Source organism: Streptomyces sp. NPDC042201 (genome assembly GCF_055582185.1).
This window is the reverse complement of sequence record NZ_JBVJDS010000020.1, coordinates 41,543-96,792: the sequence shown is the minus strand read 5'-3', so window position 1 is coordinate 96,792 and position 55,250 is coordinate 41,543. Positions and strand designations below refer to the sequence as shown.

56 protein-coding genes, 1 pseudogene and 1 riboswitch (1 of these 58 cut by a window edge) are annotated in these 55,250 nt (G+C 71.5%); of the genes and pseudogenes, 28 read left to right on the top strand and 29 right to left on the bottom strand.

Translation table 11 applies throughout. The features are described from left to right. Positions 1-464, bottom strand: the start of a protein-coding gene (locus ACZ6MZ_RS33095) for an ABC transporter ATP-binding protein/permease (protein WP_389793011.1). It extends 2,152 nt beyond the left edge of the window; the window shows 464 of its 2,616 coding nt (coding positions 1-464); it begins with the start codon at positions 462-464; the stop codon falls past the left edge of the window. Between the two features lie 230 nt (positions 465-694). Here ACZ6MZ_RS33095 and serB point away from each other — a divergent pair, with 230 nt between their 5' ends. Next, a complete protein-coding gene (serB, locus tag ACZ6MZ_RS33090) occupies positions 695-1,936 on the top strand; it encodes a phosphoserine phosphatase SerB (RefSeq protein WP_469356220.1) in 1,242 nt (413 codons plus the stop codon). A 71-nt stretch (positions 1,937-2,007) separates the two neighbouring features. On the opposite strand, the gene ACZ6MZ_RS33085 is transcribed toward serB, so the two are convergent. From ACZ6MZ_RS33085 to ACZ6MZ_RS33070, 4 genes are all read right to left on the bottom strand, one after another. Beyond that, on the bottom strand, positions 2,008-2,526 hold the full coding sequence (locus ACZ6MZ_RS33085; RefSeq protein WP_384193239.1) for a SixA phosphatase family protein: 519 nt from the start codon (positions 2,524-2,526) through the stop codon (positions 2,008-2,010). Positions 2,527-2,599: 73 nt separating this feature from the next. Then, entirely contained in the window at positions 2,600-2,809 is a 210-nt protein-coding gene (locus ACZ6MZ_RS33080) for a hypothetical protein (RefSeq protein ID WP_384193237.1), read from the bottom strand. 493 nt (positions 2,810-3,302) lie between these two features. After that, complete coding sequence (locus ACZ6MZ_RS33075) at positions 3,303-3,419, bottom strand: SGM_5486 family transporter-associated protein (protein WP_384193234.1); 117 nt, start codon at positions 3,417-3,419, stop codon at positions 3,303-3,305. A gap of 4 nt (positions 3,420-3,423) precedes the next feature. Further along, positions 3,424-4,710, bottom strand: coding sequence for a CynX/NimT family MFS transporter (locus ACZ6MZ_RS33070; protein ID WP_469356218.1), 1,287 nt, complete (start codon positions 4,708-4,710; stop codon positions 3,424-3,426). Positions 4,711-4,782: 72 nt separating this feature from the next. Between ACZ6MZ_RS33070 and ACZ6MZ_RS33065 the strand changes: the two genes are divergently transcribed. Continuing rightward, positions 4,783-5,457, top strand: a complete 675-nt coding sequence (locus tag ACZ6MZ_RS33065; protein WP_469356216.1) for a FadR/GntR family transcriptional regulator — start codon at positions 4,783-4,785, stop codon at positions 5,455-5,457. 60 nt (positions 5,458-5,517) lie between these two features. On the opposite strand, the gene fabI is transcribed toward ACZ6MZ_RS33065, so the two are convergent. Together fabI and fabG are read right to left on the bottom strand one after the other, a co-directional pair. Continuing rightward, positions 5,518-6,288 carry an enoyl-ACP reductase FabI gene (fabI, locus tag ACZ6MZ_RS33060; protein ID WP_469356214.1) on the bottom strand — a complete coding sequence of 257 codons (771 nt, stop codon included), beginning with the start codon at positions 6,286-6,288 and terminating at the stop codon, positions 5,518-5,520. A gap of 4 nt (positions 6,289-6,292) precedes the next feature. Further along, positions 6,293-7,012, bottom strand: coding sequence for a 3-oxoacyl-[acyl-carrier-protein] reductase (fabG, locus tag ACZ6MZ_RS33055; protein WP_384193223.1), 720 nt, complete (start codon positions 7,010-7,012; stop codon positions 6,293-6,295). Positions 7,013-7,197: 185 nt separating this feature from the next. Between fabG and ACZ6MZ_RS33050 the strand changes: the two genes are divergently transcribed. The 3 genes from ACZ6MZ_RS33050 (at position 7,198) to tyrS (ending at position 11,546) form a co-directional block, all read left to right on the top strand. Beyond that, positions 7,198-8,721, top strand: a complete 1,524-nt coding sequence (locus ACZ6MZ_RS33050; RefSeq protein ID WP_469356212.1) for a TldD/PmbA family protein — start codon at positions 7,198-7,200, stop codon at positions 8,719-8,721. A gap of 82 nt (positions 8,722-8,803) precedes the next feature. Continuing rightward, a complete protein-coding gene (locus tag ACZ6MZ_RS33045; protein ID WP_384193218.1) occupies positions 8,804-10,210 on the top strand; it encodes a metallopeptidase TldD-related protein in 1,407 nt (468 codons plus the stop codon). A 67-nt stretch (positions 10,211-10,277) separates the two neighbouring features. Further along, entirely contained in the window at positions 10,278-11,546 is a 1,269-nt protein-coding gene (gene tyrS / locus ACZ6MZ_RS33040; RefSeq protein WP_469356210.1) for a tyrosine--tRNA ligase, read from the top strand. A gap of 94 nt (positions 11,547-11,640) precedes the next feature. Here tyrS and ACZ6MZ_RS33035 read toward each other — a convergent pair whose 3' ends face one another. Beyond that, entirely contained in the window at positions 11,641-11,925 is a 285-nt protein-coding gene (locus tag ACZ6MZ_RS33035; RefSeq protein ID WP_389791234.1) for a GlsB/YeaQ/YmgE family stress response membrane protein, read from the bottom strand. 211 nt (positions 11,926-12,136) lie between these two features. Between ACZ6MZ_RS33035 and ACZ6MZ_RS33030 the strand changes: the two genes are divergently transcribed. Further along, positions 12,137-12,499, top strand: a complete 363-nt coding sequence (locus ACZ6MZ_RS33030) for a DUF3099 domain-containing protein (protein WP_384191937.1) — start codon at positions 12,137-12,139, stop codon at positions 12,497-12,499. 255 nt (positions 12,500-12,754) lie between these two features. Next, positions 12,755-13,003, top strand: a complete 249-nt coding sequence (locus ACZ6MZ_RS33025) for a hypothetical protein (protein ID WP_389791236.1) — start codon at positions 12,755-12,757, stop codon at positions 13,001-13,003. A 22-nt stretch (positions 13,004-13,025) separates the two neighbouring features. Here ACZ6MZ_RS33025 and moaA read toward each other — a convergent pair whose 3' ends face one another. The 3 genes from moaA to ACZ6MZ_RS33010 all read right to left on the bottom strand — a co-directional run bounded on the left by moaA (position 13,026) and on the right by ACZ6MZ_RS33010 (position 16,227). Further along, on the bottom strand, positions 13,026-14,015 hold the full coding sequence (gene moaA, locus ACZ6MZ_RS33020) for a GTP 3',8-cyclase MoaA (RefSeq protein ID WP_389791238.1): 990 nt from the start codon (positions 14,013-14,015) through the stop codon (positions 13,026-13,028). Positions 14,016-14,203: 188 nt separating this feature from the next. Next, positions 14,204-15,835: a solute symporter family protein gene (locus ACZ6MZ_RS33015; protein WP_389791240.1), complete on the bottom strand. Its 1,632-nt coding sequence runs from the start codon at positions 15,833-15,835 to the stop codon at positions 14,204-14,206. Then, positions 15,832-16,227, bottom strand: coding sequence for a DUF485 domain-containing protein (locus ACZ6MZ_RS33010; protein WP_384191926.1), 396 nt, complete (start codon positions 16,225-16,227; stop codon positions 15,832-15,834). The genes ACZ6MZ_RS33015 and ACZ6MZ_RS33010 overlap by 4 nt, the downstream gene beginning before the upstream one ends. A gap of 249 nt (positions 16,228-16,476) precedes the next feature. Here ACZ6MZ_RS33010 and ACZ6MZ_RS33005 point away from each other — a divergent pair, with 249 nt between their 5' ends. Beyond that, a complete protein-coding gene (locus ACZ6MZ_RS33005; protein ID WP_469356207.1) occupies positions 16,477-18,009 on the top strand; it encodes a S8 family peptidase in 1,533 nt (510 codons plus the stop codon). Between the two features lie 95 nt (positions 18,010-18,104). Here the strand turns inward: ACZ6MZ_RS33005 and ACZ6MZ_RS33000 are convergent, their stop codons facing one another. The 3 genes from ACZ6MZ_RS33000 to ACZ6MZ_RS32990 form a co-directional block, all read right to left on the bottom strand. Then, entirely contained in the window at positions 18,105-18,791 is a 687-nt protein-coding gene (locus ACZ6MZ_RS33000) for a lysoplasmalogenase (RefSeq protein ID WP_469356205.1), read from the bottom strand. Beyond that, complete coding sequence (locus ACZ6MZ_RS32995; protein WP_384191917.1) at positions 18,788-19,678, bottom strand: sterol desaturase family protein; 891 nt, start codon at positions 19,676-19,678, stop codon at positions 18,788-18,790. Before ACZ6MZ_RS32995 ends, ACZ6MZ_RS33000 begins: the two co-directional genes overlap by 4 nt. Positions 19,679-19,789: 111 nt before the next feature. Continuing rightward, on the bottom strand, positions 19,790-20,500 hold the full coding sequence (locus ACZ6MZ_RS32990; protein WP_469356203.1) for a VIT1/CCC1 transporter family protein: 711 nt from the start codon (positions 20,498-20,500) through the stop codon (positions 19,790-19,792). 195 nt (positions 20,501-20,695) lie between these two features. Here ACZ6MZ_RS32990 and ACZ6MZ_RS32985 point away from each other — a divergent pair, with 195 nt between their 5' ends. From ACZ6MZ_RS32985 to ACZ6MZ_RS32965, 5 genes are all read left to right on the top strand, one after another. Then, complete coding sequence (locus tag ACZ6MZ_RS32985; RefSeq protein WP_469356200.1) at positions 20,696-21,742, top strand: DEDDh family exonuclease; 1,047 nt, start codon at positions 20,696-20,698, stop codon at positions 21,740-21,742. Positions 21,743-21,805: 63 nt separating this feature from the next. Next, entirely contained in the window at positions 21,806-22,039 is a 234-nt protein-coding gene (locus ACZ6MZ_RS32980; RefSeq protein WP_384191907.1) for a hypothetical protein, read from the top strand. Between the two features lie 83 nt (positions 22,040-22,122). Next, positions 22,123-22,923 (top strand): SURF1 family cytochrome oxidase biogenesis protein, encoded by an 801-nt coding sequence (locus ACZ6MZ_RS32975; protein WP_469356198.1) that lies wholly within the window; start codon positions 22,123-22,125, stop codon positions 22,921-22,923. 55 nt (positions 22,924-22,978) lie between these two features. Beyond that, positions 22,979-24,763, top strand: coding sequence for a glycoside hydrolase family 15 protein (locus tag ACZ6MZ_RS32970; protein WP_469356196.1), 1,785 nt, complete (start codon positions 22,979-22,981; stop codon positions 24,761-24,763). 5 nt (positions 24,764-24,768) lie between these two features. Further along, positions 24,769-25,524 (top strand): SDR family oxidoreductase, encoded by a 756-nt coding sequence (locus ACZ6MZ_RS32965; RefSeq protein WP_469356194.1) that lies wholly within the window; start codon positions 24,769-24,771, stop codon positions 25,522-25,524. Positions 25,525-25,564: 40 nt separating this feature from the next. On the opposite strand, the gene amaP is transcribed toward ACZ6MZ_RS32965, so the two are convergent. Genes amaP through ACZ6MZ_RS32940 form a run of 5 tightly spaced genes read right to left on the bottom strand, consistent with a single transcriptional unit; the run spans position 25,565 to position 27,899 of the window. Further along, positions 25,565-26,143 (bottom strand): alkaline shock response membrane anchor protein AmaP, encoded by a 579-nt coding sequence (gene amaP / locus ACZ6MZ_RS32960; protein ID WP_384191896.1) that lies wholly within the window; start codon positions 26,141-26,143, stop codon positions 25,565-25,567. Positions 26,144-26,147: 4 nt separating this feature from the next. Further along, a complete protein-coding gene (locus ACZ6MZ_RS32955) occupies positions 26,148-26,822 on the bottom strand; it encodes a DUF6286 domain-containing protein (protein ID WP_389791253.1) in 675 nt (224 codons plus the stop codon). Next, positions 26,819-27,166 (bottom strand): Asp23/Gls24 family envelope stress response protein, encoded by a 348-nt coding sequence (locus ACZ6MZ_RS32950; RefSeq protein ID WP_389791255.1) that lies wholly within the window; start codon positions 27,164-27,166, stop codon positions 26,819-26,821. Before ACZ6MZ_RS32950 ends, ACZ6MZ_RS32955 begins: the two co-directional genes overlap by 4 nt. A 6-nt stretch (positions 27,167-27,172) precedes the next feature. Next, the gene (locus tag ACZ6MZ_RS32945; RefSeq protein WP_384191888.1) at positions 27,173-27,364 is read right to left on the bottom strand and encodes a hypothetical protein; all 192 of its coding nucleotides are present in this window, start codon (positions 27,362-27,364) and stop codon (positions 27,173-27,175) included. A 43-nt stretch (positions 27,365-27,407) separates the two neighbouring features. Then, the gene (locus ACZ6MZ_RS32940) at positions 27,408-27,899 is read right to left on the bottom strand and encodes an Asp23/Gls24 family envelope stress response protein (protein ID WP_384191887.1); all 492 of its coding nucleotides are present in this window, start codon (positions 27,897-27,899) and stop codon (positions 27,408-27,410) included. Positions 27,900-27,993: 94 nt separating this feature from the next. On the opposite strand from ACZ6MZ_RS32940, the gene ACZ6MZ_RS32935 reads away from it, so the two are divergent. After that, positions 27,994-28,710 (top strand): hypothetical protein, encoded by a 717-nt coding sequence (locus ACZ6MZ_RS32935; protein WP_469356191.1) that lies wholly within the window; start codon positions 27,994-27,996, stop codon positions 28,708-28,710. Positions 28,711-28,722: 12 nt separating this feature from the next. Here the strand turns inward: ACZ6MZ_RS32935 and ACZ6MZ_RS32930 are convergent, their stop codons facing one another. The 7 genes from ACZ6MZ_RS32930 to ACZ6MZ_RS32900 all read right to left on the bottom strand — a co-directional run bounded on the left by ACZ6MZ_RS32930 (position 28,723) and on the right by ACZ6MZ_RS32900 (position 36,487). Beyond that, a complete protein-coding gene (locus tag ACZ6MZ_RS32930; RefSeq protein ID WP_389791260.1) occupies positions 28,723-29,514 on the bottom strand; it encodes an enoyl-CoA hydratase/isomerase family protein in 792 nt (263 codons plus the stop codon). A 128-nt stretch (positions 29,515-29,642) separates the two neighbouring features. Beyond that, positions 29,643-29,864 (bottom strand): helix-turn-helix domain-containing protein, encoded by a 222-nt coding sequence (locus ACZ6MZ_RS32925; protein ID WP_030753304.1) that lies wholly within the window; start codon positions 29,862-29,864, stop codon positions 29,643-29,645. A gap of 388 nt (positions 29,865-30,252) precedes the next feature. Then, positions 30,253-31,851: an ABC-F family ATP-binding cassette domain-containing protein gene (locus tag ACZ6MZ_RS32920; protein WP_469356188.1), complete on the bottom strand. Its 1,599-nt coding sequence runs from the start codon at positions 31,849-31,851 to the stop codon at positions 30,253-30,255. 97 nt (positions 31,852-31,948) lie between these two features. Then, positions 31,949-32,734 (bottom strand): hypothetical protein, encoded by a 786-nt coding sequence (locus ACZ6MZ_RS32915; RefSeq protein ID WP_469356186.1) that lies wholly within the window; start codon positions 32,732-32,734, stop codon positions 31,949-31,951. Positions 32,735-32,982: 248 nt separating this feature from the next. Beyond that, complete coding sequence (locus ACZ6MZ_RS32910; protein ID WP_384191872.1) at positions 32,983-34,362, bottom strand: hypothetical protein; 1,380 nt, start codon at positions 34,360-34,362, stop codon at positions 32,983-32,985. Between the two features lie 227 nt (positions 34,363-34,589). Continuing rightward, positions 34,590-35,717, bottom strand: a complete 1,128-nt coding sequence (locus tag ACZ6MZ_RS32905; protein ID WP_469356184.1) for an alpha/beta hydrolase — start codon at positions 35,715-35,717, stop codon at positions 34,590-34,592. A gap of 107 nt (positions 35,718-35,824) precedes the next feature. Further along, entirely contained in the window at positions 35,825-36,487 is a 663-nt protein-coding gene (locus ACZ6MZ_RS32900) for a class II aldolase/adducin family protein (protein ID WP_384191866.1), read from the bottom strand. 168 nt (positions 36,488-36,655) lie between these two features. Here ACZ6MZ_RS32900 and ACZ6MZ_RS32895 point away from each other — a divergent pair, with 168 nt between their 5' ends. The 7 genes from ACZ6MZ_RS32895 to ACZ6MZ_RS32865 all read left to right on the top strand — a co-directional run bounded on the left by ACZ6MZ_RS32895 (position 36,656) and on the right by ACZ6MZ_RS32865 (position 45,184). Beyond that, positions 36,656-37,927, top strand: coding sequence for an inorganic phosphate transporter (locus ACZ6MZ_RS32895; RefSeq protein WP_389791268.1), 1,272 nt, complete (start codon positions 36,656-36,658; stop codon positions 37,925-37,927). Positions 37,928-37,966: 39 nt separating this feature from the next. Further along, a complete protein-coding gene (locus ACZ6MZ_RS32890) occupies positions 37,967-38,194 on the top strand; it encodes a hypothetical protein (RefSeq protein WP_384191860.1) in 228 nt (75 codons plus the stop codon). A gap of 168 nt (positions 38,195-38,362) precedes the next feature. Further along, positions 38,363-38,505, top strand: a riboswitch (cobalamin riboswitch). A 33-nt stretch (positions 38,506-38,538) separates the two neighbouring features. Beyond that, a complete protein-coding gene (locus tag ACZ6MZ_RS32885; RefSeq protein WP_469356182.1) occupies positions 38,539-39,519 on the top strand; it encodes a cobalamin biosynthesis protein in 981 nt (326 codons plus the stop codon). Further along, entirely contained in the window at positions 39,516-41,102 is a 1,587-nt protein-coding gene (locus tag ACZ6MZ_RS32880) for a cobyric acid synthase (protein ID WP_469356180.1), read from the top strand. Before ACZ6MZ_RS32885 ends, ACZ6MZ_RS32880 begins: the two co-directional genes overlap by 4 nt. Before the next feature lie 34 nt (positions 41,103-41,136). Then, a complete protein-coding gene (locus tag ACZ6MZ_RS32875; protein ID WP_469356178.1) occupies positions 41,137-43,233 on the top strand; it encodes a putative cobaltochelatase in 2,097 nt (698 codons plus the stop codon). Then, complete coding sequence (cobO, locus tag ACZ6MZ_RS32870; protein WP_469356177.1) at positions 43,233-43,832, top strand: cob(I)yrinic acid a,c-diamide adenosyltransferase; 600 nt, start codon at positions 43,233-43,235, stop codon at positions 43,830-43,832. Before ACZ6MZ_RS32875 ends, cobO begins: the two co-directional genes overlap by 1 nt. Next, positions 43,826-45,184: a cobyrinate a,c-diamide synthase gene (locus ACZ6MZ_RS32865; protein WP_469356175.1), complete on the top strand. Its 1,359-nt coding sequence runs from the start codon at positions 43,826-43,828 to the stop codon at positions 45,182-45,184. Before cobO ends, ACZ6MZ_RS32865 begins: the two co-directional genes overlap by 7 nt. Before the next feature lie 23 nt (positions 45,185-45,207). Here ACZ6MZ_RS32865 and ACZ6MZ_RS32860 read toward each other — a convergent pair whose 3' ends face one another. Further along, positions 45,208-45,969 carry a ZIP family metal transporter gene (locus tag ACZ6MZ_RS32860; RefSeq protein WP_469356173.1) on the bottom strand — a complete coding sequence of 254 codons (762 nt, stop codon included), beginning with the start codon at positions 45,967-45,969 and terminating at the stop codon, positions 45,208-45,210. 98 nt (positions 45,970-46,067) lie between these two features. Here ACZ6MZ_RS32860 and ACZ6MZ_RS32855 point away from each other — a divergent pair. Together ACZ6MZ_RS32855 and cobC are read left to right on the top strand one after the other, a co-directional pair. Continuing rightward, a pseudogene (locus ACZ6MZ_RS32855) lies at positions 46,068-46,451 on the top strand (cobalamin biosynthesis protein); the annotation flags it as partial. Positions 46,452-46,702: 251 nt separating this feature from the next. Then, positions 46,703-47,764 carry an Rv2231c family pyridoxal phosphate-dependent protein CobC gene (gene cobC / locus ACZ6MZ_RS32850; RefSeq protein WP_389791280.1) on the top strand — a complete coding sequence of 354 codons (1,062 nt, stop codon included), beginning with the start codon at positions 46,703-46,705 and terminating at the stop codon, positions 47,762-47,764. Positions 47,765-47,934: 170 nt separating this feature from the next. Here the strand turns inward: cobC and ACZ6MZ_RS32845 are convergent, their stop codons facing one another. Next, positions 47,935-48,882, bottom strand: coding sequence for an SCO1860 family LAETG-anchored protein (locus ACZ6MZ_RS32845; RefSeq protein WP_469356171.1), 948 nt, complete (start codon positions 48,880-48,882; stop codon positions 47,935-47,937). Between the two features lie 287 nt (positions 48,883-49,169). Further along, positions 49,170-50,261: an amidohydrolase family protein gene (locus tag ACZ6MZ_RS32840; RefSeq protein WP_469356168.1), complete on the bottom strand. Its 1,092-nt coding sequence runs from the start codon at positions 50,259-50,261 to the stop codon at positions 49,170-49,172. Positions 50,262-50,335: 74 nt separating this feature from the next. Between ACZ6MZ_RS32840 and ACZ6MZ_RS32835 the strand changes: the two genes are divergently transcribed. The 5 genes from ACZ6MZ_RS32835 (at position 50,336) to thpD (ending at position 55,098) form a co-directional block, all read left to right on the top strand. Further along, positions 50,336-51,436 carry a pyridoxal-phosphate-dependent aminotransferase family protein gene (locus ACZ6MZ_RS32835; RefSeq protein ID WP_469356166.1) on the top strand — a complete coding sequence of 367 codons (1,101 nt, stop codon included), beginning with the start codon at positions 50,336-50,338 and terminating at the stop codon, positions 51,434-51,436. Between the two features lie 332 nt (positions 51,437-51,768). Next, positions 51,769-52,308 (top strand): diaminobutyrate acetyltransferase, encoded by a 540-nt coding sequence (ectA, locus tag ACZ6MZ_RS32830; RefSeq protein ID WP_389791288.1) that lies wholly within the window; start codon positions 51,769-51,771, stop codon positions 52,306-52,308. Between the two features lie 102 nt (positions 52,309-52,410). After that, the gene (ectB, locus tag ACZ6MZ_RS32825; protein ID WP_384193858.1) at positions 52,411-53,679 is read left to right on the top strand and encodes a diaminobutyrate--2-oxoglutarate transaminase; all 1,269 of its coding nucleotides are present in this window, start codon (positions 52,411-52,413) and stop codon (positions 53,677-53,679) included. A gap of 121 nt (positions 53,680-53,800) precedes the next feature. Then, positions 53,801-54,199 carry an ectoine synthase gene (locus ACZ6MZ_RS32820; RefSeq protein ID WP_384193861.1) on the top strand — a complete coding sequence of 133 codons (399 nt, stop codon included), beginning with the start codon at positions 53,801-53,803 and terminating at the stop codon, positions 54,197-54,199. A gap of 2 nt (positions 54,200-54,201) precedes the next feature. Further along, a complete protein-coding gene (thpD, locus tag ACZ6MZ_RS32815) occupies positions 54,202-55,098 on the top strand; it encodes an ectoine hydroxylase (RefSeq protein ID WP_384193863.1) in 897 nt (298 codons plus the stop codon). Positions 55,099-55,250: the final 152 nt, after the last annotated feature.

Sequence of the window (55,250 nt, the reverse complement as noted above, 5' to 3'; positions counted from 1 at the left end):
TGCGGCGTCTGCTGCGGTGTCTGCTGCTGGGGCGCCCAGCCCTGTCCGCCCTGCTGCGGCTGCTGGTACGGGGCCTGCCCGCCCTGCGCCTGGTGAGGCACCGCGCCCTGCGCGCTGTACGCGCCGGCGCCCGCCGCGGCACCGGTGAGATTCAGCCGCGGTCCGTCGGTGGCATTGCCGAGATGCACGGCCGAACCGGCACCGATGTCCGTCTGCTGAACGCGCCGGCCCTGCACATACGTGCCGTTGGTGCTGCCGTGGTCCTCAATGACCCAACCTCGGCCCCCCCAGCTGATGGTGGCGTGACGCCACGAAACCCTGGCGTCATCGATCACCAGGTCGCCCTGCGGATCACGTCCGAGGGTGTACGACCTGGACGGATCGAGCGTCCAGGTCCTTCCGTTCAATTCCAGTACGAGTTCCGGCACTCCATGCCCCACTAGTTGTCCCCCGGTTTCCCCCATCGCAGGGAGTCTAGGGATGGCGAACATCGTGGGGAACTATTTCAGGCCCGCTCCTCGCCGGGAAAGTCGGCCCTGATGAATACCCCGTTCACGCCCGGAAAAGCCTCCGGAGAAGGTGTCGGCCGAACACCCTCGGCCGACGGTCCCGCACCCTCGGTGTCCAGAACACGTGTCCGGTACCCGGGACGGTCGGCCGGTCTCCGTGCCCCGCCCGATACGGTGGAAACACCATGAGTGCATCACAGCCCCTTCGGACCGCCGACGTCCCCACTCTTCTCGTCAAGATCTTCGGGAAGGACCGCCCCGGGATCACCGCCGGGCTCTTCGACACCCTCGCCGCCTACTCCGTCGACGTGATCGACATCGAGCAGGTCGTCACCCGTGGCCGGATCGTCCTCTGCGCGCTGATCACCGCGCCCACCGCGGGCGGTACCAGCGCGGGCGAGCTGCGGGCGACCGTGCACAGCTGGACCGACTCACTCAAGCTCCAGGCCGAGATCATCTCCGGCACGGGCGACAACCGGCCGCGCGGCAGCGGCCGTTCGCATGTCACCGTGCTCGGCAACCCGCTGACCGCGGAGTCGACGGCGGCCATAGCGGCCAGCATCACGTCGACCGGCGGCAATATCGACCGGATCTTCCGGCTGGCGAAATACCCGGTCACCGCGGTGGAGTTCGCGGTGTCCGGGGTGGAGACCGAGCCGCTGCGCACCGCGCTGGCCACCGCGGGCGCCGAGATCGGGGTGGATGTCGCGGTCGTCTCGGCCGGGCTGCACCGCCGGGCCCAGCGACTGGTCGTCATGGACGTCGACTCGACCCTGATCCAGGACGAGGTCATCGAGCTCTTCGCGGCGCACGCCGGCTGCGAGGCCGAGGTCGCCGAGGTGACCGCCAGGGCCATGCGCGGGGAGCTGGACTTCGAGCAGTCCCTGCACGCGCGGGTGGCGCTGCTCGCCGGGCTCGACGCGTCGGTGGTGGAGAAGGTGAGGGCGGAGGTACGGCTCACGCCCGGTGCCCGCACCCTGATCCGTACGCTCAAGCGGCTCGGCTACCAGGTGGGGGTCGTCTCCGGCGGCTTCACCCAGGTCACCGACGCCCTGCAGGACCAGCTCGGACTGGACTTCGCCTCCGCCAATACGCTGGAGATCGTGGACGGAAAGCTCACCGGGCGGGTGGTGGGCGAGATCGTGGACCGTGCGGGCAAGGCCCGGCTGCTGCGCCGGTTCGCCGCGGAGGCGGGGGTGCCGCTGGCGCAGACCGTCGCGATCGGCGACGGCGCCAATGATCTCGACATGCTGAACGCGGCGGGGCTCGGCGTGGCCTTCAACGCCAAGCCGGTGGTCCGCCAGGCCGCGCACACCGCGGTGAACGTGCCGTTCCTGGACACCGTTCTCTATCTGCTGGGCATCACACGCGAGGAGGTCGAGGCGGCCGACGGCGAGACCGACTACGACCAGGATCACACCGTCTGAGCAGCGGAGAAGGCCCCGGCACGAGGTCCGTGCCGGGGCCTTCCGCGGTCGGTCGTCAGGAGCCCGGAAGCTCAGTCGTGGGGAGCCCAGAAGTCGACGAGCTTGCCCACCCCGTGCTCCACCGACTTCCAGCTGCCGTTGATGACGATGACGGCGTAGGCGGCGGTCGGGAATCCGCTCCGGGTCATCCGGGCGATGGTGTCGCCCTCCGAATCACCCGAGAGCGCGTCGGCGAGGGCATGCGTCGTGGGGTTGTGACCGACGAGAAGGAGATCATTCACTTCGTCGGGGGTCTCGTTGATCAGCGCGAGCAGATCGCCGAGGGTGGCATCGTAGAGCCGCTCCTCGTAGACGGTCTTGGGGCGCTGCGGCAGCTCGTGCACGGCCAGCTTCCACGTCTCACGGGTCCTGGCCGAGGTCGAGCAGAGAGCCAGGTCGAAGGCGATACCGGTCTCGGCGAGCCTGCGACCGGCGACGGAGGCATCCATGCGGCCCCGCTCGGCGAGCGGCCGCTCGTGGTCGGACACCTCCGGCCAGTCGGCCTTCGCATGCCGGAGTAGGACGATCCTGCGAGGTGTATCGACGCTCATGCATCCCAGCTTCGCATGAAATGCGGCATCGGGCGCAGGGTGTTGACGGGCTGCCCCGGCACGGGTGACGGTCTCAGCGGGCGAAGGTCAGGTGGATGTGCTCCAGGATCCGCCCGACCGCGGGGTCACCGGCCGCGGCGTGTGCCTGGCCAGGACCCGCCATCAGCAGAAGCAGCGCGGCAAAGGCGACGGCGGGCAGCGCGACCGCCCACCACGGCAACTGGATCTCGATGCTGTCGGAGGAGCCCTTGGGGTGGGAGCGCGAGTGCGTTCGGGCCGGCATGGCCGCCTCCGGGGGTCTGCGGGTCGGTGTGCGTCCAACCTACGGATCATGGATCCCGGTTCCCATCCGGTGACCCACCCACTTGACCCTGACCCTGCCCCCCTAGGGGACAGTAGTGCCAGCACCCCTCTTTTTTTGGGGCTCGGTTCGCCTCCGGGCGCTTTATGCCCCTGTCGACGGTCGACCGTGCTCGATTCGCTCGTACCTCGCGAACCTCCGCGCGCTCTCCCATTCGACAGCGGCGCGCCCTTCGGCTCACTCGCCGGGCCGTCGGCAGGAGCCGCCCACGCCCGCTCGGGGGCCAGGATGTGGTCTCGTCGCCCCCTGCCGACCGCCGGCGAGTGAGCCGAAGGGGCGCGCCGGTACCGAAAGGGAGAGCGCGCACAGGCCCCGAGGAACGAGGGGGCGAGCACGGTCGACCGTCGGTATCGGCATAAAGCGCCCCGGAGGCGAACCGAGCCCTAAAAAAAGGGGCGAACCGAGCCTCAAAAAATCACGGCGCGGCTAGGGAGGCGATGGTGCCGATGATGACCAGGATGCCGATGATCGCGCCGAAGACGAGGAGCAGCTTCTGCTGGCCGTTCTGGGGGTTCGGGTCAAGGACTGGCATGCGCTCAGTCTCGCATCCGGGCCTCGTCCTCGATCGTCCGGTCCCGTCCCGCGATGACGCCGGCGACCATCTGCGGCACCAGGAAGCACGCCATCAGGGTGATCGGCAGCCCCCAGCCGCCGGTGTGCTGGTAGAGCACGCCCACCAGCAGCGGGCCGGGGATCGAGATGAGGTAGCCGGTGCTCTGGGCGAAGGCGGAGAGCCGTACGACGCCCGCGCCGGTCTTCGACCGCATGCCGATCATGGTGAGGGCCAGCGGGAAGGAGCAGTTCGAGATGCCCAGCAGTACGGCCCAGAGCCAGGCGCCCTCGGCCGGTGCGAAGTAGAGGCCCGCGAAGGCGGTCAGTCCGCAGCTTCCCAGGCCGACGACGATCGGGCCCTGGTTCTTCATGCGCGCGGCCAGCCGCGGGATCACGAAGGCCAGCGGCACCCCCATCACCATCGTCACGGCGAGCAGCAGGCCCGCGGTGCCCGGCGAGACGCCCGCGTCGCGGAAGACCTGCGGCATCCAGCCCATGGTGATGTACGCGCCGGTGGCCTGGAGGCCGAAGAAGCAGGCGAGCGCCCAGGCGGTGCGGCTGCGGCCGATCCTGAGTCCGGGGGTCTGCCGCTGCTGGGCCGGGGACATGGCGGCGCCGCGGTCGCGTATCAGGCCGGTCCAGGGGAGCACGGCGAGGACGGCGAGCAGGGCCCAGATGCCGAGGCCCCGGCGCCAGCCGCCGCCCAGCGCCTCGGTCATGGGGACGGTCGCGGCGGCCGCGGCGGCAGTGCCGAGCGCGAGGGCCATCGAGTAGAGACCGGTCATGGTGCCGACGCGGTCGGGGAAGTACCGCTTGACGATCACCGGCATCAGCACATTGGAGACGGCGATGCCCATGAGCGCGAACGCGCTCGCGGCGAGGAAGCCGGCCGTGCCGCCGGCGAACGGGCGGATCAGCAGCCCTGCGGTGATGGCCACCATGCCGGCCCAGACGACGGCGCCGGGGCCGAAGCGGCGGGCCAGCCGCGGGGCGGCGAATCCGAAGACCGCGAAGCAGAGCGGCGGCACGGAGGTGAGGACCCCCGCGACGGTGCCGCTCATGTGCAGCCCGTCCCGTACCTCTTCGAGCAGCGCGCCGAGGCTGGTGATGGCGGGGCGGAGGTTGAGGGCGGCCAGGACGAGGCCGACGACGAGAAGCCGGGTGAGCCGGACCGAGGAGCGCCGTGCGGGAGAATCGGCGGATACGGACGCGGCCACCGGTAGGGTGCCGGCCTGGCTCACGGGCCGTCGTGTCTGGGTCTCGTCTGGCATGGCGCCATCATAGAATCATGGGATGATTGGTTGTCCAATCACCTTCCGGCCTTTTCTACGACTTGGAGCACCATGGCGCTGACCTCTCCCCGGCGTTCCGCGCTCTCCGACCAGGTGATCACGGAACTGCGGAACCAGATCACGTCGGGCGAATGGCCGGTCGGATCGCGGATCCCCACCGAACCCGAGCTGGTCGAGCAGCTGGGCGTGGCCCGTAACACCGTGCGCGAGGCCGTGCGCGCGCTCGCCCACAACGGGCTGCTCGACATCCGGCAGGGCTCGGGGACGTATGTCATCGCGACGAGCGAGCTGGCCGGGGTGATGCACCGCAGGTTCGCCGGTGCGGATCCGCGCCATGTCGCTGAGCTGCGGTCCACGCTGGAGTCCTCGGCCGCGCGGCTGGCGGCGGAGCGGCGTACGGAGCGGGATCTGCGGCAGCTGGACACCCTGCTCGCACGGCGTGAGGAGGCCTGGAGCGCGGGCGACGCGGACCGGTTCGTGGCCGCGGACGCGACGCTGCATCTGGCGGTCGTCTCGGCCTCGCACAACGATGTGCTGACGGCGCTCTACGCGGATCTGGGTCATCTGCTGCGCGACTGGCTCCGCGACGACGTGGGGCGGGAGCTGCGGCCCGAGGACCATATGGACCACGCGCGGCTGGTGGCGGCGATCAGGGACGGCGATGTGGAGGCGGCGGGGGCCGAGGCCGCGAGTCATGCCCTCAGTTGCCAGCGCGAAAGAGTCTGAGCACGGAAGCCGCGCGCCGTCCGCTGGACGGTCGCGCGGCTTCCGGAGGTCGTACGGGGGTCAGGCGCCCATCATGTGCACGCCGCCGTCGACATGGACGATCTCGCCGGTCGTCTTCGGGAAGAAGTCCGACAGCAGACCGACGACACCACGGCCGGCCGGGTCCGGGTCGGACAGGTCCCAGCCGATCGGGGCGCGGTGGTTCCACACGTCCGCGAGCTCCTCGAAGCCCGGGATGGACTTGGCGGCCATCGACTTGAGCGGACCCGCCGAGACCAGGTTGCAGCGGATGTTCCTTGCGCCCAGGTCACGGGCGAGATAGCGGCTGGTGGACTCCAGCGCCGCCTTGGCGACGCCCATCCAGTCGTACTTGGGCCAGGCGACCTGCGCGTCGAAGGTGAGGCCGACCACCGAGCCGCCACGTCCCATCAGCGGCAGACAGGCCGTCGTCAGCGACTTCAGGGAGTACGCCGAGACATGCACCGCCGTCGAGACGTCCTCCCAGCTCCCCTCCAGGAAGTTGAAGGCGCCCTGCGGGCCGAAGGCGATCGAGTGCACGATGCCATCGAGCCCGGCATCCTCGCCCTGGTACTCACGGATCCGGTCGGCCAGCCCGTCCAGGTGCTCCTGGTTGGTGACGTCCAGCTCGATGACCGGGGCGGTCTTGGGCAGCCGCTTGGCGATGCGCTCGACGAGGGAGAGCCGGCCGAAGCCGGTGAGGATGACCTCGGCGCCCTCCTCCTGCGCCACCTTGGCGGCGTGGAAGGCGATGGAGCTGTCGGTGAGGACGCCCGTCACGAGAATGCGCTTGCCGGCGAGGATTCCACTCATGTGATCAGTGACCCATGCCCAATCCGCCGTCAACGGGAATGACGGCTCCAGTGATGTACGAGGCGTCGTCGGAGGCGAGGAACCGCACGGTCGCGGCGATCTCCTCCGGCTGCGCATAGCGGCCGAGCGGCACCTGAGAGACGATGCCCGCGCGCTGCTCGTCGGTGAGGACCTTCGTCATGTCCGTGTCGACGAAGCCGGGCGCGACGACGTTGAAGGTGATGTTCCGCGAGCCCAGTTCGCGGGCGAGGGAGCGGGCGAAACCGACCAGGCCGGCCTTGGACGCGGCGTAGTTCGCCTGGCCCGCCGAGCCGAGCAGCCCCACCACCGAGGAGATGAGGACGACACGACCCTTCTTGGCGCGCAGCATGGCGCGGTTGGCGCGCTTGACGACCCGGAAGGTGCCGGTGAGGTTGGTGTCGAGGACGGCGGAGAAGTCCTCCTCGGACATCCGCATCAGCAACTGGTCCTTGGTGATACCGGCGTTGGCCACCAGCACCTCCACGGGACCGTGCTTCTCCTCGATCTCCTTGTAGGCCTGCTCCACCTGCTCGGTGTCGGTGATGTCGCAGCGGACCGCCAGGCAGCCCAGCTCCGTCAGGGCCTCCGGCGGCTCGCCGGAGCGGTAGGTGATGGCGACCTTGTCGCCGTTGTCGGCGAAAGCACGGGCGATGGCGAGGCCGATGCCCCGGTTTCCTCCGGTGACGAGAACCGAGCGGCTCAACGGATGGGCCTTTCCCTAGCGGTCTGGTACCTCGAAAACCTATCGGTCCCGTCCCGTCCGCGGAGAATCGACCCCTGACAGCGCCTCGGTACGGACCCTGTTGGATCCCTACAGAAAGTGGTGGGCAAGCGGACCGCCGACGCGACATGATCGGGGCGACCGGTCCGGACGACAGGGAGACATCAGTGGCTCATTCCATCGACGAAGCCTTCACGGCACTGCCGCTGCGGGCGCTCGCCGACGCCGCGCTCGCCAGGGCGCGGGCGCTCGGCGCCGAGCATGCCGACTTCCGCTTCGAGCGGGTGCGCAGCGCGTCCTGGCGGCTGCGGGACGCCAAGCCCGCGGGGTCGTCGGACACCACGGATCTCGGCTACGCGGTCCGGGTGGTGCACGGCGGCGCCTGGGGCTTCGCGTCGGGGGTCGATCTGTCCATGGACGCGGCGGCGCGGGTCGCGGGGCAGGCGGTGGCGATGGCGAAGCTGTCCGCGAAGGTGATTTCCGCCGCCGGCTCCGACGAGCGCGTCGAGCTGGCGGAGGAGCCGGTGCACGCCGACAAGACCTGGGTGTCGGCGTACGAGATCGACCCGTTCGGCGTACCCGACCAGGACAAGAGCGGGCTGCTGGCGGAGTGGAGCGCGCGGCTGCTGCGGGCCGAGGGCGTCGCCCATGTGGACGCGTCGCTGGTCACCGTCCATGAGAACAAGTTCTACGCGGACACCGCGGGCACCGTCACCACCCAGCAGCGGGTCCGGCTGCATCCGCAGCTCACCGCCGTCGCGGTCGACGGCAAGAGCGGTGAGTTCGACTCGATGCGGACGATCGCCCCGCCCGTCGGCCGGGGCTGGGAGTACCTCACGGGGACCGGCTGGGACTGGGACTCCGAGCTGGAGCGCATCCCCGGGCTGCTCGCCGAGAAGATGCGCGCGCCGAGCGTCGAGGCGGGGACGTACGACCTGGTCGTCGACCCGTCGAATCTCTGGCTGACGATCCACGAGTCGATCGGCCATGCCACCGAGCTGGACCGGGCGCTGGGCTACGAGGCGGCGTACGCCGGGACCTCCTTCGCCACCTTCGACCAGCTCGGGAAGCTGGAGTACGGCTCGTCGGTGATGAATGTGACGGGCGACAGGACCGCCGAACACGGTCTGGCCACCATCGGGTACGACGACGAGGGCGTCGGGGCGCAGTCGTGGGACCTGGTCAAGGACGGCACGCTCGTCGGCTACCAGCTGGACCGCCGGATCGCGAAGCTCACCGGCCTCGGCCGCTCGAACGGCTGCGCGTACGCCGACTCGCCGGGCCATGTGCCCGTACAGCGCATGGCGAACGTGTCGCTGCGGCCGGATCCGGGCGGTCTCGCCACGGAGGACCTGATCGGCGGGGTGGAGCGCGGGATCTATGTGGTCGGCGACCGGTCGTGGTCGATCGACATGCAGCGCTACAACTTCCAGTTCACCGGCCAGCGGTTCTTCCGTATCGAGAACGGCAAGCTGGCGGGCCAGCTGCGCGATGTCGCCTACCAGGCGACGACGACGGACTTCTGGGGCTCGATGGAGGCGGTCGGCGGGCCGCAGACGTATGTCCTGGGCGGCGCCTTCAACTGCGGCAAGGCCCAGCCGGGCCAGGTCGCGGCGGTCTCCCACGGCTGCCCCTCCGCCCTGTTCCGCGGCGTCAACATCCTCAACACCACGCAGGAGGCCGGACGATGACCGCGACCACCGCCATCGGCCGGGGGCCCGGGGGTCGACCCCCGGGACAGCACAGTCTGAACACCACGCAGGAGGCCGGACGATGACCACGAGCCGCATCAGCAAGCCGCACGAGATCGTCGAGCGTGCTCTCGAACTGTCCACCGCCGACGGCTGTGTGGTCATCGCCGACGAGGAGTCCTCCGCCAATCTGCGCTGGGCGGGCAACGCGCTGACCACCAACGGGGTCACCCGCGGCCGGACGCTGACCGTCATCGCGACCGTCGACGGCTCGCAGGGCACCGCCTCCGGCGTGGTGTCGCGCTCCGCCGTCACCGCCGACGATCTGGAGCCGCTCGTACGGGCCGCCGAGGCCGCCGCGCGCACGGCGGGCCCCGCCGAGGACGCCCAGCCGCTGGTCGGCACGGACCGGGCCGGTCAGACGTCCGGGGACTTCATGGACGCGCCCGCCGAGACGACCTCCGCGGTCTTCGCGGACTTCGCGCCGGCGCTCGGCGAGTCGTTCGCCCGCGCCCGCGCCGGCGGCCGTCAGCTGTACGGTTTCGCCAACCACGAGATGACCTCGACCTACCTCGGTACGTCGACGGGGGTACGGCTGCGCCACGACCAGCCCAGCGGCACGCTGGAGCTGAACGCCAAGTCCCCCGACCGCTCCCGCTCGGCCTGGGCGGGCCGCGCCACCCGCGACTTCAAGGACGTGGACCCGGCGGCCCTCGACGCCGAGCTGGCGCGGCGGCTGGCCTGGGCCGAGCGCCGGATCGAGCTGCCCGCCGGGCGGTACGAGACGCTGCTGCCGCCGACCGCCGTGGCGGATCTGCTGATCTACCAGCAGTGGTCCTCGGCCGCCCGCGACGCGGCGGAGGGCCGTACGGTCTTCTCCCGCCCCGGTGGCGGCACCCGCGTCGGCGAGACGCTCTCCGAGCTGCCGCTCACACTGCGCAGCGACCCGAACGAGCCGGGCCTCGAGTCCGCGCCGTTCGTGATCGCGCACTCCTCGGGCGACGACGCCTCCGTCTTCGACAACGGGCTGCCGCTGGGGGCGACGGACTGGGTACGGGACGGCAAGCTGGAACACCTGGGCACCACCCGGCACAGCGCCGCCCTGACCGGGCTCCCGGTCGCGCCCGGCATCGGCAATCTGATTCTGGACGGCGGTGGTGAGCGCTCGCTGGAGGAGATGGTGTCCTCGACCGCGCGCGGGCTGCTGCTGACCTGTCTGTGGTACATCCGGGAGGTCGATCCGGCGACGCTGCTGCTGACCGGACTGACCAGGGACGGCGTCTATCTCGTCGAGAACGGCGAGGTCGTCGGCGAGGTGAACAACTTCCGGTTCAACGAGTCGCCGGTCGGTCTGCTGTCACGGGCGGCCGAGGCCGGACGTACGGAGAAGACCCTGCCGCGCGAGTGGGGCGACTGGTTCACCAGGGCCGCCATGCCCGCCCTGCGCATTCCCGATTTCAATATGAGCTCGGTCAGCCGGGGAGTATGACCCCCATACACTGGCGGGCAGAGACCGGCCTCGTTCCGGGCCGCATCGATCAAGGAGAGACACGACCGTGACGGACATCGTCGACGAGCTGAAGTGGCGCGGGCTGTTCGCCCAGTCCACTGACGAGGACGCTTTGCGCAAGGCGCTCGCGGACGGTCCCGTCACGTTCTATTGCGGCTTCGATCCCACAGCGGCCAGCCTGCACGTGGGGCATCTCGTGCAAGTGCTGACCGTACGCCGGCTCCAGCAGGCCGGGCACCGGCCGCTGGCCCTGGTGGGCGGGGCCACCGGTCAGATCGGTGACCCCAGGCCGACCGCCGAGCGGACGCTGAACGATCCGGCGACCGTCGCGGGCTGGGTGGACCGGCTGCGCTCCCAGATCGAGCCGTTCCTCTCCTTCGAGGGCCCGAACGCCGCCACCATGGTCAACAACCTGGACTGGACCGCGAGCCTGTCGGCGATCGAGTTCCTGCGGGACGTCGGCAAGCACTTCCGGGTGAACAAGATGCTCACCAAGGACTCCATCGCCCGCCGGCTGGAGTCCGACGAGGGCATCAGCTACACCGAGTTCAGCTACCAGCTGCTCCAGAGCATGGACTTCCTGGAGCTGTACCGGCGCTACGACTGTGTCCTGCAGCAGGGCGGCAGCGACCAGTGGGGCAATCTCACCGCGGGCCTCGACCTGATCCACCGCCTGGAGCCGGGTGCCACCGTGCACGCCCTGGCCACCCCGCTGATGACGAAGGCGGACGGGACCAAGTTCGGCAAGACCGAGAGCGGGGCGGTCTGGCTCGACCCGGAGATGACCACTCCGTACGCCTTCTACCAGTTCTGGCTGAACGTGGACGACCGTGACATCGCCACCTACAGCCGCATCCTCAGCTTCAAGAGCCGCGAGGAGCTGGAGGAGCTGGAGCAGGTCACCCTGGAGCGTCCGCAGGCCCGCGCGGCCCAGCGGGCGCTGGCGGAGGAGCTGACGACCCTCGTCCACGGCGCGGACCAGTGCGCGGCGGTCGTCGCCGCGTCCCGTGCGCTCTTCGGACAGGGGGAGCTGACGGGGCTGGACGAGGCGACGCTGAGTGCGGCGCTCTCCGAGGTGCCGCGCGCGAAGGTCGCCGAGCTGGGCCCGATGGTCGATCTCTTCGCCGAGGCCGGTCTCGCGCCGAGCAAGTCGGCGGCCCGCCGCACCGTCAAGGAGGGCGGGGCGTACGTGAACAACGTCAAGGTCGCCGACGCGGACACCGTGCCGGACCGTGCGGACCTGCTGCACGGCCGCTGGCTGGTGCTGCGCCGGGGCAAGAAGAACCTGGCCGCGATCGAGGTCACGGCCGGCTGATCCATCGCCGTCCCCGTCCGGGACGGCGCACGGCCGCGGCCGGGCACGCGTCACGTACGCGCGCCCGGCCGCGGTCGTACCGCCCCGTGCCGGCTCAGGCTCGCTGCTTGCTCGCCCGGTTGCCCCGGATCATGCTCCAGAGCCGCTCGCCCACCAGGACCACGAGGATGGCGCCGACCAGCTGGAGCACATGGCGGGTCCAGTCGATGCCCTTGGTGTGGGCGACGCCCAGCCACCCGGCGACGGCGTTGCCGAGGATGCTGCCCAGGATGCCGAACACGATCGTCAGCCACAGGGGGATGTGCTGCTTGCCCGGGATGATCGCCCTGGCGAGCACACCGAGTACGAGACCCACGATGATGACCCACAGCCAGTTCATGTCCGCCTCCTCGCACCGCGCGGTATACGCGTGAGCGTCAGTCTGTGTGGAGCGGCCGTACGCCGCATGTCGGACGGCGCCGTACGTGGCGGGACCAGAGATATCGGGTCAGGATGAAGGGTGCCCCGCTCTCGTACGCGCCTGAGCCGCGACGTACCGTGGTTCTGGTCCGGTCCGGGGAGAGTCCGGCACAGGAATCGGGTGGTGGAACGTGACGCGGAAGCGCGGCAGCACCGAGGTCTTCCGGATCACCGGGGCCCGGCAGGGACTCGCCGACGATGTGCGCGGCCGGCAGCGCCGGTACGTGATCTCGATGCTGGTACGGACGCTCGCGGTGATCCTGACCGTGGCCCTGTGGAACGTGGAACGGCCGGTCGCGATCGTGACCCTGGCCCTGGGGGTGCTGCTGCCGTACGTGGCCGTGGTGATCGCCAACGCGGGCCGGGAGAACGCTCCTTCCATGCCGTCGGCATATGTCTCCGCCCCGGTCCTTCCGATGATCGCGCCGGCGCCAGGACCCGGTGCGGCGGAAGCCGGCGCCGGGGCCACCGACCGTGAGCAGCCCTCGACCTGACGCGAGCAGACGCGGCCGAGCGGGTGCGGAGCCGGTCCCGAACGGTCCGCAAAGCTCAATAAAAGCTCAGATCAATCGTGAAGTTCCGGTGCACCACACGCCGTTGCCCGTGACATACTTTGTAGGCGCTCCGCATCCCCCGTCGGAGCGACGGACCGACGCCGGGCAGCTCCCCCCGTGGCTGCTCGGCGTCGCCCTTTTGGGCCGACGGACGCGGCCCGGGGAGCGCCGGGTGGACTCACTTAGAGTGGTCGGGTGAACTTCCCCGAATCCGCCGCCTCTGACGACGCGGCGCCGGTCTGCTCCGCGAAGGGCTGCCGCGCGGCCGCTGTCTGGGTCCTGGCCTGGAACAATCCCAAGCTGCACACGCCGGAGCGCCGCAAGACCTGGCTGGCCTGCGACGAACATCGCGAGCATCTGTCCTCGTTCCTGAATGTGCGCGGCTTCCTGAAGGATGTGGTGACCCTGGAGGCGTGGGAGCGCGGCTCGGCCACCGATCGCTGAGCTCGGCCATCGATCGCTGATCTCAGCCGCCGATCGCCGACATCGGCCGGTCGGGCTGGAGAAAGGCCGGGTCGTCGAGGCCGGAGCCGGCCTTCTTGCCCCACATCGCCAGCTTCCAGAGCGTGGCGATCTCCTCGTCGGGCGCCTCGGAGCGCAGCGCGGCCCGCAGGTCGGTCTCCTCCCGGGCGAACAGGCAATTGCGCACCTGCCCGTCGGCGGTGAGCCGGGTGCGGTCACAGGCGTGGCAGAACGGGCGGGTGACGGAGGCGATCACGCCGACGCGCTGCGGCCCGCCGTCGACGATCCAGCGCTCGGCCGGCGCCGAGCCACGCTCGGAGTCGCCCTCCGGGATCAATATGAAGCGCGTACGCAGCGACTCCAGGATGTCACCGGCCGTGACCATCCCGTCGCGCTTCCAGCCGTGCTGGGCGTCGAGCGGCATCTGTTCGATGAAGCGCAGCTCGTAGCCGTGGTCCAGGGCCCAGGCGAGCAGGTCGGGGGCCTCGTCGTCGTTGAGGCCGGGCATCAGGACGGTATTGATCTTGACCGGGGTCAGTCCGGCGTCGCGGGCCGCCAGCAGGCCGTCGATCACATCCGCGTGCCGGTCGCGCCGGGTGAGGTCCTTGAAGACGTCGGGCCGCAGGGTGTCGAGCGAGACATTGACCCGGTCCAGGCCCGCGGCCTTCAGCGCGGCGGCCGTGCGCTTGAGTCCGAGGCCGTTGGTGGTCACCGACATGCTGGGGCGCGGCTCCAGGGCCGCGCAGCGCTCGACGATCCCGACGAGGCCGGGCCGGATCAGCGGCTCACCGCCGGTGAAGCGGACTTCGGTGATCCCCAGGCGCGTCACGGCGATCCGGACGAGGCGGACGATTTCGTCGTCGCTCAGCAGATCCGACTTGGTGAGCCACTGCAGGCCTTCTTCGGGCATGCAGTACGTACACCGGAGATTGCACCGGTCCGTGAGCGAGACACGCAAGTCGGTCGCCACACGGCCGTAGGTGTCGATGAGCACTGTGGGCCCCCTCCCTCGTGATCCGTGATCGACACTGTCGAGCCTACGGCAGACCTCTGACATCGCCAGGGGGCCTTTGCCACGAGGAGCGCCGCGGCCGCGTCGTAGGACTCTACGACGCGGCCGCGGAAAAGGCTGTTGTACGGACAAACTCGGGGCCTCGGCCGATGCGCCGTTCGGCGCACCGGTCAGTGTGCTCCGGTGCCGGTGAGGGACTTGACCTCCAGCTCCGCGTACTTGCCCTTGTCCGCCTTCTCCTTCGACAGCAGGGTGCCCAGCCAGCCGAGCAGGAAGCCCAGCGGGATCGAGATCAGACCGGGGTTCTCCAGCGGGAAGAAGTGGAAGTCGACGCCGGGGAACATCGACGTGGGCTTCCCGGAGACGACCGGGGAGAACAGCACGAGCAGCACGGACGAGCCGAGACCGCCGTAGATCGACCACAGGGCGCCCTGGGTGGTGAACTTCTTCCAGAACAGGCTGTAGAGGATCGTCGGCAGATTGGCCGAGGCGGCGACGGCGAACGCGAGCGCGACCAGACCCGCCACGTTCAGATCGCGGGCGAGGGCGCCGAGCGCGATGGAGACGACGCCGATGGCGACGGTGGCCCAGCGCGCCGCGCGGACCTCCTCCTTCTCGGTGGCCTGGCCCTTGCGGATGACATTGGCGTAGATGTCGTGGGCGAACGACGACGAGGACGCCAGGGTCAGGCCCGCGACCACCGCGAGGATGGTGGCGAAGGCGACCGCGGAGATCACGGCGAGCAGGATGGCGCCGCCGGTCGAACCGGCCCCGCCGCCGATCTCCAGGGCGGCCAGCGGAGCCGCCGTATTGCCCGCCTTGTTGGAGGCGACGATGTCCCCGGGCTTGAGCAGGGCGGCCGCGCCGAAGCCGAGCACGATGGTCATCAGGTAGAAGGCGCCGATGATGCCGATGGCCCAGTTCACCGACTTGCGGGCGGCCTTGGCGGTCGGCACCGTGTAGAAGCGGATCAGGATGTGCGGCAGGCCCGCCGTACCGAGCACCAGCGCGATACCGAGCGAGATGAAGTCCAGCTTCGAGACCGAGGTGGCACCGTACTTGAGGCCGGGCTCCAGGAAGGCCGAGCCCTTGCCGCTGTTGCTCGCCGCCGTGCCCAGCAGGTCGGAGAGGTTGAAGTTGAACTTCAGCAGGATGAGGAAGGTGATCAGCAGGGTACCCGCGATGAGCAGGACCGCCTTGACCATCTGGACCCAGGTGGTGCCCTTCATTCCGCCGATGGTCACGTACACGATCATCAGCAGGCCGACCAGGGCGACGATGGCGATCTTCCCGCCGTCGCTGGTGATACCGAGCAGCAGCGATACCAGCACACCCGCGCCGGCCATCTGCGCCAGCAGATAGAAGATCGAGACGACGATGGTGGAGGCGCCGGCCGCGGTACGAACCGGGCGCTGGCGCATGCGGTACGCGAGGACGTCGCCCATCGTGTACCGGCCGGAGTTGCGCAGCGGTTCGGCGACGAGCAGCAGCGCGACCAGCCAGGCGACCAGGAATCCGATGGAGTAGAGGAAGCCGTCGTAGCCGAAGAGGGCGATGGCCCCGGCGATGCCGAGGAAGGAGGCGGCCGACATGTAGTCGCCGGAGACGGCCAGGCCGTTCTGGAAGGCGGTGAACTGCCGTCCGCCCGCGTAGAAGTCGGCGGCGCTCTTGGTCTGGCGGCCGGCCCAGACGGTGATGACCAGGGTCGCCACCACGAAGGCGGCGAAAAGCGTGATGATCAGCGGCCGGTGCTCGCTGGCGTCCGAGGCGGCGGCGAGCTGCAGCTGGACCGAGTGACTCATGCGTCGGCCTCCATACGGGACTTGATGGCTTCCGCCTTCGGGTCGAGCCTGCGGGCCGCGTGCCGTGAGTAGAGCCAGGCGATGAGGAAGGTGGTGGCGAACTGGGCGAGTCCGAAGACAAGAGCGACGTTGATGTTGCCGAAGAGCTTGGTGCCCATGAAGCCGCCCGCGTAGTTGGACAGCAGGACGTACAGCAGGTACCAGGCGATGAAGGCGACGGTCAGCGGGAAGGCGAAGGAGCGGTACGTACGGCGCAGTTCGCCGAATTCCGCGCTCTCCTGCACCTCGACGAACTGAGCCGTCGTGGGCTGGGCCGGTGTGGACGGGGCCGGCGTGTTCTGGTCTGGGCTGGTGGCCGTACCGCCCTCGGGCGGCGGTGCATCGGTAGCCACGGAATCTCCTCGTGACGCGGGTGCGGTGGGGTTGGACAAGGGGGACCTCTTGAGGGGCTGTGAGGGTGCGGTGATGGTGCTCGTCCCCCTGACAACGGCACGGGAGGCACGGCGAAGCGGTTCAACCTCAGCCTTTTTCTTCTGGAAAGGATTGATGAATACCACTGGTCGGAGATAGCTTCCCTGGTCATGTACCCGTCCGTGCGCAGCGTGCGCAAGGGCGGCTCTCACGGATGATGTGGAGAACCCATGGCTCATCTGGGATCCAGACGGCGGCGCGCACTCGCTCTGCCCGCAGGTCTGGCGCTCACCGCTTCGCTCGGCTTCCTGCCGACCGGTACGGCCGCGGCCGCCCCGGCCGACAGCGCCACCGCCGCGGTCGCCGCGGTCGGTCCGAAGCTCTCGTACGTCGTCAACACCTATGGCGGGCGCTCCACGGTCAAGTCGGTCAAGAAGGAGATCGGCCGGGCCGGCGGCAAGGTAGTCACGTCCTATGACCAAATAGGTGTCATTGTCGCCACCTCGGAGAACCCTGACTTCGCGAAGACCATTCGCAAGGTCAGCGGCGTCAACTCGGCCGGTGCCACCCGCACCGCGCCCATGCCCGCGCAGTCCACGACGGACATGGGTGCGCCCCGGGTGCTCACCGCGGCGGAGCTCGCGGCCGCGAAGGCCGACAAGGCCGTCGGCCAGGACCCACTGGAGCCTCTGCAGTGGGACCTGCCCGCCATCAAGGCGGACCAGGCGCACAAGAAGTCCCTCGGCAGCCGGAAGGTCACGGTCGCCGTCATCGACACGGGTGTCGACGACACCCACCCGGACATCGCGCCGAACTTCGACCGCAAGGCGTCGGTCAACTGCGTCAGCGGCAAGCCGGACACGACGGACGGCGCCTGGCGGCCGAGCGCCGAGGAGAGCCCGCACGGCACGCATGTCGCGGGTGAGATCGCGGGTGCCAAGAACGGCATCGGCATGACCGGTGTCGCGCCGGGCGTGAAGGTGTCCGGCATCAAGGTGTCCACCACGGCCGGCTGGTTCTACACGGAGGCCGTCGTCTGCGGCTTCATGTGGGCCGCCGACCACGACGTCGATGTGACGAACAACAGCTATTACACCGACCCGTGGTACTTCAACTGCAAGAACGACCCGGACCAGAAGGCCCTGGTCGAGGCGATCACCCGCGCCACGAAGTACGCCGAGAGCAAGGGCACGGTCAATGTGGCCGCGGCGGGCAACGAGAACTACGATCTCGCGTCCGACTCGATCACCGACACGACCAGCCCGAACGACACCACTCCGGGCGAGCGGGTCATCGACCCGTCCAAGTGCCTCGACATACCGACCCAGCTCCCGGGCGTGGTCACCGTGGCGTCCACCGGCGCCAAGGGCCTGAAGTCGTCGTTCTCCAACTACGGCCTCGGCATCATCGACATCGCGGCCCCGGGCGGCGACTCCACCAGGTACCAGACGCCGGCCCCGCCGGCGACCAGCGGTCTGATCCTGGGCCCGCTGCCGGGCGGCCAGTGGGGTTACATGGCCGGCACGTCGATGGCGTCCCCGCATGTCGCGGGTGTCGCGGCGCTGTTGAAGTCCACGCACCCGAACGCCTCCGCCCAGACCATCAAGACGCTTCTGACGGCCCAGGCCGACGATGTCGCCTGCCCGACGCCGTACGACATCGACGGTGACGGAGAGGTCGACGCCGTCTGTGAGGGCGGCAAGGCCCACAACGGCTTCTACGGGGCCGGCATCGCCGACGCCCTGGACGCGGTGCGCGGTTAAGCAGTACGCCGCTCCGCACTGATCACATAGGCAGTACACGCGCGGGCCGTCCCCCTCGATGGGGGGCGGCCCGCGTTTTGTCGGCACGGCACAGGTCAGCCGGTGGTGCGGACCGCCCCGTACGCCCGCGCCCGGGATCCGTGACGGAGTGATCCGGCGGCCAGCAGCGACTGCGCCGCGAGATAGCTGAGCATGATCCAGAAGTCCGGCGCGGGCGGCCTCGGCCAGTCCGCGATGCCCGCGGCGATCAGGGTGTCGGAGAGCAGGAAGAGCGCGCCGCCGGCTCCCGCGAGCGGCCCGAGGCCACCGGCCCGCCAGGCCATGGCGGTGAGCAGCAGGCTGTAGCCGGCCACCGGGACGCGCAGTTCGGCGGGAAGGCCGGGCCAGAGCAGCGCGACGGTGACGGCGAGGATGAGTACGTAGACCGCTCCGAGGAGTCCCTGCGGACGCCCCCGCCGGAAGAGCACGAGATAGCAGACGTGCCCGGCGGCGAAGAACCCCATCCCGGCGAGGAACGCCCCGTCGGCGTCGAACATGAGAAGGACGTCGCCGCCCCAGCCGAACAGCAGCGCGCCGGTCAGCAGCGGAGGTCCGCCCCGTACGGCCGTGTACGCGGCGAGCAGGGGCATCAGCAGCGGCTTGGCGACAAGATGGCCCGTCTCCTTGCCCAGGGCGAGGGAGACGAGCTCGCAGAGCGCCACGAGGAGGAACGCGGCGAGCAGCAGCCGGGCGAGCCGCTCACGCGTCGGGGGTGCGGGTACGGCGGCCGGACGAGCGCTCATGCGGCGGACTCGGCGGCGGGCGGCGCGGCCTCGGCGGCAGCGGCTGTCCGGTTCTGTACGGGCTGCCAGCCGGGCCCGCGCAGGACACGGCCCGCCCGCTCACGCCAGCCGTGTGCCGCCCGGAGGTCGCGGGCGATGGCGGCGTACTCATGGGTGGCGACCCGCAGCGGGTTGTAGGTCCCGATGTTCTTGGTGAGGCCGTAGACCGGCCGTTCCGTCTCGGGCGCGAAGGAGCGGAACAGCCGGTCCCAGACGATCAGGATCCCGCCGAAGTTCCGGTCCAGGTAGCCGCCTTGGGACGCGTGGTGCACCCGGTGGTGGGAGGGGGTGTTCAGCACGTATTCGAAGGGCCGCGGCAGCTTGTCGATCCGCTCGGTGTGCACCCAGAACTGGTAGACGAGGTTCGCGGACGAGCAGAACGCGAGGGCCGCCGGATGGACACCGCAGGCGATGAGCGGGACGTAGAACGGCCAGACGGTGAGCGAGGTCCACGGCTGGCGCAGCGCGGTGGTCAGATTGAACTTGCGGCTGGAGTGGTGGACCACATGGCAGGCCCAGAGGATCCGGATGACGTGATGGCCGCGGTGGGACCAGTAGTAGAAGAAGTCCTGCGCGAGCAGCATCAGCGGGATCGTCCACCACAGGACGGGCACCCGGAGCGGCGTCAGCTCGTGGACGGCGGTGTAGACCGCGAGGATCGGGATCTTCCACAGCAGGTCGAACACCAGGCTGCCGAGTCCCATGGAGACGCTGGTGGCGGCGTCCTTGGCCGCGTAGCCTTCCGCGTCCTCGTCGGGATGAAGCCGGTAGCTCACCATTTCGACCACGGTGAGCAGCACGAAAGCGGGTATCGACCACAGCACGACATCGGGCAGGTTCGGCGGCATGCGAGCACCGTAGAGGCGGCCGCGGGGGCGCGGCTAGATGTTGTTACCGACAAGTATGCGAGACGAACTGTCAGCGGCTTTTGGTGACTTCCCCCAAAAACACGGGCGCCGTCACACCCCCGCCGCCCCCAGCAGCGTCCCCGCCGCGTACGTCACGCCCATCGCCAGCGCTCCCCCGCCCATGTTCCGCAGTATCGCCCTGCCCACCGGCGCCGCACCCAGCCTGGCGCTCCACCAGCCCGTCAGCGCCAGGGCCGCCAGCACCGAGAGGACGGTGATCAGCAGCCGCGACGACACCGGGGGCAGCACGATCGCCAGCAGCGGCAGCAGCGCGCCCACCGTGAAGGCGAGGAAGCTGGCGCCGGCCGCGTGCCAGGGGTTGGTCAGGGAGTCGGGGTCGATGCCCAGTTCCACGCTCGCGTGGGCGCGCAGGGCGTCGCGCCGGGTGAGCTGCTCGGCCGCCTCGCGGGCCACGTCCTGCGACAGACCACGCTCCGCCAGCATCCCGGTCAGCTCGTCGAGTTCGGCCTGTGGCTGTTCGCGCAGCTCGCGTCGCTCCACGGCCAGGGCGGCCTTCTCCGAGTCGCGCTGCGTGGACACCGATACGTACTCCCCCGCGGCCATCGACATCGAACCGGCCAGCAGACCGGCGAGGCCCGCCGTGATCAGCGTGGCGCGTGAGTCCGTCGCCCCGGCCACACCGACCACGATGCCCGCGGTGGAGACGATGCCGTCGTTGGCGCCGAGGACCGCGGCGCGGAGCCAGTTGAGGCGGGTGCCGAGGGCGTCGCCGTGGGGCTCGTCGTGGGTGGTGTCAGTCATCCGGGGAGGGTCTCACGGACGGACCGTCACGCCCGGCGGACGGACCGCCGGACGGAGCGAAGGACGCTCCCCCGTCAATGGGGCGGCGGTTCACCTACTCCGTACGGACCCTGACGGTACGACCGCTCGCGCCCCGGCGACGGCCCGTCAGGGCCGACCGGCCGACGGCGTTGTCAGTCGCGGCCCGTATTCTCTGTGACCATGCTCGACGACCTGACGACTGCAGCGACGTGGCCGGCCGCCTACCCCGAGGGGTACGCGGTCGTCGACGTGGAGACCACCGGACTCGCCCGCGACGACCGGATAGTGTCCGCTGCCGTCTATCGTCTGGACGCCCGGGGCGAGGTCGAGGACCACTGGTACACGCTGGTCAATCCGGAGCGGGATCCGGGGCCCGTGTGGATCCACGGACTGACGAGCGACGTACTGGCGGGCGCCCCGCTCTTCCCCGAGGTCGCCGCCGAGCTGGCCGAGCGGCTCGACGGCCGGGTGCTCGTCGCGCACAACGCCATCTTCGACTGGTCGATGATTGCCCGAGAGTACGCCCGCGCGGAGCGGACCGCGCCCACCCGGCAGCGGCTGTGCACCATCGCGCTCTCCAAGGAGCTGGGCCTGCCCCTGCCCAACCACAAACTGGAGTCGCTCGCCGCGCACTTCGGAGTCGTACAGCAGCGCGCGCACCACGCGCTCGACGACGCGCGGGTGCTGGCGGAGGCCTTCCGCCCGAGTCTGCACGCCGCGGCCCGGGACGGGGTCCGGCTGCCGCTGCTCGAATGCCTGCCGCTCACCGAGTGGTCGGACGCGCCGGCGCGGCCCCGGGTCGGATACCAGTCGTCGTACCGGCCGACGAGCTGGCGGCCCTCGCGCAAGCGGCCGGCCTGCCCGTATCCGAACCCCGGCCGGTACGCGCCGGGTGAGCCGCTCATGCAGGGCATGCGGGTGGCGTTCTCCGGCGACACCTCCGTCGACCGTGAGCTGCTGGAGGACCGGTCCATGGAGGCGGGGCTGCACATCGCGACGAGTGTGTCCCGGCTGACCAGTCTGCTGGTGACCAACGACCCGGGGGCCTCGACGTCCAAGACGGTCAAGGCCGCGTCGTACGGCACCCCCGTCATCGACGAGGCTGCCTTCACCCAGCTGCTGCGGGACGTGGCGCCGGCGCGCGGTTCCGTCCCGGCCCCCGCGCCGGCGCCGGAGCCCGAGCGCCTTCCGTTGTCCGCTCCCTTCCCGGCAGACGGGTGATTGGCGGGCGACTCGCCAGCGGCCCGCTCGCGCACCGGCGCCCGGCGTCACACCCTGTGGCGCATGGCACGTTGCGAGGTCTGCGGAAACGACTATGGGATGTCCTTCGAGGTGCACGCGCAGGGCGCGGTGCATGTCTTCGACTGCTTCTCCTGCGCCATCCACCGGATGGCGCCCATCTGTGAACACTGCCGGGTCCAGATCATCGGCCAGGGCGTCGAGGCCGAGGGCCACTGGTTCTGCGGGGCCCACTGCGCCCGCGCCGACGGCAGGGCGGGCATTGTCGACCGGGTCTGAACGGGGCGGATCCGGGACCGGGACGCCGGGGCACCGGACACCCGCCGTCCGGCGGGCGCCACCGGCCGGGTACCGTCGAAGGCGTGTACCGCTTCCTGTTGTCCCGGCAGTGGGTGATCCTCACCCTCCTTGCCCTCGCCCTCATCCCCGCGATGATCGAGCTGGGTTTCTGGCAGCTTCACCGGCACGAACACAAGGTCGCCCAGAACTCCCTGATCTCGGACAACCTCAAGGCGAAGCCCGTCCCGGTCACGGAGCTGACCTCCCCCGGGCATACCGTCCCGCGCGCCGACTACTGGCGCAGGGTCACCGCCACGGGCAGGTTCGACCCCGCGCACGAGGTCGTCGTACGCCGCAGGACCTCCGCCGACGACCAGGTCGGCTATCACGTCCTGATCCCCCTCATCCTGAACGACGGCCGCGCCCTCATCGTCAACCGCGGCTGGATCCCCGCCGACGGCGACCAGCGGGCCTTCCCCGACATCCCGCCCGCCCCCACGGGCGAGGTCACCGTCACCGGCCGTCTCAAGGCCGACGAGACCACGACGTCCAGCGGCATCAGGGACCTGCGGGGGCTGCCGTCCCGCCAGGTCATGCTGATCAACAGCGGGCAGCAGCAGAAGCAGCTGGGCCGTACCGTCCTCGGCGGCTATGTCGAGCAGACCTCTCCGGTACCGGCCGGTGACAGCCCCGAGCAGATCCCGGACCCCGACGACAGCTCGATCGGCCCGCACATGGCGTACGCCGTTCAGTGGTGGCTGTTCGTCGCCGCCGTGCCCGTCGGCTGGGTCATTCTCGTACGCCGTGAGAAGCGCGACCGCGAGGCGGCGGCGCAGCGCGGCGCCGCCGAGCCGGAGTCCGCGCCCGAACCCGTGACTGCCTGATGTGACCGCCTGACCCGCTGCTTAACGCCCCCGTGGTGCGGGAACAAGGGCTGGCGTGACCCAACGCATCGAGGACTACGCACTTATCGGCGATCTGCAGACCGCCGCCCTGGTCGGCATGAACGGCTCCATCGACTGGCTGTGCCTTCCTCGCTTCGACTCGGCGCCCTGCTTCGCCGCGCTGCTCGGCGACGAGGACAACGGTCACTGGCAGATCGCCCCGACGGGGGCCGGCAACTGCACCCGGCGCGGCTATCTGGGTGACTCGCTGGTGCTGGAGTCCGTGTGGGAGACCCGGACCGGCACCGTCAAGATCACCGACTTCATGCCGCAGCGCGATGTGGCGCCCGACATCGTGCGGATCGTGGAGGGCGTCAGCGGCTCGGTGGACATGAGTGCCACGTTGCGGCTGCGCTTCGACTTCGGCTCGATCGTGCCCTGGGTGCGGCGCTCGGACGGCCACCGGGTGGCGGTCGCGGGCCCCGACTCCGTCTGGCTGCGCAGCGAGCCCGAGGTCAAGACCTGGGGCCAGCATTTCAGCACGCGCTCCTCGTTCACCGTCGGCGAGGGGGAGAAGGTGGCGTTCGTCCTCACCTGGCATCCCTCCCACGAGCCGCGCCCGCCGCTGGTCGATCCGTACGAGTCGCTGCGGCACAGCCTGGAGGACTGGGAGAGCTGGGCCGGGCACTGCCAGTACAAAGGCCCGCACCGCGCCGCCGTCATGCGCTCCCTCATCACACTCAAGGCGCTCACCTACGGCCCGACCGGCGGGATCGTCGCCGCCCCCACCACCTCCCTGCCGGAGGATCTGGGCGGCGTACGCAACTGGGACTACCGCTACTGCTGGCTGCGCGACTCCACGCTGGTGCTGGGGGCGCTGCTGTCGGTCGGCTATCAGGACGAGGCGGCGGCCTGGCGCGACTGGCTGCTCCGCGCGGTCGCCGGCGACCCGGCCGATCTGCAGATCATGTACGGACTCGCCGGCGAGCGCCGGCTGCCGGAGACCGAGCTTCCGTGGCTGAGCGGCTACGCGGGCTCCACCCCGGTCCGGGCCGGCAACAGCGCGGTCGATCAGCTCCAGCTCGATGTGTACGGAGAGGTCATCGACTCGCTCCATGTGGCCCGCACCGCGGGTATCGCCGCGACGCCGCACGCCTGGAGTCTGGAGCTCAGCCTGCTGGGCTTCCTGGAGTCGAAGTGGCGCGAACCGGACGAGGGGCTGTGGGAGGTACGGGGCCCGCGCCGGCACTTCGTGCACTCCAAGGTGATGGCGTGGGTCGCCGCCGACCGCGCCGTACGGACACTGGAGGCCGATCCGTCGCTCAGCGGTGACGCGAGGCGGTGGCGGATCATGCGGGACGAGGTGCACCAGGAGGTGTGCGAGAAGGGCTACGACCCGGTGCGGAACACCTTCACGCAGTCGTACGGCTCCTCGGAGCTGGACGCGGCGACGCTCCTCATCCCCCGGGTCGGGTTTCTGCCGCCGGACGATCCGCGGGTCGTCGGCACGGTCGACGCGGTACGGGCGGAGCTGGGACACGAGGGGCTCGTACGCCGCTACACCGCGCAGGGCCCCGAGCTGGACGGCCTGCCGGGCGGCGAGGGGACCTTCCTGGTCTGCTCGTTCTGGATGGCCGACGCGCTCCATATGACGGGGCGTACGGAGGAGGCCGAGGAGCTCTTCGAGCGGCTGCTGTCGCTGCGCAACGACGTCGGGCTGCTGGCGGAGGAGTACGACCCGGTGGCCGGACGGCAGCTCGGCAACTACCCCCAGGCCTTCAGTCATATCGGACTGGTGGTGACCGCGCTGACCCTGGCCGGGATCGGCACGGCAGGATAGGACCCATGGATCTGGGACTGAAGGACCGCGTCTATGTCGTCACGGGCGCCTCGCGCGGGCTGGGCAACGCCGCGGCGCGGGCACTCGCGGCCGACGGCGCGAAGGTGGTCATCTCCGGGCGCGACGAGAAGAGCGTCGCCGCAGCCGCCGAGGCGATCGGGCCCGGCGCGTACGGGCTGGCCGCGGACAACGCCGATCCGGCGGTCGCACGGCGGCTGATCGCCGCGGCCCGGGAGCGGTTCGGCCGCTTCGACGGCGTCCTGATCAGCGTCGGCGGGCCGGCGCCCGGGTTCGCCGCGGACAACACGGACGAGCAGTGGCAGACGGCGTTCGAGTCGGTCTTCCTGGGGGCGGTACGGCTGGCCCGCGAGGCGGCGGCGGAGCTGGGCGAGGGCGGTGTCATCGGCTTCGTCCTCTCCGGCTCGGTGCGCGAACCGATCCCGGGCCTGACCATCTCCAACGGTCTGCGGCCCGGCCTGGCCGGCTTCGCGAAGTCCCTCGCCAACGAGCTCGGCCCGCGCGGGATCCGGGTGCTCGGCCTGCTGCCGGCCCGTATCGACACGGACCGCGTCCGCGAACTCGACGGGCTGTCGGGTGACGCGGAGGCTGCGCGGGCGACGCACGAGTCCCGTATCCCGCTGCGCCGCTACGGCACCCCGGAGGAGTTCGGCAACACGGCGGCGTTCCTGCTCTCCCCGGCGGCGTCCTATCTGACGGGCCTGATGCTCCCGGTGGACGGCGGCGCGCTGCACGGCTTTTAGGGCGTGCCCGGCGGATCTCCGCGGGGCACGGCGCCCGGCCTCAGCTCACCCGTTCCGCGCGGTGCTTCGCCGCGCGGAGGCGGACCTCCGCCGGCAGCGCCGCCAGTCCCGCCGAGTCACGGGCATGGGTCAGCGCCTCGCCCGAGAGACGGCTCAGCGCCTCACCCGGGGCGACGTGCGGTTCCAGCAGCAGGCGGACGCGCGCGGCGGGCTCGCTGCGGCGGCCCGTCAGCCTGACCCGTGCGCCGGCCACTCCGTCCATGGACTCCGCCTCGCTCTCCAGCACGCCTTCGAGCGCGCGGCCGCGCAGCAGCGCGCCCTCGCCGTCTCCGCTGTCGACCAGCACCTCCGCCAGCCGGGCGCGGCGCAGTTGGGACAGCAGCCACCACAGGGCCAGCACGACCACGACCGCGAGGACCGCGATGACGGCCGGCCACCACCAGCCCTCGTTGCGCCAGCGGAGCCGGTTCGCGCGGCTGAGCAGCACATCGTGCGGCCCGCCGTACGGCCACCAGGACGGCACCGGCCACCCCAGCCCCTGGGCGAGGGCCACGCCGCCCGCGCAGAGCAGCACCAGGCCGATCAGGGCCAGCAGCACACGGTTGACCACCCGGACCATCCCGTCATCCCTTCTTCGTGGGCCTGCGGACCTGCACCGTCAGGGCGGGCGGCCTGGCGAGGCCCAGTTCGCCGATACCGGCGCCCAGCGCGTTGTCCAGGTCGGCCCGTACGTCGTCGAGTTCACGGAAGTGCGACTGGGCACGCACCTTCACCTTGGAGCGCTTCACCCGTACCCGCGCGGACTGCACCCCGGAGACCTCCATGGCCCGGTCGCGCAGCGCCAGCGAGGCGGCGTCCCGGTCCAGCCCGGCCCGTACCCCCGTGAAGTCCCGCCGCATCGTCAGGAGCGCGCGCAGCCCCGGGGTGAGGGCGAGCAGGATCAGCCACAGTCCGAGAGCCATCGCGACGGCCGCGGCCACCAGCACCCAGATCTGGTCGAGCGGCTGAGCGGCCAGCTGGCCGGCGAGCCGGCGGCGCCAGGACATGGCGGGATGGCCGGCCCGTACCGCCGCGATGTCGTAGAGCAGCAGTCCTGCCGCGCCGAGCACGACCAGGGCGGTCAGGGCCGCGGGGATCCGGCGCACGGACCAGAAGCGTCCGGTTCTGCCGCCCCTGTCGTCCTTCGGCGCCGGCTTGGGCTCGTACCGCGTCGCGGACGACGCCTGGTCCATTCCGAGTACGCCGCCCGGCGCGCCGCCCGTCTCCTGCCCGGCTCCCCCGGCCACGGGTTCACTCATCGGATTCTCCCCTGTGCCACACCGCGCGAATGGACGGAGTGCAGCCGTTCGACCTGCACCACCACTTCGGGCACGTCCATGCCCGCCAACGCGTGTACCCGGTGGACGACCTGCTGACGCACCGCGCCGCACCGCGCACCGATGTCGGTGGGATAGTCCAGCTCGACACCGACCCGGACGTGTGCGCTGCCGTGGTGCACCGTGACGGTGGCATGCGGTGCGGCACCGCCCTCCGGTACGCCGCCGAGCGCTTCCCGCGCCGCCCGCGCGGCGATCTTCGCGACGACCCGGTCCGCGATCGTGATCTCCCCGCGCTCGGCGGCCGCCACCCGGTCACCGGCCACGCCGGGTCACCGCCGCCGGTCGTAGCGTTCGCGACTGCGGAAGAACTCGCCGGGATCCAGATCTCCGTCGAGGAACCTCCCCGCCACAAAGCCGACCACTCCCAACGCGGCCACCAGCACAAAGGCTCCGAAGCCGCCGAAATACCCGGCGAATCCGAGCGCCATACCGGCCAACAGGCCAAGCACCGCCATGCTCATCGCGCTCTCTCCTCTTCCGCTCCTCTTCCGGTTACGGCCACCGCTACTGGAGCCGCGTCTCCGGCCCTTCGTCGTCGTCCTCGTCGGGCAGCTTCACATCGCTGACCGCGATGTTGACCTCGACCACCTCAAGGCCCGTCATCCGCTCGACCGCGGAGATGACGTTCTCCCGGACGGCGGCGGCGACAGCGGTGATGGAGACGCCGTAGTCGACGACCAGCTCCAGATCGAGCGCCGTCTGCACCTCGCCCACCTCGGCCTTGACGCCCTGGCTGACGGATCGGGAGCTGCCGGGGACACGGTCGCGTACGGCGCCGAAGGTACGGGACATGCCGCTGCCCATGGCGTGCACGCCGAGCACGTCGCGGGCCGCGAGGCCGGCGATCTTCTCCACCACACCGTCGGCGATGGTGGTGCGGCCGCGAGAAGCGGGCGGGCCGCCGCCGCGCCTGGTGACGGACGGTTTGCGCGCCTCGTCGCCCGAGAGCTCTCTGCCGGAAGACACGGACTGATTGCGGGGTGCGGTGTCGGACATCGCCATTCATCCCTTTCCGGGCGGTGGTGACCTCTTTCGCACACATTAGGTGCGCTTGCCCGGTCCCGCGCCGTGGATGCGGCAGGCTGGCACGATGACGACTGAGCACAGCACCGACGGGCCCGACACCGACGGATGGACGGCCGCGGTACGGCAACGGCTGGGCCTGGGCAGGCTGCTGCCGCTCGGCGAAGCGGCGGACGGGGCCTGGCTGTCCGAGCAGGCGGCCGTGGGGGCGCTGCGCCGGGCCGCGGCGCGGGTGCCGGGTGTCGCGCTCGGTACGGTGCGGCTCTCCCTGGCAGAGCCGGACGCGCCCGGGGAGCCCGCCGTGCCGCCCCCGCCGAGCGCGCTGCCGCCCGGACCGCTGCGTATCGACGGGGAGTTCGCGGCGGCGGCCGGCGAGCCACTGCTCCCCCTGGCCGACCGGCTGCGCGAGGCGCTGTCCGGCTGCGCGGTGGACCGGCTGGGGCTGTTGGTGACTCAGACCGATCTGCGGGTGACGGCGCTGTTGGACCTGACGGGAGAATCACCGGCGCCCGCTGGGCCGGTGGAGGTACCGCTCGCTCCCCCGGACAGCGGGCCCGCGCAGGTGGTGGCCGCTGTCCCCGGCGTGGCACATCTGACGCGGGCCCTGGGCCCAGGAGTGGTCCTGACGCCGGGACATGTCCGGGTCGAACTGGCGACGGCGGCGGGTCACCGCCCGCTGGATGTGGCGCTGGCGGTGCGGGCGGCGGTCACGGCAGCGCTGCCGGGGGCCCCTTCGGTGGCCGTACTGGTCTCGGCGATGGAGGCGGCGCCGGACGCTCCGTAGAACGCGTACGGATCAGTCGGCGAGGCCCGCGAGGTCGCGCAGCCGGCGGGCCTGGGACGCGCGTTCGGCCGTGCGCTGCGCCTCGAAGGAGCGGCCCGCGGCGCCCTGCAGAAGCGCCTTGGTCTCGATCACGGCGTCACGCGGCGCGGCCAGCAGCGCACCCGCCAAGTCCCGTACCGCGGCGTCGAGTTCTTCGCCGGGCACCACAAGGTTGGCGAGTCCGGTGCGCTCCGCCTCCTCGGCCTGGACGAAGCGGCCCGTGGCGCAGATCTCCAGCGCGCGGGCGTAGCCGACGAGCCCCACCAGCGGATGGGTGCCGGTGAGGTCGGGGACCAGGCCGAGGCTCGTCTCGCGCATGGCGAACTGCACGTCCGAGGCGACGACCCTCAGATCGCACGCCAGGGCGAGCTGGAAGCCGGCGCCGATCGCGTGCCCCTGGACGGCCGCGATCGACACGATGTCGTTGCGGCGCAGCCAGACGAAGCCTTCCTGGTACTCGGCGATGGCGGCGTCGAGCTCCGTGTCGGACCCTCGTGCGAGGTCCATGAAGGACGGCTCGCCGTCGAAGCCCTCGGGGGTGAACGCCTGCCGGTCGAGCCCCGCGGAGAAGGACGTGCCCTCCGCGCGCAGCACCACGACCCGCACGTCGCCCGGCAGGGACCTTCCGGCGTCTGTCAACGCCCGCCACAGAGCGGGAGACTGGACGTTGCGCTTGGCCGGATTGGTCAGACTTACCGTGGCGACCGCGTCCTCGACGGTGAGCCGTACGCCATCCTTGTCGAGTACTGGTTCGAGCGAAGTCATGGGGCGCCTCCGGTTCGGGCAGTCAGGGCATCGAGCCAAGTGACTGCACAGTAACCACCTGGGCGATCGTGTGATCGACCGGGTGGCCACCATCCGAACCGGTGGCCAGGAGGAGCCATGCTCGGTCGTCAGGCCGAAGCGGCCTTCTTGCCTCGCGTCGCTCCGCCGCGTCCCCGCAGCGTGACTCCGGACTCGCTGAGCATCCGGTGAACGAATCCGTAGGAACGGCCGGTCTCTTCGGCCAGCGCACGGATGCTCGCACCGTTGTCGTACTTCTTCTTCAGGTCTGCCGCGAGCTTGTCACGCGCGGCGCCGGTTACCCGGCTGCCCTTCTTCAGAGTCTCGGCCACCCGTGCCTCCTCATGGGAAGTGCGCTCTGGACTTCTCATGATCACCCCTCGCGAGCCTCCTGGCCACCCATTCGGCAAGGTCTGTACGACCAGCTTTGCCGGACGTAGGCGTCCGAGCACGACCGGAATTGCGTATTCCAGACGTGGAGGCCGCCGCCCCCGGCCGCAGTCCCGGCTGAAATGCCAGGTCAGCGGCGTGCCGAGGGCGGCGGCCGAAGATCATCGCCGGGAAGGACCGGCCCGTCGCGCGGCGCGCCGGGGTATGAGACGCACTCACTCAGATGAAGGATCACTGCTGAGCCGAATGATCCATACGGAGTGGATCACGTGAATGGATCACGCGCGTGGATCACCGTGCCGATCATGGCACCGGCAGGCCGGCGGGCTGTCAGGCGAGCGTGACCAGATCCGCGTAGTCCGCGCCCCAGAGGTCCTCGACCCCGTCGGGCAGCAGAATGATCCGCTCCGGTTCCAGCGCGTGGACCGCGCCCTCGTCGTGGGTGACGAGGATGACCGCGCCCTTGTACGTACGCAGGGCGCCGAGGATCTCCTCGCGGCTGGCCGGGTCCAGGTTGTTCGTCGGCTCGTCGAGCAGCAGCACATTGGCGGCGGAGACGACCAGGGTGGCCAGCGCCAGCCGGGTCTTCTCGCCGCCGGAGAGCACCCCGGCCGGCTTGTCGACATCGTCCCCGGAGAAGAGGAAGGAGCCGAGCGTCTTGCGGACCTCGACAAGATCGAGGTCGGGGGCCGAGGAGCGCATGTTCTCCAGGACGGAGCGCTCCGGGTCCAGGGTCTCGTGCTCCTGGGCGTAGTAGCCGAGCTTGAGGCCGTGCCCGGGGGTCACCTGTCCGGTGTCCGGCTTCTCGACCCCGGCCAGCAGCCGCAGCAGCGTGGTCTTGCCCGCGCCGTTGAGGCCGAGGATGACGACCCTGGAGCCCTTGTCGATGGCGAGATCCACATCGGTGAAGATCTCCAGGGAGCCGTACGACTTCGACAGGCCCTCGGCCGTCAGCGGGGTCTTGCCGCAGGGGGCCGGCTCGGGGAAGCGCAGCTTGGCGACCTTGTCGTGCTGACGTACCTGCTCCAGACCGGACAGCAGCCGCTCGGCGCGGCGGGCCATGTTCTGCGCGGCGACGGTCTTGGTGGCCTTGGCGCGCATCTTGTCGGCCTGCGAGTTCAGGGTCGCGGCCTTCTTCTCCGCGTTGGCGCGCTCGCGCTTGCGGCGCTTCTCGTCCGACTCGCGCTGCTGCTGGTAGAGCTTCCAGCCCATGTTGTAGACGTCGATGTGCGAGCGGTTGGCGTCCAGGTAGAAGACCTTGTTGACGACGGTCTCGACCAGCTCCACATCGTGGGAGATCACGATGAAGCCGCCGCGGTACGTCTTGAGGTAGTCGCGCAGCCAGACGATCGAGTCCGCGTCGAGGTGGTTCGTGGGCTCGTCGAGAAGCAGGGTGTCGGCGTCGGAGAAGAGGATGCGGGCCAGCTCGACGCGGCGGCGCTGACCGCCGGAGAGCGTATGGAGGGGCTGGCCGAGCACCCGGTCGGGCAGGCCGAGCGCGGCGGCGATGGTGGCGGCCTCGGCCTCGGCGGCGTACCCGCCCTTGGTGAGGAACTCCGTCTCCAGGCGCTCGTACTTCTTCATCGCCTTCTCGCGGGTGGCGCCCTGGCCGTTCGCCATCCGGTGCTCGTTCTCCCGCATCTTCTTCAGTACGGAGTCGAGGTCACGGGCGGAGAGGATGCGGTCGCGTGCGAGGACGTCGAGGTCGCCGGTGCGCGGGTCCTGCGGCAGATAGCCGACCTCCCCGGAGCGGGTGATGGTGCCTGCGGCGGGCAGGCCCTCACCCGCGAGGCACTTGGTGAGGGTGGTCTTGCCGGCTCCGTTGCGGCCGACGAGACCGATGCGGTCGCCCTTGGCGATACGGAACGAGGCGGACTCGATGAGGATGCGGGCGCCGGCGCGCAGCTCGACGCCGGTTGCGGTGATCACGGAAAGACTCCAGGGCGGTATGGACGGCGGAAGAGGGCAGGCGGAGGGATTCTTCGACGCCGGCTAATGCACAAGGAGAAATGCCATACGGCCCATTCTAGCCGGGCCGGGTCACTGCTTTCTCTGGCCGGTGCCCCTGGCTCTTCGGGCGGTCCTCCGGGAGTTCGTTGCCGAGCGGGGTGCGGCCCGGGACGATCCGGCCGAGGCCGTCGACGGCGATCACTCCGGATGTCCAGGCGCCCCGCCCGCCGCAGGGCTGGGCGACGAGCAGGGCGCCGCCCGTGCGGACGGAGCGACCGGGCTCGAAGGCGCAGCCGCCCGCGGCGGGCAGCACCCAGCGCAGGTCCCCGTCGGGGACACGGTAGGCGGCGATGCGCCGCGGGGTGACGACGGCGAGCATCCGGCCCCGGGGGCCGAGGGGCTGGAGTACCCCGGCGGCCCGGCCGGGGCCGGCGGCCAGCCAGTCGGCGAGGCCGGGGAGGGCGCGGTGCCAGCGGACGGCGTCGCCCGTGGTGCGTTCCGTGTCGGTGACCAGACCGTCGCTCCAGAGGGCGAAGGCATGGCCGGGCGCGGCCGCCAGGGAGAGCGGGCGGTGGCCGGTCCTTTCATGGACCCAGCGCAGCGCGCCGGAGCGCGGGTCGCGTGCCTCGACGCGGGGGCCCGCCGAGCGCAGTACGGGGTCGGGGGCGCCCGGCGCGGTGGCGGACGCGGCGGTGTGCACGGTGAGCTGGTCGCCGAAGGGGGCGTGCCGGGACTGGTGGGCGGCGGTCACCAGGGGGACGGCCAGTACGGCCGAGACGAGCGCGAGGGCGAGCCGGCTGCCGCTGCGGGCGCCGCCGCCCGTAGCCGTGGCCGGCAGGGTGGTGGTCGGCAGAGCGGTCACTGTTCCCCTTCGGTTCCCCTGGCCCGGATCAGGCGCGAGCGTAGCGACGGGCGGCGCGGGCGGGACCGGCACCTGGTACGACACGGCGGCCGCGACCCGGCACATCCCCCGTTCGGCCTTGCCCGGCTGTCAGTGGCCGATGCGAGACTGAGATCCACGTCACAGTCGAGCCCGTGAAGGGGTGAGCAGCATCTGAGCCCGTCGGCCGGGCACCGGCCGGCGGGCCGGGCCCCTGCCCCGGTGTGCGGTCAGGATCCGCCGGTGTGCACCTGGAACGCGGCCCGGCGCACGGCCTTGGCGAGGGCGGGATCCGGGTGGGCGGCGGCCAGGGCGACCAGCACCTGGACGGTCCTGGGGTGGCCGACGGCCCTGACCTCGTCGAGCAGGGCGGGCACATTGCCCTGCACGGCGGAGTCCAGGTGGCGGACCAGCAGTTCGCTCTCGCCGTGGTCGGCGACGGCCGCCGCGGTGTCGACCCAGAGCCAGGTCGACTCCTCGCGGGTGAGGACCTCGGCGGCGTCGTCGGGGTCGGCGCCCTCGTACTCCGCCAGCCAGAGCAGGGCGTAGGGGCGCAGTGAGGTGTCGTCGGCCGCCGCCCGTACCCCCGCCTCGGCCGGAGCGCCGACGACGCGCAGCGCCTCGAAGGCGAGCCCGCGCAGGAGCGCGTCCTCACCGCGGGCGACGGCGAGGAGTTCGGTGACGGCGCTGCCGACGGTGCGGGCGGCGAGCCAGGCGCGGTATTCGGCGCGGGCCGGTCCCGGGGTGAGCCGGGCGCAGCCGCGCAGCATGTCCTGGGCGGACTGCTCGATATTGCCCGCCGGGCTCTGGGCGGCGACGCAGATCTGCTCCAGCTTGACCCACACCGCCCAGTTGCCGAGCGGGGTGAGGGTCGCCTGGCCCTCTCCCAGGGTCAGCGCGCCGACGGCGGCCAGGCCCTCCAGGGCCCAGTCGAGGAGCGGAGGAAGGGGGACGTCGGCCGCGGGGGGCTCTTCGGCGCCCTCCGGCCCGTACGGGACCTCGCAGCGCTCCTCGTGGAGTTCGGCGACGCGCTGGCGCAGCAGGTCGAGCAGCGCGGGGACGAGCACGGGCCCGGCCGAGAGCTGGAGGAGGGAGAGCACCTGGGGGACGGCCTCGACGACCTCGGCGACCGTGGCAGGAGCGACATCGGCAGGGGCAGGGTGGACGAGCGACCAGGCGTCGAAGAGGGCGACCCAGCCGCGCTGGACGGCGCTGTCGTCGCGGTCCCAGGCCTGGAGCCGCCAGCCGGGACGTACGGTGCCGCCGTGCAGTTCGACGAGCCCGGCCAGCCTGGCCCGGTCCCAGCCCGCGCGCACCTGTTCCGGTGTCAACTCCAGCGCCGCGGCGGCCCGTTTCTGAGCGGGCTCGGCCAGCGGACCCGCACCGGGGTCGCGGTCGACGGCCGCCCAGCGGGCGATCCGTACGGCATCGGCGAGGACCGCCCTCGCCTGGCGGGCCAGCTCCGCGGTGGGCGGAGTGCCCTCGGGCGGCCTGGGGGCCGGCCGGCTGCGGCCGTCGGTCACTGCCCGTCGGGCCGTGGCCAACGGCCGCGGGCGGACGAGTCGGAGTCTGGAGTTGCCCAATTGCTCATCAGGCTTTCGGGACGTCACGAGAGGCAGTCTTCCCGGTGACCGCCCGAAAGCCCAAACGGAATCTGTTCTGTCGGTACCGGAACGACCGAGGAGGCCGCCGCGAGGGGGGCTCCGCAAGGGGACGGAAGGGACGGTGGAGGCTTGTTGGACGACGCGGGGGCGGCGGGCGGACCGGACCCGCGCCGACCGGTTCTGCCTGCGACAACGGCCTTCTGGCAGCCCCGGCGCGGGCCGTGGGGCAGCCGCTAACCAAGGGGTGTGAGGAAGCGGCGGAGCGTCTCCTCGTATCCGGCCGGATCCGCGTTCCACATCGCGGCATGCGGAGCCTGCGGCACGATGTGGAGGCTGATCAGCCCGGGGCCGCGGGCCGCGAGTTCACGGGAGCGTTCCCAGGACGCGAGGGTGTCGCCGGGGCCGTGGAAGATCAGCGCCGGGGCACGCATGTGGTCGGGGTCGGCGGCCCGGAGCAGCCGGTCCCCGTGCAGTCCGGTCCTGCCCTGGGCCGCCCTGACCGCGAGCGGCAGGAGCGGCGCGGGGGTGCGGCGCGCGGTGGCCAGCGCCCGCAGGGTGGCCTCCCAGTCCAGCACCGGGGAGTCGAGCACCAGCCCGGCGATCCGACCGCTCAGCGCGGACTTGGCGGCGGCGTGCAGGGCCATCGAGGCGCCGGTGGACCAGCCGTGCAGGACGACCCGCTCGGCGCCGAAACGGATGGCGTAGCGGATCGCCGCGTCGAGGTCGCGCCACTCGGAGTCGCCGAGATGACCGAGACCGTCCGGGGAGCGGGGGGCGCCGGGGTCGCCGCGGTACGCGAGATCGAGCACCGGGAACTGGTGCTCCGCCAGGAATCCCATGATGTTCATGGGGTGCTCGCGGGTGGCGCCCAGGCCGTGCACGGTGATCACCCAGGTCTCCCGCTGTCCCGGCACGAACCAGGCGGGCAGGGATCCGAGTTCGCCGGGGATCTCCACGTCCTTGTAGTCGAGACCGAGGGCGGTGCCGGGGTCGCCGCTGTACACCTGCGGGGTGAGACGGACGCGGTGGCCGACGACGAGACTGCCGTGGCTGACGCGTTCCAGTCGGCGGACAACGGTGTCGGGGGCGTGCGCCACCCCCTCCAGGACGGGTCCGACGACCGCGTGGACGCCCGGCCCTTCGAGCCCGTACATACCGGGGCGCAGGGCGGCGAGGCAGCGGGTCAGGGTGACCTGTCCGGCGGCCGTGGCGTGCACGGTGAGGCGGGGGTCGCTGGGCAGGGGCCGCCCCGGCGATGCCTTGAGAGCGACATCGCTGGCGTACCGGCCGGCCGCGACCGCAGCCGCGCCGACCCCGAGCAGTGTGGTGACGGCCGCTGCCGTCGCTGTAGCCGGGCGCACGGTCTCAGTGTCGTCATGCACGCGCCGTAAAGCCAGTGGGCGGGGTCCGTCAGGGGACGGCCGACCCCGGCCCGCCGGGTCAGCCCCGCGGCCCGGCTCGGCCCGGCTCAGCCCGACTGGCCGTAGCCCTTCAGCTTCTCCCCGGCCTCGCGCACCTGGGCCTCGGACAGGAGCGTCGGGGTGTGGCCCGGCAGGGAGCCGGCCGTGAGCCAGAGACGGCACATCCATTCCAGCTGGGCGGTGCGGTCGTAGGCCTGGGCGAGGGAGTCGCCGTAGCTGACGGTGCCGTGGTTCTGCAGCAGGCAGGCCGTGCGCCCGCGCAACGCCTGGAGCATGCCGGCGGCCAGTGCGTCCGAGCCGTACAGCGCGTACGGGGCGACTCGGACGGCGCCGCCGAGGGCCGCCGCCATGTAGTGGATCAGCGGCAGTTCGGGGACGAGGGTGGAGACGGCGGTCGCGTGCACCGCGTGGGTGTGGACCACGGCGGCCGCGGGGGTGTTCCGGTAGACCGCGAGGTGCAGCGGCAGTTCGCTCGTCGGGGTGAGATCGCCGAGGAGCTGCCGGCCGTCGAGGCCGACCGCCACGGGGTCCTCCGCGGCCAGCTGTTCGTACGGCACCCCGCTCGGCGTGACCAGGACGAGTCCGCCGATCCGTACGGAGACATTGCCCGAGGTGCCGACGACCAGCCCCTCCGCCGCCGTCCTGCGGGCCGTGGCCACCAGGTCCTGCCAGGCCTGTTCGATCGCTTGCTGCCGCTGCTGACCGGTCATGGGGCGATCTTCTCAGGCGGCCCGGGCAGGGCCGTCACCGCTCCCGGCGCGCGCCGCGCGGAATGTCCTCACATGGGGTCACCGCAAAGACCTGCCTAGTTCATCTTCCGTTCACCCTGACTCCTTACGTTCACCGAGGCCACCGACGTCGAACGATTGCCTGGGTCAATGGAACACCTCACCCTGCTGCTCGCGATTGTCATCGTGACGGCGCTCGTGTTCGATTTCACGAACGGTTTCCACGACACCGCCAACGCGATGGCGACGACCATCTCGACCGGCGCCCTGAAACCCAAGATCGCGGTGGCCATGTCCGCCGTGCTGAATCTCGTCGGCGCGTTCCTGTCCGTCGAGGTCGCCAAGACGATCTCCGGCGGGCTCATCAACGAACAGGGCATCCAGACAGAAGTGATCTTCGCGGCGCTCGTCGGCGCCATCCTGTGGAATCTGTTCACCTGGCTGCTCGGCCTCCCGTCGAGCTCCTCCCACGCACTCTTCGGCGGCCTGATCGGCGCCACCCTGATGTCCGTCGGCGCCTCCGGGGTCAACGGCGGCGTCGTCGTCACCAAGGTCCTGATTCCCGCGCTCGCCGCCCCCCTCGTCGCCGGCCTCGCGGCCCTGCTCGCCACCCGGCTGACGTACCGGATCGGCCGCCGCACGGACGAGAAGGCCACCGCCAAGGGCTACCGGGCCGGCCAGATCGCCTCTGCGGGTCTCGTCTCCCTCGCCCACGGCACCAACGACGCGCAGAAGACCATGGGTGTCATCACCCTCGCGCTGGTGACCGGCGGTGTCCTCGCGCCGGGCTCCAACCCTCCGCTGTGGGTCATCGTCTCCGCCGGCGCGGCCATCGCGCTCGGCACGTACCTCGGCGGCTGGCGCATCATCCGCACCATGGGCACCGGCCTCACCGACCTCAAGCCGCAGCAGGGCTTCGCCGCCCAGACCAGCGCCGCGACCGTCATCCTGGCCTCCTCCCACCTGGGCTTCTCCCTCTCCACGACGCAGTCCTGCTCCGGCGCCGTGATGGGCGCGGGCCTCGGCCGCAAGGGCGGCGTGGTCCGCTGGTCCACCGCCACCCGGATGTTCATCGCCTGGGGCCTGACGCTGCCCGCCGCGGGCCTGGTCGCCGCCGGCGCCGAGTTCCTGACCGGTCAGGGCGCCTGGGGCGTCACGGTCGTCGCCGTCCTGCTCGTCGTGCTGTCCGGTGCGATCTGGCTCGCCTCGCGCCGCCGGCCGGTCGACCACACGAACGTCATCGAGACCGGCGGCGAGGCCGGCCCCGCCACGGACGCCGAGCCCGCGGGTGTGGTGACCACCGCCATCGCGGCCGTCACCCCGCCGCCCACGGCCGCCGCCGCGGCCGCGCAGGACCTCTCGACCACCATCCCGGCCCCCACGGGCCCCGCCGGCGAGCCGGCGCGAACCGCCACGGTGTAACGGCTCCCCCGCCGACCAGACCGCAAGGAAAAGGACCGCATGAACATCGACTGGGCAGCCCTCGGCTCCGTCTTCGGCGTCAGCCTCGTGGCCACGATCGGACTCGTGGGCCTGTTCACCCTGGGCATCGTGGGTCTCGCCAAGCAGGAGTCCGCCGCCACTCAGGGCGCCAACGGCTCGGTGGCACTGGCCCGCACGGGCGCCTACGCCTGCTTCGCGCTGTGCGCGGCGGCCGTGGCGTACGGCATCTATCTGATCGTCGCCTGACCCCTGAGCACAGTTCGACTACGACACCGTTCGACTACGGCAGTTCGACTATGGCTGGCCCCGGCGCACTTCGTGTGCGCCGGGGCCGGTTCCTTGTGGCCGGTGGGGAACACGCGTCGCGTGGGGCTGGGCACTCCGTCCCGTCGCAGGTCAGGGATGAGTTGACGGGTGTTTGCGCAGCGTGGTGGACTGCCGGGGCCATATACGGAGGCAGAAGAGGAAGCCGGTGCGAATCCGGCGCGGTCCCGCCACTGTCACTGGGAATCTCGTCCCCAGGAGCCAGGAACTCTCGCCGCCGCATTTCGTCGAGCCGGGGCGCGGACCCTGAGTGAGGACATTTCGCCATGCCTGGCCGCGGTTCAGCCGCCGAGCGGGTCTTCGCGTACGGCGCCACCGCCGGCCTCCTGTGCGACCGGCTGTTCGGCGATCCCCGACGGGGCCACCCGGTCGCCGCGTTCGGCAGGACCGCGGGGGCCGTCGAGCGGACGCTCTGGCGTGACCACCGCGGATGGGGCGCGCTGCACACCGTGGTGTGCGCCGGTGGCGCCGTCGGGGCCGCGGCGCTCGCCGCCCGGGGCGTACGGCACCGTCGCGCCGCCTCTGTGGCCCTGACAGCCGCCGCCACCTGGGCCGTTGTCGGCGGCACCTCGCTGGGGCGGGAGGCGCGGGCCATCGGCGGCGCGCTCGCCGCCGGGGACATCGAACGGGCCAGGGAGCGGCTGCCGCATCTGTGCGGACGTGACCCGCAGGCCCTGGACGGACAGCAGATCGCCCGGGCCGTCGTGGAGTCCGTCGCCGAGAACACCTCCGACGCCGTCGTGGGCGCGCTGGTGTGGGGAGCGGTCGCGGGGGTGCCCGGGCTCGTGGGCTTCCGTGCCGTGAACACCCTGGACGCGATGGTGGGTCACAAGTCCGCCGTGTACCGCCGGTTCGGCTGGGCCTCGGCCCGTCTCGACGATGTGGCCGGCTGGCCCGGCGCCCGGCTGACCGCCGCGCTGGCCGTGCTGGCCGGCGGCGATCCCCGGGGGGCCGTGCGGGCGCTGCGCGACGACGCCCGCCGCCATCCGAGCCCCAACGCGGGCCCGGTGGAGGCGTCGTTCGCCGGCGCGCTGGGCGTACGGCTCGGCGGGACGCTCACGTACGGCGGACGCGTCGAGCACCGGCCCGTGCTGAACGGCGAGGGGCGGCCCGTCGAGGTCGCGGACATCGAGCGGGCCGTGCGCCTGTCGCGCCGGGTGAGCGCGCTCGCCCTGGCGGCCTGTGTGGCCGGCCGGTTCGGCTGCGGCGCCCTGCGGCGGACAGCTTCGGGAAAGGGACGCCGATGAGTCGGGGCGGGCGCGGCGGCGGGCTGCTGATAGCCGGAACGACCTCGGACGCGGGGAAGAGCGTCGTCACCGCGGGCATCTGCCGGTGGCTCGTACGCCGGGGGGTGAAGGTCGCGCCCTTCAAGGGGCAGAACATGTCCCTGAACTCGTTCGTGACGCGCGAGGGCGCGGAGATCGGGCGGGCGCAGGCGATGCAGGCCCAGGCGGCCCGGGTCGAGCCGTCCGCACTGATGAATCCCGTCCTGCTGAAGCCGGGCAGCGACCGCAGCAGCCAAGTGGTGCTGCTGGGGCGGCCGGTGGGCGAGCTGAGCGCCAAGGGGTTCTTCGGAGAGCCCGGCGGACCATCGTCCCCCGGGGGAGCCCTGTACGGCGGCGGGCGGGCAGCCCTGCTCGGGACCGTCCTGGAGTGCCTGGAGGAGCTGCGGGGCAGCTACGACGCCGTGATCTGCGAGGGGGCGGGCAGTCCCGCCGAGATCAATCTGCGGCGTACCGACATCGTGAACATGGGCATCGCGCGCGCGGCGCGGCTGCCGGTGGTGGTGGTCGGGGACATCGACCGCGGCGGCGTCTTCGCCTCGTTCTTCGGGACGACCGCGCTGCTGAGCCCCGAGGACCAGGCGCTGATCGCGGGCTATCTCGTCAACAAGTTCCGGGGCGACGTGTCGCTGCTGGAGCCGGGTCTCGAGATGCTCCGCGGGCTGACCGGGCGGGCCACGCTGGGGGTGCTGCCGTGGCGGCACGGTCTGGGCATCGACGAGGAGGACGGGCTGCGGGTCTCCCTGCGCGGCGCCGTGCGCGAGTCGCTGACCGCTCCCCCGTACGGCGAGGACGTGCTGCGGGTGGCGGTCTGCGCCGTACCGCTGATGTCCAACTTCACCGATGTGGACGCGCTGGCCGCCGAGCCGGGTGTCGTCGTGCGGTTCGTGGACCGGGCCGAGGAGCTGGCCGACGCCGATCTGGTGGTGGTGCCGGGCACGCGCGGCACGGTGAAGGCGCTGGCGTGGCTGCGGGAGCGCGGGCTCGCCGACGCGATCGTCCGGCGGGCCGCCGAGGGGCGTCCCGTGCTGGGCATCTGCGGCGGCTACCAGATCCTGGGCGAGCACATCGACGACGAGGTGGAGTCGCGGGCGGGCGCGGTGGCCGGTCTGGGACTGCTGCCCGTGCGGGTCAGGTTCGACCGGCACAAGACCCTGGCCAGGCCGGTCGGGATGGCCCTCGGCGAACCCGTCGAGGGGTACGAGATCCATCACGGCGTCGCCGAGGTGCGGGGCGGCGAGACCTTCGTCCGCGACGAGCGGGGACGGGCGCTCGACGGCTGCCGGGTGGGGGCCGTCCAGGGCACGCACTGGCACGGGGCGCTGGAGAGCGACGCGTTCCGGCGGCGCTTCCTGACGGAGGTGGCGCGGGCGGCGGGCCGGCGCTTCGTACCCGCGCCCGGCACGAGCTTCGGCGCGCTGCGCGAGGAACAGCTCGACCTGCTCGGCGACCTCGTCGAGGAGCACGCGGACACGGACGCGCTGATGCGGCTGATCGAGGAAGGAGCGCCCGCCGGGCTGCCCTTCATCCCGCCGGGGGCGCCATGACCACCATCGAGCCGTTCAAAGGAGCGATCAGCATATGAGCACCCCTTTTCCGTTCACCGCCGTCGTGGGGATGGACGATCTGCGGCTGGCCCTGCTGCTCAACGCCGTCAGTCCGGCCGTGGGCGGTGTCCTGGTCCGCGGTGAGAAGGGCACGGCCAAGAGCACGGCCGTGCGGGCGCTCTCGGCGCTGATGCCCGAGGTGGCGACCGTGGCCGGCTGCCGGTTCAGCTGCGATCCCGCCGCGCCCGATCCGCGCTGCCCGGACGGACCGCACGAGAGCGCGCCCGGCGTGTCCCGGCCGGCCCGGATGGTCGAGCTGCCCGTCGGCGCGTCCGAGGACCGGCTCGTCGGGGCGCTGGACATCGAACGGGCGCTGTCGGAGGGCGTGAAGGCCTTCGAGCCGGGACTGCTCGCCGACGCGCACCGCGGGGTGCTGTACGTCGACGAGGTCAATCTCCTCCATGACCACCTGGTCGACCTGCTGCTGGACGCGGCCGCCATGGGCGCTTCGTACGTGGAGCGCGAGGGCGTCTCCGTACGGCATGCCGCGCGCTTCCTGCTGGTCGGGACGATGAACCCCGAAGAGGGCGAGCTGCGGCCGCAGTTGCTGGACCGCTTCGGGCTCACCGTGGAGGTCGCCGCCTCGCGCGAGCCCGAACTGCGCGTGGAGGTCGTACGGCGACGGCTCGCGTACGACGACGATCCGGCCGGCTTCGCCGCGCGCTGGGCCGGCGAGGAGAGCGCCCTGCGGGAGCGGATCGCCGCGGCGCGGTCCCTGCTGCCCGAGGTGCGGCTCGGGGACGCCGCGCTGCTGCAGATCGCCGCGACCTGCGCCGCCTTCGAGGTGGACGGGATGCGGGCGGACATCGTGATGGCCAGGACCGCGACGGCGCTGGCCGCGTGGGCGGGGCGTACGGACGTACGCGCCGAGGACGTACGGCAGGCCGCGCTGCTGGCGCTGCCGCACCGGCGCCGCCGCAATCCGTTCGACGCGCCGGGACTTGACGAGGAGAAGCTCGACGACACGCTGGAGGAGTTCGCCAGCGAGGACAGCGGCGACGGGGACAACAACCCTGATCCGGACGGTCCCGACGGATCCGGAGGCGGGGGCGGCCGGCCGCCGGAGTCCGGTCCCGAGGGGCCCGACGCGCCGGAGCGGGACGCCTCCGGGCAGGACGACACGCCGGAGCGGCCGGAGCCGCGGCCCGAGCCGGAGGCCGGACAGCCCCAGCGCGCCGGAGCGGGCGAGCAGTCCGCCGTACAGGCCGCCGAGCCGTTCCGTACGAAGATGCTGAGCGTTCCCGGTCTGGGCGAGGGCGCGGCCGGGCGGCGCTCCCGGGCCCGTACGGAACACGGCAGGACGACGGGGTCGCGACGGCCGCGTGGCGCGCTCACCAAGCTGCATCTCGCGGCGACCGTGCAGGCCGCGGCGCCGCACCAGCGGGCGCGCGGGCGCAGCGGCCCCGGCCTGGTGGTCCGCAGGGACGATCTGCGGCAGGCGACGCGGGAGGGGCGCGAGGGAAATCTCGTGCTGTTCGTGGTCGACGCGTCCGGGTCGATGGCGGCCAGGCAGCGGATGAGCGCCGTGAAGGGCGCGGTGCTCTCGCTGCTGCTGGACGCGTACCAGCGGCGCGACAAGGTCGGACTGGTCACCTTCCGGGGGAAGGAGGCGGCGGTGGCGCTGCCGCCGACGTCGTCGGTGGACGCGGCCGCGGCCCGGCTGGAGTCGCTGCCGACGGGCGGCCGCACCCCGCTCGCCGCCGGGCTGCTGAAGGCGCACGACGTCCTGCGGGTGGAGCGGATGCGCGATCCCGCGCGCCGGCCCCTGCTGGTGGTCGTGACGGACGGGCGGGCGACGGGCGGCCCCGATCCGGTGGCGCTCGCCTCGCGTGCGGCGCGGCTGCTCGCCGCGGAGGGGACGGCCTCGGTGGTCGTGGACTGCGAGTCGGGGCCGGTACGGCTCGGTCTCGCCGGCACGCTCGCCACGGATCTGGAGGGCACCGCCGTCACCCTCGACGAGCTGCGGGCCGACAGCATCGCCGGCCTGGTCAGGGACGTACAGGGCGGACAGGGCGCACCCGGCGCCGCGCACGGAGCCAGGGGAACCAACGGACCCAGGAGGGCCGCGTAATGCCACAGGGACAGCCGGAGACCGTACCGGACGACGGGCTCACCACCCGTCAGCGCCGCAACCGCCCGCTCGTGCTCGTCCACACGGGCACCGGCAAGGGCAAGTCGACGGCGGCCTTCGGGCTCGCGCTGCGCGCGTGGACGCAGGGCTGGCCGATCGGGGTGTTCCAGTTCGTGAAGTCGGCGAAGTGGAAGGTCGGCGAGGAGCAGGCGCTGAAGGTGCTGGGGGCGAGCGGCGAGGGCGGTTCCGTCGCCTGGCACAAGATGGGTGAGGGCTGGTCCTGGGTGCAGCGCGACTCGCAGCTGTCCAACGAGGAGGCGGCGCGCGAGGGCTGGGAGCAGGTCAAACGGGATCTGGCGGCGCAGACGCACCGGCTGTACGTCCTGGACGAGTTCGCCTACCCGCTGCACTGGGGCTGGGTGGACACCGACGAGGTGATCGAGGTGCTGCGCGAGCGTCCCGGCACCCAGCATGTGGTGATCACCGGCCGCAACGCGCCGGAGAAGCTGGTGCAGTTCGCGGATCTCGTCACCGAGATGACGAAGGTCAAGCACCCGATGGACGCCGGTCAGAAGGGCCAGAGGGGCATCGAGTGGTGAACGTCCCGCGCCTGGTCGTCGCCGCGCCGTCCTCCGGGAGCGGCAAGACCACGGTGGCCACGGGCCTGATGGCGGCCTTCTCGGAGCGCGGGCTCGCGGTGTCCCCGCACAAGGTCGGGCCCGACTACATCGATCCGGGGTATCACGCGCTGGCAGTGTCGACGGGGGCGCGGACCCGCCCGGGGCGCAATCTCGACGCGTACATGTGCGGACCCGGGCTGATCGGGCCCCTGTTCGCGCATGGCGCGGCGGGCTGCGACCTCGCTGTCGTCGAGGGCGTGATGGGGCTGTACGACGGCGCCTCCGGCCAGGGTGAACTGGCCTCCACCGCCCAGGTGTCGAAGCTGCTGCGCGCACCGGTGGTGCTGGTGGTGGACGCCTCGTCGCAGTCCCGGTCCGTGGCGGCGCTGGTGCACGGCTTCGCGTCCTGGGATCCGGAGGTACGGATCGGCGGGGTGATCCTCAACAAGGTCGCCACCGACCGGCACGAGCGGCTGCTGCGCGACGCGCTGGACGAGTCGGGCGTACCGGTGCTGGGGGTGCTGCGGCGCACCGACCAGGTCACGCCCTCGCGCCATCTGGGTCTGGTCCCGGCCGCCGAGCGGCACGCGGACGCCCTGGGGTCGATGCGGGAGCTGGCCGGGCGGGTGCGCGCGGGCTGCGATCTGGAGGCGCTGCTCGCCCTGGCGCGCAGCGCGCCGGCGCTGGACGCGGCCGCCTGGGAGCCGGACGTCGAGCCGGTGGGCGGCGCCCGCCCGGTGATCGCCGTGGCCGGCGGGTCCGCGTTCACCTTCTCGTACGCGGAGCACACGGAGCTGCTCACGGCCGCGGGCGCGGACGTCGTGCCCTTCGATCCGCTGCGTGACGAGGAACTTCCCGACGGCACCCGGGGCTTGGTGATCGGCGGCGGCTTCCCCGAGGTGTACGCCCCGGAGCTGTCCGCCAACGAGCCGCTGCGCAAGGCCGTGGCGGAGCTGGCGTACTCCGGCGCTCCGGTGGCCGCCGAGTGCGCCGGGCTGCTGTATCTGGCGCGCTCCCTGGACGGGAAGCCGATGTGCGGGGTGCTGGCCGCCGACGCGCGGATGTCGGGGCGGCTGACGCTGGGCTACCGGGAGGCGGTGGCGATCGGCGACAGCGCGCTGGCACGGGCCGGGACGCGGGTCCGCGGGCACGAGTTCCACCGGACGGTGCTGGATCCGGGCGCGGGGACGGCTCCCGCGTGGGGGCTCGTACACCCCGAGCGCCGGCTGGAGGGATTCGTCCAGCAGGGCGTGCACGCGAGCTATCTGCATACGCACTGGGCGGCCACGCCGGACCTGGCGCGGCGGTTCGTGGAGAGATGCGCGGCCTGACGGGGGCCTGGCGCGCGCCCGGTTCACCCGGCGATGCCGACCACCAGCCAGATGAAGACCACGCCCAGGACCGTGCACAGCAGCGTGGAGCGCGCCGGGTGTTCGTGGTGCGCCTCGGGCAGGATCTCGGCGGCGGCGAGATAGAGCAGGGCGCCGCCGAAGAAGCCGAGATAGCTGCCGAGCACCTCCTCCGGGAGGGTGAACAGCAGCGTGGAGGCGGCGCCGAGTACCGGCGCGACGGCGTCCGCGACCAGCATCATGATCGCCTTGCGGCGGTCGTTCCCGTACAGGCTGGTGAGCGTGTACGTGTTGAAGCCGTCGGCGAAGTCATGGGCGATGACGGCGAGGGCGACGGCGGTGCCCATGCCGCTGCCGATCTGGAAGGCCGCGCCGAGCGCGATGCCGTCCATCACGCTGTGGCCCACCATGGCCGCCGCCGCGGTCACTCCCAGCTGGGGGACGCGGCCTTCCTTTCCGGGGGCCGCACCGTGCCCGCCGCCCCCCTGCGGGTCGCCTCCGTGGGCGGCCTGACGGCCGGCGAGCAGGCGTTCCACCAGATGGGCGACGAGGAATCCGCCGACGAACAGCAGCAGCGCCTGTGGCACGCCGAAGATCTCCTCGCCCGCCGCGCGCATCGCCTCCGGCAGCAGGTCCAGGCCGACCACACCGAGCATCAGGCCCCCGGCCAGGCCCAGCACCAGATGACGGCGGTCGGTGACGCGTTGCGCCGTCCAGCCGCCGAACAGCGTCATGAGGAACGCGCCGAGCGCGACGAAGACCGCCATGCGCCCCTGCATAGCCGATCAGGGCCGTGCCGCGCACATCCCGGACCGGCCCGCGGACCGGAAAGGGGCCGTTCGTGACCGCCGGCGCCACCGGTTGGTCGCTGGTCGTGGGGATCGGCGCGAGCCGGGGCGCTCCTGTCGGAGAGGTGCTCGGGCTGATCGAACAGACGCTGCGGGACGCGGGGCTCCCGGCGTCGTCCGTCGCCGAGCTGGCGACCGTCGACACCAAGGCGGGCGAGGCCGGGATCGTCGGCGCGGCCGCGCGGCTGGGCGTGCCCGTACGCGGGTACCCGGCCGCCCTGCTGGCCGGGATCGCCGTACCGAATCCGTCCGGTGCGCCGCTGGCCGCCGTGGGGACACCGTCCGTCGCCGAGGCCGCCGCGCTCGCGCGCGGGGGTGAACTCCTTGTACCGAAGCGGAAGTCGAGCCCGGCGGGCCGGCCCGCTTCGGTCACCTGCGCTGTGGCGCGTCAGGGGGGCCGGTCGGAGTGGAACCGGTGCGGGCGGACATGATGTCGGTGTTGACTGTGGAAAACAGCGGCCGCGCGGGGCACCGTGGGCCGCACAGTGACGCCCCGGGCTGCCGGTGGCATGCGGAAGGAGCCCGGTGACCCGCGTCGTCCAGCCCATCGAGAGCATGGCGCCCCAGGAGCCGTCGGCCGACCGGCTGTCGCCGGTGCCGGCGCGGTCGCACGTGCCCCCCGTCATACCCTGCGATCAGTCCCGTGGCTCTTATGTCTACGCGCGCTGACCTCTACGACCTGCGGCATCACGGCGATGCCGAGATGCGGGACGGAGCGGCGGGACTGATCGATCTCGCGGTCAACGTCCGTACGGACACCCCCCCGGCCTGGCTGCGCGCGCGCCTCGCCGAGTCACTGACCGGGCTCGCCGCCTACCCCGACGGGCGGGCGGCGCGCGCGGCGGTCGCGGCGCGACACGGACTGCCGGTGGAGCGGGTGCTGCTGACCGCGGGGGCGGCGGAGGCGTTCGTCCTGCTCGCCCGCGCCCTGCCGGTGCGCAGACCCGTCGTCGTCCATCCGCAGTTCACCGAGCCGGAGGCCGCCCTGCGGGACGCCGGGCACACGGTGCGGCGGGTGCTGCTGCGGGTGGAGGACGGCTTCCGGCTGGATCCGGACGCGGTGCCCGAGGACGCGGATCTGGTGATGCTCGGGAATCCGACCAACCCCACGTCGGTGCTCCATCCGGCGGCGGAGATCGCGAAGCTCGCCCGGCCGGGGCGGACGCTGGTCGTGGACGAGGCGTTCATGGACGCGGTGCCCGGCGAGCCGGAGGCGCTGGCCGGGTACACCGATGTGCCGGGGCTCGTGGTGCTGCGCAGCCTCACCAAGACGTGGGGGCTCGCGGGCCTGCGGATCGGCTACGTACTGGCCGATCCGCGGACGGTGAGCGCGCTGGAGCGCGCACAGCCGCTGTGGCCGGTCTCCACTCTCGCGCTGGTCGCCGCGGAGGCGTGCATGTCACCCGCCGCGCTCGCGGAGGCGGAGCAGGCGGCGCGGCGGACCGCGGTGGAGCGGGCCCATCTGCTGGCGGGGCTCGCGGAGTTCGAGGAGGTACGGGCGGTGGAGCAGGCGGCGGGCCCGTTCGTCCTCGCACGGATGCGCCGCGCCGATTCGGTACGGGCCCGCCTGCGCACCCTGGGCTTCGCCGCCCGGCGCGGCGACACCTTCCCGGGCCTCGGTCCGGAGTGGCTGCGCCTCGCGGTGCGCGACCGGTCCACGACCAACCGCTTCCTGCAAGCCCTGGACCAGGCGTTGACGGCGGTCGGCGGCTGACACGGTGGGTGCCGGCGCGACAGGGCCGGGTGGCCCGGGGCGCCGCGCTCCCGCTTGTACGCGAGTGCGCCGCGCCCTCGCTCGTACGCGCGACTCGTACACGCGAAGAGCGGTGCCCCTGTCGGAGCACCGCTCTCCCTCACGGCCCCCCAAGGGCCGGGTCTTCGGGGTCAGCGCCTGGCGCGGGCCCTGGCCAGGACGAGCGCGCCGCCGCCCGCCGCGAGCAGGACCGCCGCGCCGCCCGCCAGATACGGCGTCATCGAATTGCCGCCCGTCTCCGCGAGGTTCTCCTTGACCGGTTCCGCGGCGCCCTGGGGCTTCGGATCCGTCTTCACCGGCTCCTCGGGCCGCTGCGCCTCCGGCTTCTCCGGCTCCGGCTGCTGCGCGGCGGCGGGCGCCTTCGGCGACTCGCAGGTGGCCTCGGCGAGCGTGACGGAGCCCTCGACCTCGGCGACGTTCAGCTCAAGGGGGTTGACCGACACCTTGAGTTCGAGCGCCGTGGCCGCGGCCGTACGGGACGTGGTGCGGGTCTTCGACAGGTCGAGCGTCACCTCGCCCACCCCCGGCACCCGGACGCGGGTCGGCCCTCCTGCGGAGAGCGTGATCCTCTTGCCGAGGACAGTCACCCCGCCGAGCAGATTGGACTCGGCGACCGGCCGCTTCCCCGCCTCACAGACCGCCGTGGAGGTGACCTCCTGGATCTCGATGAGCGAGAGCAGCGGCAGGCCCGGCACATGCACCTTGGCGTGCACGAGGTTGGTGTACCCCCGCGCCGTGCGACCGTCGGCCGTCGCCTTCGCGGTGGCCACGTCGGCGCGCAGCACGCTGAAGGGCTTGCCGTGGTCGACCCCGTTCAGCTGGACGCTCAGCGCCGTCTTCGCGGCGCTCGCCGGTGCCTGCACCTCGTTGAGCGTGGCCCTGAGCGGCACCTGGACGGTCTTGTTGAGCAGGGACACATCGAGGCCGGTCCTGAGCACGACCGCGCTCGCCCGCCCCTCGCCCGTACCGCCGGTGGCCTGGGCCGGAGCGGCGAGGAGCACGGGGCCCGCCGTCAGCGCCGCGGCGGCCACGACGGTGGCGCAGCGGCGTGCGGGCATGCGGAAGGTATTGCTGTTCAAAATGGTGGAACCCCCACAAGAGATATGGCGTCGCCGACCTGCCGTCACGGGGACACGTGGCGGCGGCGACCGAGACACCGGAATCTTTACGCACTGAGAGTGAACCGGCAGACACCTGGGGTTAGTTCACTCCAAAGTGGGGTTTCCGCGTCTATTTTCGATTCTTGTGGCACGGGCGTTCTGGACACTCACCCATGTGACACGGTTCCGGGTCGTGCGCCGGTCGGCCCCGGCCAGGAGCACATGAAGACCTTCAACGACGCCGGCTGCCCTCCCGTCACGGTCCGTCAGCCGACGACGAGCCCGTTCAGCACGATCCGCCGCGGGGCCGCCAGGACCCGTACGTCCGCCCGCGGATCCTCGTCGTAGACCACGAGATCCGCCGGAGCGCCCTCCTCCAGCGCCGGGCGGCCCAGCCAGCCACGCGCGGCCCAGGCGGTCGCCGAGAGGGCCTCCAGCGGCGGAATACCGGCCTTCACCAGCTCCGCGACCTCGGCCGCCACCAGACCGTGGGCCAGCGAGCCGCCCGCGTCCGTACCGACGAAGACCGGGACGCCCGCGTCGTACGCCGCGCGCACGGTGTCGTAGCGGCGCTCGTACAGCCGGTTCATATGCGCCGACCAGCGCGGGAACTTGCTCGCACCGCCCGCAGCGAGCTGCGGGAACGTCGCGATGTTGACCAGCGTCGGGACGATCGCGACCCCGCGCTCCGCGAAGAGCGGAATGGTGTCCTCGGTGAGCCCCGTCGCATGCTCGACGCAGTCGATCCCCGCCTCGACGAGATCACGCAGCGCGACGTCGGCGAAGCAGTGCGCGGTGACCCGGGCGCCGAGCCGGTGCGCCTCCGCGATGGCCGCCTCGACCTCGCCACGCGGCCAGCAGGCGGTCAGATCGCCCGCGTCACGGTCGATCCAGTCGCCGACGAGCTTGACCCAGCCGTCCCCGCGCCGGGCCTCCTGGGCGACATAGGCGACGAGGTCGTCCGGCTCGATCTCATGGGCGAAGTTACGGATGTAACGGCGGGTACGGGCAATATGGCGGCCCGCCCTGATGATCTTCGGCAGATCCTCGCGGTCGTCGATCCAGCGGGTGTCCGCGGGCGAGCCGGCGTCCCGGAGCAGCAGCGTGCCCGCCTCGCGGTCGCCGATCGCCTGCTTCTCGCTGGTCGCCTCGTCGACGGCGCCGTGGTGGTCGAGGCCGACATGACAGTGCGCGTCGACGAGACCGGGCAGCGCCCAGCCCTCGACGGTGCGGACATCACGGGCGCCGGCCGGCCGCTCGTACGTGATCCGGCCGCCCACCACCCACAGCTCGTCCCTGGCCTCCTCGGGGCCGACGAGCACCCGCCCCTTCACCCGCAGCACCGCGTGATCGCTCATGGGCAGCACTGTACGAGGCCGTGGGTACCCTCGACCGGGCAGATTCCGAACACGCATCCGAAGAGAGCACCGCCATGACACACCCGCTGCTGGACCTGGCTCCGCTGACCGCCGCGCGCTTCGCCGCCATCGAGCGACGCGTCGCCTCGCTCCTCGCCACCGAGAACGATGTCGTGATCATGCAGGGTGAGGCCCTGCTGCCCCTGGAGGGCTGCGTCCGCGGCGGCGCCAGGCCCGGTTCGACCGCCTTGAACGTGGTCACGGGGCCGTACGGGCAGACCTTCGGGAACTGGCTGCGCGACTGCGGGGCGACGGTCGTCGATCTGGAGGTGCCGTTCCACACCGCGGTGACCGCGGCCCAGGTGGAACGCGCCCTGGCCGCGCACCCCGGGATCGACTTCGTCTCGCTGGTGCACGCCGAGGCGGCGACCGGCAACACCAACCCGGTCGCCGCGATCGGTGAGGTGGTGCGGGCCCACGGCGCGCTGTTCATGCTGGACGCCGTCGCCTCGGTGGCCGCCGAGTCGCTGCTGCCGGACGCCTGGGGCGTGGACCTGTGCGTGATCGGCGCGCAGAAGGCGATGGGCGGCCCCGCCGGGGTCTCGGCGGTGTCGGTGAGCGAGCGGGCCTGGGAGCGGCTCGCCGCCAATCCGCAGGCACCCCGCCGCTCGTACCTCTCGCTGCTGGACTGGAAGGAGCGCTGGATCGACGGCGGCCGCCGGACGCTGCTCCACGCCCCCGCCCAGCTGGAGATGCTGGCGCTGGAGGCGTGCCTGGAGCGCATCGAGGCGGACGGCCAGGACACCGTCATCGCCCGGCACGCCTCGGCCGCGGCGGCCACGCGGGCGGGCGCGCTGGCACTGGGCGGCGGCCTGGAGCCGTTCGTCCACGAGGCCGCCGACGCCGCTCCGGTGGCCACGACGCTCCGCACCCCGGCCGGGGTGGACGCGGGCGAGCTGGTGGCCAAGGCGCTGGCCGCCGATCCGTCGCTGCCACTGATCGCGGGCGGCGGGGCGTTGGCCACCCAGATGATCCGGGTCAATCACTACGGCGCCGACGCGACACGGGACGCGGTGCTGGCCTCGCTCGCCGCGCTGGGCGAGGCGCTCGGCGAGAGCGGCGCCGAGGTGTGGCAGGAGGCGGCCGCGCGGGCGGTCGGCGAGGTGTGGGAGTAGCATCCGTAAATCAAAAAAGGCGTTAATTCAGGAATACGGGAAGGTGCTTTATAGAGAGCAGCTTCCCGTATTCGTATGCCCACATTTCAATACCCTAAACGCCAAGATTTCAACAGGGCCATCGGAGTGATTCTGACCGGTCTCGCGAGCGTTACGGATATGTGACCGAGTCCACAGACCAGGCCACTTTGCCCCAAAATTTCAGTCGATGTCATCCCAACTATCCCCTGATCCGCACGGGCACCCGCGCCCGCCTGATAACACAGGTCGGCTTCTCACCCAACCCCTGCAGAAGATGCATGTTCTGCTTTTGCTCGGTAAATTAAATAGACATGACCGCCGCACAAGCAGACCTTGCAGGCGCCCGAAGCGAATTCACCCGTCCCTTTGCGATCGACACCCCACGAGTGGAGGACGGGGCCGCGATCTGGCGCATCGCCCGCGACTCCGAGGTCCTGGACCTCAACTCCTCGTACAGCTATCTGCTCTGGTGCCGTGACTTCGCGGCCACCTCCGTCGTCGCCCGCGACGAGGGGGGATCACCGATCGCCTTCGTCACGGGATACATCCGGCCCGAGCGCCCCGAGGCGCTGGTCGTCTGGCAGGTGGCCGTCGACGAGAGCCAGCGAGGGAAGGGGCTCGCCGGCACGCTGCTCGACGAGCTGACCGCCCGGGTGGCCAAGGAGCTGGGGATCACGGCGATCGAGACCACCGTGACGCCCGACAACACCGCCTCGGACCGTCTGTTCACCGCCTTCGCCAACCGCCACGGGGCGGCGCTGAAGCGCGAGGTCCTCTTCGACGGCGGGCTGTTCCCCGACGGGGTGCACCAGCCGGAGGTGCTGTACCGCATCGGCCCGCTCTCGCCCTGAGACATCAGTAGACGCGAGACCGCCGACAGCCGGGCGTGAGCGCACCGCGCTCCGTTCCGAGCACCCTCCCGCTCTTCCCCATCCCATCGCCTGGAGACCCCTGTGACCATCACCCCGCCAGCACTGAGCGTCTTCGAAACCCTCGAATCCGAAGTGCGCAGCTACTGCCGTGGCTGGCCCGCCGTGTTCGACCGCGCGCAGGGCAGCCGTCTCACCGACGAGGACGGCCACAGCTACCTCGACTTCTTCGCCGGCGCCGGCTCACTCAACTACGGCCACAACAACCCGGTGCTGAAACGCGCGCTGATCGACTACATCGAGCGTGACGGCATCACCCACGGCCTCGATATGGCGACGACCGCGAAACGGGCCTTCCTGGAGTCCTTCCAGAATGTGATCCTGCGGCCGCGCGACCTCCCGTACAAGGTGATGTTCCCCGGCCCCACCGGCACGAACGCGGTCGAGTCGGCCCTCAAGCTCGCCCGCAAGGTGAAGGGCCGCGAGTCGATCGTCTCCTTCACCAACGCCTTCCACGGCATGTCGCTGGGCTCGCTCGCCGTCACCGGCAACGCGTTCAAGCGCGCCGGGGCCGGCATACCGCTGGTGCACGGCACCCCGATGCCGTTCGACCACTATCTGGACGGCCAGACCCCGGACTTCCTCTGGTTCGAGCGGCTGCTCGAGGACCAGGGCTCCGGCCTGAACAAGCCCGCCGCGGTCATCGTCGAGACGATCCAGGGCGAGGGCGGCATCAATGTCGCCCGCCCGGAGTGGCTGCGGGCGCTGGCCGATCTCTGCCACCGCCAGGACATGCTGCTGATCGTCGACGACATCCAGATGGGCTGTGGCCGTACCGGCGCCTTCTTCTCGTTCGAAGAGGCGGGCATCACACCGGACATCGTCACGCTTTCGAAGTCCATCAGCGGGTACGGGCTTCCCATGTCGCTCTGCCTGTTCACCCCGGAACTGGACATCTGGGAGCCGGGCGAGCACAACGGCACCTTCCGGGGCAACAACCCGGCCTTCGTCACCGCCGCCGCCGCGCTCAACACGTACTGGGCCGACGGTCAGATGGAGAAGCAGACCATAGCCCGCGGTGAGCAGGTGGAGCACGCGCTGCTGGCGATCTGCGCCGAGAGCGCGGGCGCGGCGGCCGAGTTCCGTGGCCGCGGCCTGGTCTGGGGCCTGGAGTTCGCCGACAAGAGCCGGGCGTCCGCCGTCTGCGCCCGCGCCTTCGAGCTGGGGATGCTGCTGGAGACCTCGGGCCCGCGGAGCGAGGTGGTGAAGCTGCTTCCGCCGCTCACCGTCAGCCCCGACGAGCTGGACGAGGGCCTGCGCACCCTGGCCCGCGCGGTCCGCGAGACCGCCTGATCCGCGGTTCACGTACCCGTACGGGACGACCGTACGGGTACACGACATACGCGACGACCTACGCGACCGCAGAAGCCGCAGAAGCCGCAGAAGCCGCAGAAGAGAAAGGCACCGACGCACCGTGATCGTCCGATCGTTCAAGGACATCGAGAACACCGACCGTCATGTGAAGTCGGCCTCGGGCACCTGGGAGAGCAAGCGCATCGTGCTCGCCAAGGAGAAGGTCGGCTTCTCCCTCCACGAGACCGTGCTGTACGCCGGCACGGAGACGTCGATGTGGTACGCCAACCACATCGAGGCCGTGCTCTGCGTGGAGGGCGAGGCCGAACTGACCAACGACGAGACCGGCGAGACCCACTGGATCGCCCCCGGCACGATGTATCTGCTGAACGGGCATGAGCGCCACACACTCCGTCCCAAGACCGATTTCCGCTGTGTATGCGTCTTCAACCCGCCGGTCACCGGGCGGGAGGACCATGACGAGAACGGCGTCTACCCACTGCTGACAGAGGAGGGCTGACCATGACCACCGCCCCTGCACGTACCGACCTGTATCCCACCCGTGGCGTCGGCGAGGTGACCACCCCGCGTCAGGACCCCGTCGTCTGGTCCGCGCACGGCGCCCCCGGCCCGATCGTGCCGGCCGACCTCGGAAGCTTCGAGCGGGACGGCTTCCTCTCCATCGAGCAGCTGATCGGCCCGGACGAAGTGGCGCTCTACCGCGCCGAGCTGGAGCGGCTGACGACCGACCCGGCGGTGCGTGCCGACGAGCGCTCGATCATCGAGCCCACGACGAAGGACGTACGGTCCGTCTTCGAGGTCCACCGCATCAGCCAGATCTTCGCCGGACTGGTACGCGACGAGCGAGTGGTGGGCCGCGCCCGGCAGATCCTGGGCTCGGACGTGTATGTCCATCAGTCACGGATCAATGTGAAGCCGGGCTTCGGCGCCTCGGGCTTCTACTGGCACTCGGACTTCGAGACCTGGCACGCCGAGGACGGTCTGCCGAACATGCGGACCGTGTCGGTCTCGATCGCGCTGACCGAGAACTACGACACCAACGGCGGCCTGATGATCATGCCCGGGTCGCACAAGACCTTCCTGGGCTGCGCCGGCGAGACGCCGCAGGACAACTACAAGCAGTCGCTGCAGATGCAGGACGCGGGCACGCCGTCGCACGAGGCGCTGACGAGCATGGCCGACCAGCACGGCATCAAGCTCTTCACGGGCAAGGCCGGTTCGGCGACCTGGTTCGACTGCAACTGCATGCACGGCTCGGGCGACAACATCACCCCGTACCCGCGCAGCAATGTCTTCATCGTGTTCAACAGCGTGGAGAACGCGGCGGTCAAGCCGTTCGCGGCTCCCTCGCCGCGGCCGTCCTTCATCGGGGCGCAGGACTTCACCCCGGTGCGCTGACCGTACGCGTCAGGGGCAGGCAGGCACAGAAGGCACAGGCGCGGGGGGGGGGGGGAGAAAAAAGAAAAACAAACCCCCTTCTCCCCTTTTGGGTCCCACCTCTCCAGGGCGGGGTGGTGGTGTGGTCCTTTCTTTTCCCCCCGAGAAAAGAA

Excerpts from the sequence above, each read along its gene's own strand:
- serB (WP_469356220.1), top strand. The coding sequence starts at position 695 with ATGAGTGCATCACAGCCCCTTCGGACCGCCGACGTCCCCACTCTTCTC.
- ACZ6MZ_RS33085 (WP_384193239.1), bottom strand. The coding sequence starts at position 2,526 with ATGAGCGTCGATACACCTCGCAGGATCGTCCTACTCCGGCATGCGAAG.
- ACZ6MZ_RS33080 (WP_384193237.1), bottom strand. The coding sequence starts at position 2,809 with ATGCCGGCCCGAACGCACTCGCGCTCCCACCCCAAGGGCTCCTCCGAC.
- ACZ6MZ_RS33075 (WP_384193234.1), bottom strand. The coding sequence starts at position 3,419 with ATGCCAGTCCTTGACCCGAACCCCCAGAACGGCCAGCAGAAGCTGCTC.
- ACZ6MZ_RS33070 (WP_469356218.1), bottom strand. The coding sequence starts at position 4,710 with ATGCCAGACGAGACCCAGACACGACGGCCCGTGAGCCAGGCCGGCACC.
- ACZ6MZ_RS33065 (WP_469356216.1), top strand. The coding sequence starts at position 4,783 with ATGGCGCTGACCTCTCCCCGGCGTTCCGCGCTCTCCGACCAGGTGATC.
- fabI (WP_469356214.1), bottom strand. The coding sequence starts at position 6,288 with ATGAGTGGAATCCTCGCCGGCAAGCGCATTCTCGTGACGGGCGTCCTC.
- ACZ6MZ_RS33045 (WP_384193218.1), top strand. The coding sequence starts at position 8,804 with ATGACCACGAGCCGCATCAGCAAGCCGCACGAGATCGTCGAGCGTGCT.
- ACZ6MZ_RS33035 (WP_389791234.1), bottom strand. The coding sequence starts at position 11,925 with ATGAACTGGCTGTGGGTCATCATCGTGGGTCTCGTACTCGGTGTGCTC.
- ACZ6MZ_RS33015 (WP_389791240.1), bottom strand. The coding sequence starts at position 15,835 with ATGAGTCACTCGGTCCAGCTGCAGCTCGCCGCCGCCTCGGACGCCAGC.
- ACZ6MZ_RS33005 (WP_469356207.1), top strand. The coding sequence starts at position 16,477 with ATGGCTCATCTGGGATCCAGACGGCGGCGCGCACTCGCTCTGCCCGCA.
- ACZ6MZ_RS33000 (WP_469356205.1), bottom strand. The coding sequence starts at position 18,791 with ATGAGCGCTCGTCCGGCCGCCGTACCCGCACCCCCGACGCGTGAGCGG.
- ACZ6MZ_RS32995 (WP_384191917.1), bottom strand. The coding sequence starts at position 19,678 with ATGCCGCCGAACCTGCCCGATGTCGTGCTGTGGTCGATACCCGCTTTC.
- ACZ6MZ_RS32990 (WP_469356203.1), bottom strand. The coding sequence starts at position 20,500 with ATGACTGACACCACCCACGACGAGCCCCACGGCGACGCCCTCGGCACC.
- ACZ6MZ_RS32980 (WP_384191907.1), top strand. The coding sequence starts at position 21,806 with ATGGCACGTTGCGAGGTCTGCGGAAACGACTATGGGATGTCCTTCGAG.
- ACZ6MZ_RS32965 (WP_469356194.1), top strand. The coding sequence starts at position 24,769 with ATGGATCTGGGACTGAAGGACCGCGTCTATGTCGTCACGGGCGCCTCG.
- amaP (WP_384191896.1), bottom strand. The coding sequence starts at position 26,143 with ATGGTCCGGGTGGTCAACCGTGTGCTGCTGGCCCTGATCGGCCTGGTG.
- ACZ6MZ_RS32955 (WP_389791253.1), bottom strand. The coding sequence starts at position 26,822 with ATGAGTGAACCCGTGGCCGGGGGAGCCGGGCAGGAGACGGGCGGCGCG.
- ACZ6MZ_RS32945 (WP_384191888.1), bottom strand. The coding sequence starts at position 27,364 with ATGAGCATGGCGGTGCTTGGCCTGTTGGCCGGTATGGCGCTCGGATTC.
- ACZ6MZ_RS32940 (WP_384191887.1), bottom strand. The coding sequence starts at position 27,899 with ATGTCCGACACCGCACCCCGCAATCAGTCCGTGTCTTCCGGCAGAGAG.
- ACZ6MZ_RS32935 (WP_469356191.1), top strand. The coding sequence starts at position 27,994 with ATGACGACTGAGCACAGCACCGACGGGCCCGACACCGACGGATGGACG.
- ACZ6MZ_RS32930 (WP_389791260.1), bottom strand. The coding sequence starts at position 29,514 with ATGACTTCGCTCGAACCAGTACTCGACAAGGATGGCGTACGGCTCACC.
- ACZ6MZ_RS32900 (WP_384191866.1), bottom strand. The coding sequence starts at position 36,487 with ATGACCGGTCAGCAGCGGCAGCAAGCGATCGAACAGGCCTGGCAGGAC.
- ACZ6MZ_RS32895 (WP_389791268.1), top strand. The coding sequence starts at position 36,656 with ATGGAACACCTCACCCTGCTGCTCGCGATTGTCATCGTGACGGCGCTC.
- ACZ6MZ_RS32890 (WP_384191860.1), top strand. The coding sequence starts at position 37,967 with ATGAACATCGACTGGGCAGCCCTCGGCTCCGTCTTCGGCGTCAGCCTC.
- ACZ6MZ_RS32885 (WP_469356182.1), top strand. The coding sequence starts at position 38,539 with ATGCCTGGCCGCGGTTCAGCCGCCGAGCGGGTCTTCGCGTACGGCGCC.
- ACZ6MZ_RS32880 (WP_469356180.1), top strand. The coding sequence starts at position 39,516 with ATGAGTCGGGGCGGGCGCGGCGGCGGGCTGCTGATAGCCGGAACGACC.
- ACZ6MZ_RS32875 (WP_469356178.1), top strand. The coding sequence starts at position 41,137 with ATGAGCACCCCTTTTCCGTTCACCGCCGTCGTGGGGATGGACGATCTG.
- cobO (WP_469356177.1), top strand. The coding sequence starts at position 43,233 with ATGCCACAGGGACAGCCGGAGACCGTACCGGACGACGGGCTCACCACC.
- ACZ6MZ_RS32860 (WP_469356173.1), bottom strand. The coding sequence starts at position 45,969 with ATGGCGGTCTTCGTCGCGCTCGGCGCGTTCCTCATGACGCTGTTCGGC.
- cobC (WP_389791280.1), top strand. The coding sequence starts at position 46,703 with ATGTCTACGCGCGCTGACCTCTACGACCTGCGGCATCACGGCGATGCC.
- ACZ6MZ_RS32840 (WP_469356168.1), bottom strand. The coding sequence starts at position 50,261 with ATGAGCGATCACGCGGTGCTGCGGGTGAAGGGGCGGGTGCTCGTCGGC.
- ACZ6MZ_RS32835 (WP_469356166.1), top strand. The coding sequence starts at position 50,336 with ATGACACACCCGCTGCTGGACCTGGCTCCGCTGACCGCCGCGCGCTTC.
- ectA (WP_389791288.1), top strand. The coding sequence starts at position 51,769 with ATGACCGCCGCACAAGCAGACCTTGCAGGCGCCCGAAGCGAATTCACC.
- thpD (WP_384193863.1), top strand. The coding sequence starts at position 54,202 with ATGACCACCGCCCCTGCACGTACCGACCTGTATCCCACCCGTGGCGTC.